Below are 56557 nucleotides of genomic sequence, written 5' to 3' on the forward strand. Positions count from 1 at the left end.
GAGTGTGGCCGTGTCCCATTTTTCTGTGGGGTCCCAGCCGACGGCCGCGAAAACCTTGCCCTGGTTGGGGTGGGTGGGGATCCACCAGGGTTCCTCATGTCCGGGCATGGCCAGCTCGGCGATCATCGCCTTGGAGGTGGGTGGGATGCCGATGAGCTCGGCGGCGCTGATGGGGATCGGGTGGCCGTGGGTGATCATCGAGCGGTCCCCGTCGCGGGCCAGGGATACGGTGAGGGCCGAGTGCCAGTTCTCGAAGATGCGCGAGCGGCTTAGGTCGATGCCCTCCTGCTCTTCAAGCAGCGACCAGGACCATGCACCGTAGGCGTCGTCCCCGAAGCCTGCCGATAACCCGGTGGACAAACCGAGCCGGGCGGCTGCCACCGCGAGGTTGGCGATGCCGCCGGGGACCGAGCCCATGCCCTCTGCCCAGACCTCGGTGCCGGGCTGCGGGGCCGTGGGCAGGCCGGTGAAGATGATGTCGAAGAAGAGGGAGCCGGTGAGGAACAGATCGAGTTCCGTCTCTGGCTCGGATGCGGAGATCACCGGTGTGTTCCTCTTGCTTGCGCCGTCAGTGGCGGTCAGGGATGCTTACCGGGTTTCCGGTGGCATGCGGGGCGCGCAGCGCACCCTTGAATTGGACGTTAGCACGCGTTAAGGGGTGGTACAAGTGATTGAATTTGCTCGGTTCTGCTCATTTGTGACTGTTAGTCTGGGGGTATGTTAATCAGTGCGCGGCAGGGCTCGATCCTGCGCCGGATCCAGGAGACCGGGGATGTCTCGGTCCAGGAGCTGGCCAACGACCTGAAGGTGAGCCCGTCGACCATCAGACGGGATTTGAACCTGCTCTCCTCCGAGGGTCACCTGCGCCGGGTCCACGGGGGTGGGTCGCTGGATTCGGACAAGATCGACTTCCGCGAGGTGCTGGCCAGAAGCTCGCCGGCCAAGGAAAAGATCGCCAACCGGGCCGCGGAACTCGTGCAGGACGGCGACGTGGTGCTGCTGGACATCGGCACCACCACCGCGATGCTGGCCCGGGCCCTGCGCGGACGCAAGATTACGGTGATTACCTCCAGCATGGCGGTGCTTGATGAGCTGCGTAACGACCCCGAGGTTGAACTGATCATCCTTGGCGGGGTGCTGCGCCGCTCGTATCACTCGCTGGTGGGCTCGTTGACGCTGGCGTCGCTGGCCAACATCCGGGCGAACATCAGCTTCCTGGGCTGCAGCGGAATCAGGGAGGACACCACGGTGCAGGACACCACCGGTATCGAGGTACCCGTCAAGCAGGCCATCTTGGACAGCAGTGCGAAGATCGTGTTGCTGGCCGACGAAACCAAATTCCCCGGGGTGGGGATCCGAGATGTGTGCACCGCCGAGCGGATCAGCACGCTGGTGACCAGCCAGGGCGCCGATCCGTATACCCTCGAAGCATTCAGGACATTAGGAAGCGAAGTGGAACTGGCATGAAACTGACCATCATTGGCGGCGGCGGATTCAGGGTCCCGCAGATTTTCGAGGCACTGGCAGGCGAGAACGAGGGCGTGCACATCACCGAGCTCTGCCTCTTCGATTCAGACCCTGCGCGGGTGATGGCCATCAAGGCCGTGCTGGAGCAAATGGCGCCGGCGCTGCCGCGGCCACCGAGCGTGGTTTCCGCCGCAACGCTGGATGAAGCGGTGAGAGGGGCGGCCTTCATCTTCTCCGCCATGCGCATTGGTGGGACCGAGGGAAGGATCAAGGATGAACGGATCGCCCTTGATCTCGGGGTGCTGGGCCAAGAGACCACCGGCCCCGGCGGCCTGGCCTACGCCATGCGCACCTTGCCGCATGCCCGGGACCTGGCCAAGCGCGTGGCCAGGCTCGCACCCGGGGCCTTCCTGATTAACTTCACCAACCCCGCCGGCATCGTCACCGAGGCCATGCGCGAGGAACTGGGGGACAATGTGGTGGGGATCTGCGACACCCCCATCGGGCTGATGCGCCGGGCCGTGCACGCCATCGGCTCCACCCCGGAGCAGGTCGACTTCGACTACGTGGGACTGAACCACCTGGGCTGGCTGCGCTCCCTGAAGGTGGGCGGGGTGGACAAGCTCCCAGGGCTGCTGGCCGACGATGTGCTGCTGGGTGGCATCGAGGAAGCCCGGCTCATGGGCCTGGAATGGGTCAGGGCGCTGGGGGCGATCCCCAATGAATATCTGTATTACTACTACTTCCAGCGCGAGGCCACCGCACGGCTGGCTGGTTCGCCCGAGACCCGCGGCGAGTTTCTGCACCGGCAGCAGTCCGGCTTCTACGCCGAAGCCTGTCAGCACCCGGAGCGTGCGCTGGAATCCTGGCAACGGACCAAACACGACCGCGAGGCCAGCTACATGGCCGAAAGCAGGCCCGAGGACCAGCGCACCAACCGTGAGGCTTCGGACATCGAGGGTGGGGGCTACCAGCAGGTGGCCCTGGATTTGATGACGGCACTGCTTGGCGGCAAGCCTGCAACCATGATCCTGAATGTGGCTAACCGAGGTATGGTTCCACAGCTGCCTGAGGACGCAGTGATCGAAGTCCCGTGCACCGTCACGGCCGCCGGCATCGTCCCGAAGGAGATCGCCCCGGTCACCGGGGAGATGCTCGGGCTGCTGCAGCAGGTCAAGGCGGTGGAGCGGCTGGTCATCTCCGCCTCGAAGCAAAAGAGTGAGACGTTGGCCTGGCGGGCGCTGGCCGCCCACCCGCTGGTGGATTCGATCGCTGTGGCCCGGCAACTATTTGAGACCTACAGGGAACAGATCCCTGGCGTGGCGGAGGCCTTCGCCGACGGATCTTAGATGCTGACCGGGTGTTGAACTTCGTGTAAATTCAGTCGCTTTTCAATGCCACTGCGGTGGACCGTTTCGTTGGAGTGCTCCGATGCCGGTGGAGGACTTTGAACAAGCGTTTTGTATCGGCGCAACGAGGGGCGTTTCAGGAGGGTACTGGTGAGGGTCCCAACAATTTTATTGCCGGGCACGGGCGCTACGGAAGGTCATCGCTGACTGAGATCGTGACATCTAAGGCCTCCGCCAACTCGTCGAGTAGCAACCTGCCGGTGCCCTCCAGTAGTGAACCCGAAGCATTTCGATAGGGACCGAGTGTCCAAGCGCCGCGGTGCAGCGGCACTCTGTCTCCAAAGACCATTGCGACCTCTTGGTGCCGTATCCCGGAGATCTCGGCCTGACGGGAGTGCCAGAGGATGCCAGAAGACGCAGGATATGAGGCGTGGATCGTCCGCGCAACCTTCCGCGTGCAGGGATAATGCTCGGTAGAGCTGCTCGCGACATTCTCCCGTACCAGCCCCAGAGCCTCGAGCTGCATATCACGGAGATCGATCAGGTCTAGGGGCCCCGGCGGCACCACTCGGGCATGTAGTTTGCCCAGAAGAGACAGCTCTGAAACCACCCTGGGACGGCGGACATGCACGTCGTGAAGGCTGGTCTCCAACAGCGCGGCTTCAAGGGACTGCGCTAAATAAAAAGACGGTACCCGTTCCCCGGTGCCAAGCGAGTCGAACGGTGAAAACCGTGTGTCGCCAAAACCGGGGTTCGGGTGGCCGTATCCATCTCGGGCGTCGTAGACGCGGTACCAGTGTCGAGAAGTAGGGAAACTGACGTGAAGCAAGCCACCAGTCGTGGCCAGGGATCCCAACTGCGAGATCGCGACGGTACAGCCGGCGGGATCAGGGCATTGAAGGTCTTGCGGTGGGAATCCGCCGGTCATTAGGGGGTCGCCTGTGCGGTCCGTAGCTCGGCCGCGTACCGTTCGGCCGCCTTGTGGGCACGTTTCATGTTGCTCCTGGCGACTTCGGCTGGAACCTCCCCGCTCAGAAGCCCGGTGGGATTAGTCAACCAAGCCCACAGCGACCACCCGTCCAACCCGGCGTACAGCAATGGTCGGACCAGCTCGGAAATCAACGGGTTTACATCCCGGGAATCGGTGAGTTGCACCGACGGGACTAGGACAAGGCCTCGGGCTTCTACGGTGAAAATCTCTCGTCGCTTACGTAGCCGCGACACCCAGGTGCGGATTGAGCTTTCCATGGTTCCGCGAAATTCCGCCAGCGATGCGTAAGTTTCGGCGCCGTTTTCTTGGACAAGCTGTTGCCGGAGGGCTGCGCTGCGCTGCACCTGCCGCTGAGAAGCCTGTGAAACCAGCGGGATGGATTCTTCGATCATGGCTTCGTGAACGTATGACGCCAGGGCCGCCCGGGCCTGGACACGCTCGTTTCCCACCGCGTGATACAGCGAGAGGGCATAGGAAACGTCTTGCTCGTTGAGTCCAATGACCTCGACACGGCCGTTGTTGGTTTGGACGTTAACTCTGTCGGGAACTTGTGCAGTCATGGGAACACCTCCGTACCTCCAATGTAGCAATGTCGCACTGCTTTAGATAGTGCGGCGAACGCCACAGTTGTGGTCCATATCTTGCCGAGGCGGGGTCTGGAAAGCGGCCCACCCGGCACCCTTTGCCTCAGCAGCAGATCTGATATCAAGGATCAGGAAATGACGCCCAGGCGCACCTGGCCGGCTTCGACTTCCCAGCGCGCATCCAGACGCACATTCTGCAGCAGCCGGCGGTCGTGGGTGACCAGCAGCAACGCGCCTTCGTAAGCACCTAGGGCTTCCTCGAGCTGTTCGATGGCCGGCAGATCCAGGTGGTTGGTCGGTTCATCGAGCACCAGCAGGTTCACTCCGCGTCCCTGCAACAGTGCCAGGGAGGCACGGGTGCGTTCCCCGGGAGAAAGATCCCTGACCAGCGAGGCGGTCTGGTGGGCCTTGAGCCCGAACTTGGCCAGCAGCGTGCGGGCCTCGGCACTGGGGAACTCGGGCACCGCTGCCTCGAACGCCTCACCAAGGGCCATGTCCTCGGGCAGCTGGCTGCGGGCCTGGTCGATCTCGCCGATGGCCACCGAAGAACCCAGGGATGCAGTGCCTGCATCGGGAGCCAAGTGCCCGAGCAAAAGGTTCAGCAACGTGGACTTCCCCGCCCCATTGGGCCCGGTGATCCCGATCCGGTCCCCGGCGTTGACCTGCACCGAGACCGGGCCGAAGGTGAAATCCCCGCGGGTGATGGAAGCCTCGTTGAGCGTGGAGACCACGGTGGAGGAACGCGGGGCCGCGGCGATCTCGAACTGCAAGACCCATTCCTTGCGCGGCTCGGCGACCTCATCCAGCCGGGCGATGCGCGATTCCATCTGCCGCACCTTGGAAGCCTGCTTCTCCGAGGACTCGTTGGAAGCCTTGCGGCGGAGCTTATCGTTGTCGGGGTTCTTCTTCATGGCGTTGCGCACGCCCTGGGAGGACCATTCTCGCTGGGTGCGTGCCCGGGAAACCAAGTCGGCCTTCTTGTCGGCGAACTCGTCGTAGGCCTCGCGCGCGTGGCGTCGGTTGATGGCCCGCTCCTCGAGGTAGGAGTCGTAGCCTCCGTCGTACACCGCCACCTGGTTCTGCGCCAGATCCAGTTCGACGATGCGGGTGACGCAGCGGGCCAGGAACTCGCGGTCGTGGGAGACCAGCACCACCCCGGTGCGCAGCGAGGAGACGAAGGATTCCAGGCGGGTCAGCCCGGCCAGGTCCAGGTCGTTGGTTGGCTCGTCCAGCAGCACCACGTCGAAGCGGCTCAGTAGCAGTGCGGCCAGTGCCACGCGGGCCACCTGCCCACCGGAGAGCGCGGTCATCAGGGTGTCGGTGGGCAGGTCGAAACCGAGTTCTGCCAGTATCCCGGGGGCTCGATCCTCCAGGTCCATGGCGCCGGAGGCCATCCAGTGATCAAACGCCGTGGCATAGGCGTCGTCGGCACCCGGTGCCCCGGTGCCCAGGGCCTCAGCCGTGGATTCCATGGCCGAGGTGGCTGCGGCACAACCGGTGCGCCGGGCCAGATAGGCCTCGATGGTTTCGCCGGCGATGCGCTCGTGTTCCTGCGGCATCCAGCCGATGAAGGCGCCAGCGGGTGCCGAGGATACGGTGCCGCCCAGCGGCTCATCGACCCCCGCCAGCAAGCGCAGCAGCGTGGATTTACCGGCGCCGTTGGAGCCCACCACCCCAATGACGTCCCCGGGGGAGAGCGTGAAGGACAAAGCGGAGAAAAGGGTGCGATGGGCGTGGCCGCCGGCCAGATCCTTGGCCACGAGTGTTGCAGTCATTGAACCAGTTTAGGTTCTTGGACCCCCGCGCGGTGTATCGGCGGGCGCAACGGGGGTGTGCGGTTAGTCGCTGAGGTTCTCGGAGAGGATCTGCAATACCTGCGAGCGGGCTGCGGCGGCCCGTTCGCCGAGCCGGGTGGCGATGACCTCCACCAGGGATTCGAGCAAGATCACGTGCGGCACCCGCGAGGTGTGCTCTAGTTCGTGCCTGAAGGAACCACCGGCCGGAGCAACCACTAATGCCACGTCGGCCAGCTCCACCAGCGGGGAATCGGTGAAAGAGGTGATGACGATCAGTGTGGCCCCGGCATCGCGTACCGCGCGCCCGGCACGCAGGCTTGATTCGTTGGCGCCGCTTCCGCTGATGACCACCGCCGCATCCGCGGCCGCCAGAGACCTGGCGGCGATCTGCTGGGCGATGGTGTCTGCCACCAACTCGGTGGGGCGCCCCAGCGACGTCAAGCGCATGGACAGGTCCGAGGCCAGCGGGGCCGAAAGCCCGTTGGCCATGGCCAGTAGTCGCGGGGCAGCGATGATCCGCTCCACGGCCCGTTGCAGCGAGGATTCCTCAAGCATTGCGGTGATCTGCCCCAGCGAGTGCGCCAGCGCATTGATGTCGGCCCGAATCGCCCCGAGCACCGAACCATCCGGGAGATCGGAGCCTGCCGCCGGTAGCCGCGGACCCGGAAGCAAGGCCAGATCACGGGCCAGGGCCACGCGCAGCTGCGGGAATCCGCGGTAGCCCAGGCGCTGGCAGGTGCGGATCGCCGTGGAGCGGGCCACCCCGGCACGCTCGGCAAGCTGCTGCGCCGTCATCTCCACCACCGCCTCGGGTTCGGCCATGATGATCTCGGCGATGCGCAGTTCGCTGGGCAGCAGGGTGTTGCGCACCGTGGAGAGGCGCGCGCGGACCCCCGCCTGCTCGACGTCGTTGGCTGTCACTGTGGTTTTCCTCCATCTGTCAGCCGGCGCCGGATGGCCCCGGATACGGCGTCGATGCCCATGGTCACGGCAATGACCACCAGGATCAGCACGCCGACCGTCGACCATTCACGGTACTGGGTGTAGGAGGTGAGCATATCCCCGACGCCGCCGACCCCAATGAGTCCAAGTACCGCGGAAGCGCGCACATTGATTTCGAAGCGGTAGAGCCAGAAGGATGCGAACTCGGGCATGGCCGAGGGCCAGACGCCCCAGCGGATGACCTGCGAGGTACTGCCGCCCGCGGCACGCACCGCCTCAAGCGGGCCCGGATCCACGCCCTCGATCGATTCGTAACCCCATTTGCCCAGGGTGCCGATGCTGTTCACGGCCAGCGCGAGCGCACCGGTGAGCGGGGTCAGTCCGGTGACCGAGAGGATGATGATGGCGATGACGATCTCCGGGACCGCGCGGATCAGGGCAAAGGCCATGCGCAGCAATCCGCGCACGGGCGCCGGGGCGAATCCGCGGGCCGCCAGGAAGCTCAGCGGGAAGGAGATGAGCAGTCCCAGCACCGTTCCCACCCAGGCCATTTGCACGCTGCGCCAGGTCTGGGCCAGTGCCTCTCCGAGCTTGTCCCAGTTCGGGTTCGAGAACATCAGCCACAGGTAGCGGACGATGTCGGCCGGCAGACCCAGCAGCCTCGACCAGGTGATCTCCACGGACCAGAAGGAAGCGACGGCGATAACGGCCACCGCCAGTACGGCGGCCAGTGGCCGCCACGGAACCGGCTTGGCTGGCGGGACCGGAGCCGGCGCCTGCGGCGCCTGCGCGGCCGTCGCGGTGTTGCGGGTGGGGTTGTGCAGGCTCACACCAATCTCCTTCGGATGACGTCGCTGAACTTGTCCAAGAGCAGCACGAGTATGAGGATCTCCAGGATGATCAGCGAGAGCTGGTCGTAGCGGTAGAAGGTGCGCACCGCGTCGATGAGCAGCCCGAGGCCGCCGGCGCCCACCAGTCCCAGGACCGTGGAGGCGCGCACATTGAGTTCAAAGACGTACAAGGTCTGATTGATGAAGGCAGGTGCCACCTCCGGCAGCGCCAGCGCCCGGTTGATCTGTGCACGGGTGCCACCCGCGGCGGAACCGGCCTCCAACAGGCCGGTGTCGTTGGCTTCGATGGATTCGGAGACCAGCTTGACGATGGTGCCGAGGTTGAACATGACAAGTGCCAGGATTCCGGGCAGGGCACCGACCCCGACCATGGCCACCAGCACCGCGGCGTAGAGCAGGTCGGGGACCGAACGGACGATGTTTAACGCCGTGCGCACCAAGGTCCGGGTGACGGAATTAGGATTGGTCGGCCGGGCCGCCCACATGCTCAGCGGCAGCCCCAGCAGCGAACCGACCAGCGTGGCAATGACGGCCATTTGCAGAGTTTCGAGTAGCGGTGCGACGGTGCGCGGGAAAAAAGAAAAATCTGGGGACAGCATTTCCAGGATCTTGCCGACACCGTTTTGCCAGTTGCGGGAGATGGCATCGAAGCCGAAGGCGATGCCCCATTGCGGGCTCAGCGTGACGGCGGTGATGGCCACGATCACGAGCGTTGCGGCGTAGGGTTTCCAGCGTCCGCGCGGCTTGGCGGGAATCTGCAGGTCCGTCATTTCTCCAGCACATCCTGGGCTCCGATGGAGCGTCCGTAGATCTCCTCGAATACCGCGTCGTCGGCGCTAGCTGCATCCCCGTCGTAGACGATGCGTCCGGCGCGCAGGCCGATCAGCCGGGTCCCGTAGCGCCGGGCCAAATCCAGCAGGTGCAGGTTGGTCAGCACCGTGATGCCCAGGTCCTGGTTGATCCGGCGCAGATCGCCCATCACCGCGTGGGCCGTGGGCGGGTCCAGGCTGGCCACGGGCTCGTCGGCCAGCACCAGGCGCGGTTCCTGGGTAAGCGCGCGGGCGATGGCCACGCGCTGGGCCTGACCGCCGGAAAGATCGGCGGCGCGCTGGTAGGCCTTGGGCAGGATCTCCACCCGATCCAGCGCCTCGAAGGCCAGACGCCTATCCGCGGCGGTGTAGGCGCCCAGCATGGTGCGCCACCACGGGGCATGGGAGAGGCGCCCGACCAGCACGTTGTTGAGCACCGTGGTGCGCTTGGCCAGGTTGAAGCCCTGGAAGATCATGCCGATCTGCCCGCGGACCGCACGCAATTCGCGCCCGCGGGCACCGTCGATGCGGTGCCCGCCGACCTCGAGTTCCCCGGAGGTGACAGGTACCAGGGCGTTGATGGTGCGGATCAACGAGCTCTTGCCCGATCCCGAGAGTCCGACCACCGAGACCATTTCGCCCGCCTCGATGTCTAGGCTGATCCGGTCCAGGGCCACAACCCCGTTGGGGTAGCGGACCGTGACCTCACGCATCCTGATGGCGAAGGGGGTGCCTGGCGGTGCCGGCGGCACAGCTGTTGTTGCGGGGGCCACCTCGGCTACTGCAGACCGAGCTTGGTGGCGGCGTCGGCGACAACATCCAGGGAATCCGGATCGGCCGGGGCCAGCTTGGTGATCGAGTAGATTTCGGTCAGTGCCGCGGCGCCCTCCTCCGTGGCGGAGTACTCGGCCAGCGCCGTGCCGATCTTCTCCTGCAGTTCGGCGGAGAGATCGTTGGTCAGTGCCACACCATCGTTGGGGATCTCCTGGCTCATCGCGAAGACCACCACGTCCTTGCCGACCTCGGGGGTGTCCTTCATGACGATGTCGCGGGCGTCCCAGAAGCTGAAGCCGACCTCGGCATCGCCGTTGTGCACGGCGAGCACCGCCGCGTCGTTGGCCGTCACGGGGACCGCCTCGATGCCGGTGTCGGTGTTGATGCCGGCATTTTTCAGGGCCAGCATCGGGTAGATGTAGCCAGCAGGGGAGCCGGGACCCAACATGGCCACCTTGGCGCCTTCGATCTTCTTGATGGAGTCCAGGCCCGCCGGTCCGCTCAGGGCGTCGGCGCCGTTGCAGTAGAGTTTGCCGTCGCGCTCCACGGGGGAATCCTCGCAGTACTTATCGGGGTTGTTGGTCATGAACTGTGCGGGGTAGGTGATGTTGCCGTCGCGTTCGGTCTGCAATACGACCGAGGCGCCGTAACGGTCGCTGGCCTGCCACAGCTGCAGCGAGGGCAGGAACCCGATCTGGGCTTGGCCGGCCCCCATGGCTTCGACCGCGGCCTGGTAGTCCTTGGAGACGACCCCGTGCACCGGCATGCCCAGTGCTTCGGTGAGCATGTCGGTCAGCGGCTTGGCCGTGTCGACGAGTCCGCCCTGATCCTGGGACGGAACCAGGGCCAGGGTCAGTTCTGTAGGATCGGCCGCGGGACCGGCGTCCGCGTTTCCTGCAGCGGAGCAGCCGGTCAGGGCCAGGACGGCCAGGGAAGTGGTTGCTGCGAGGAAAAGGGTCTTGCTGGGTTTCATGGTGTTTGCCTTTGCTGTGTGAGGTGCGTGGGGTGGGGTTTGTTGGTGCGGTGCAGAGGGGCTAGATGCTTCGGGTGGATGCTGCCGCGATGGGTGCTTGCCGAACCTCGGTGGCCTTGGTCAGCCACCGGCGAATGTCGTCGTAGAGATCGGTCAGTGCGACAGCGGCGAAGGTCGGGCCGATACCGCTGCCGGTGCCTGGGAGTGCGGCGTCGCCCACCAACACCGTGGCCCCGCCGCGGGCATCAATCGGGGCCAGATCGTTGCGCCACACGTCCCCGACGCCCATCAGAGCCGGCGCCTCGGGTGCGGATGAGCCGTGCCCCGATGCCGGGGAGCTCTCGTTGAGCAGCCGGTCAAGCAGTGGGGCGAACCCGTCGGGCTTGCCCATCGAGGCATGGATGCGATCGAAGCTGTTGGCCAGTCCCAGGGAATCCAACGCCGCATCGAGCCGGATATCCGGGGCATTGGTGGCAAGCACCAGGACGGCCTGGGGGCGGATCGTGGCCAGAAACCCTGCCAAGCCATCGGGTGCGTGGATGGGTGCGGCCTCGGTTGCCAGCTCGTGCCGGCTGCGCAGATAGGCGGCGCCGCGCATCGCGTCGTCCACGCCGTGACGCAAAGAGAGCAACCTGACGGCGTCGTAGCCGTCGATGGGTCGGTGCCCGTCGATGAGCGCTGGTGTGGCGGGCGGCTTCGCGGCGTCGAGACCCAGGAATGCCTCCACTTCGGCGAGCAAATCGGCTGAAGCTTCCCGGGGCAGTGTGTGTGCAACGTTGCGTGCATAGGACAGTACGGGGCCCGGGCCCAGAGAAATGGTCCCGTCGAAGTCGAAGATGATGACCGGCTGATGCGGTTTCACCGGGCCTCCTTTCCAAATAGCGCCAACCACCGTGGTGGACGCAATGTTCACGTTATGAAGTGAATGTGGACGAAATGACCATGGCAGGTTAACGCGGGGAAAACGCTATGCCTACATTGCGCATAGGCTCGACCCGGGGCACGGCAGTGGGGGCTGGGGACGGGCTAACGTGGGCTGGATGATGTACAAACAGATTGCCGGGGATGCCATCGCCGGCAGATTTGAGCGCTGGGGCCTTTCAACGGTGGTTGACGAGAACGTCGGAGTGCCGGTCATCGGTCGGAAAGATTTTGAGCAGCTGCACCGCCATGCAGGGTTGTCGGCAACCTGGCCGGTGGGAAACGCGGGATTGATCCACGTGTATGGCTACCTGCTTTCCACGGTGCCCACACCCTACGGGCTCAAACGCGAACGCTGGGAAAGCGGGCTGCTGGCCGATGCCTTAGGACTGGCGGGAACCGCGTTTCTGCTGGCGGACGCCCACGCCGGAGATCAGACGGTCCTGCAACGCGTCGAGGCCGCGACCGCGGAGATCTTGGAGCGGCCGGATGAGTCACCGGGCGTTCTTGAGTGGTTTGACGACGGGGTCGAGTCGGACGGTTCCCGTGGCGACGCCGGGACCTTCGTCCGCACGGTGGTGGTGCAGCGCGAAGGCACCGGGTCGGCGGCACTTCTCTATGGCGTATCGACGTGCTCACGGATGCGGATCCTGACCGCGTTCCCGCTGCATGAGCCTACCGCTGAGTCTGTGGGTGCATTGCGTGCGCAGCCGCCGCGGTTGCGCTACAACGCAGTGCTCCCGGGGCTCTGCCCGGGTGCCGTATTGCACCGAATCAGGGCACAAACCTCCGGTTCCGGATGGTCCGGTCTTGCGCAATGACGCAATGACGCAATGACGCGGCGGCCCGGGCGCCGGCGGGCGCCGAGAGAATCGAGAGGCTCGAACTACGTAGTGTCGGGGGTGAATAGTGCGGATCGGGGATTGAACATTCCCGAGGCGATGTAGTAGGCATTGCTGGCGATCATCATGACCAGATTCGTGGCCAGGTACATGATGGTGGTCGCAGCCGGGACCGCGTCGGGTTCCAGATTGTACGCAAGCAGCACGCGCAGCACCGCATCAAGCAGGAAGCCGCAGCCCCACCCGACGGTGGACACCCGCCACATCCGGCGGAAGCGCGGGGCCGCGTGCCAGTGCGTTTCCCAGTTCCCGGGCCAATGGAAACGGCCCTCGAGCACCGGCTTGGTCAGCGTATAGGCCAGCGGGCGCTTGGTGCCGATGGTGGAAATGAACCAGATGCCCAGGCCTGCGGTGATCAGTGCGTCGCGGGCCAGCAGGAACTGCGGGCTTCCAGGGATGAAAGCTAACGCCACCGCAGCCACCGAGGAGAGTGAAATATAGGTGGTCATGACGTGCCTGGTGCGGCCGGGCCGCAACAGGGCGTAGAGCGCGGGGATGGCCGTGGACACGGCGACTACCACCAGTGAGGCGTAGAGCGACAAGCCGAAGTGGCGCAGCTGGTAGAAGAGCAGCGGCGGCAGGCCGATGGCGGCGAGCATGCCCAGCGCGCCGCGCAGCAGGGCAAGGCCGCGGGCAGGTTTGGCCCGAGCAGGGTCCTGCGGTATCGGGCTGGGGCGCCGCCTTGTGCCGAAATTTCGTGGGTGTCGCGTGGGTCATCAGTCCTGGTGTTCGGCGCGGAAGACGTGGACCAGGGCGTTGGCATGCCCGTGTCCGATGCCGTGCTCGGCCTTAAGCCAACCGACTTGTTCGAGGTGTTTTTGGCCAGCCACGGTCTTGAGCTGCTCCATCCAGTGCTCGATGGGCTTTCCGTATTTGGTCTCGATCGAGGGGAAATAGGACTTGGGACCCTTGACTGGTTCGCTCATGGTGTTAATGGAACACGGACCGGGCCAAGTCCACAAGGGCGCGGAATGGCGTGGTGCGGCGTGCCTCAACAAAAATGTTCGCGAAATCCACGTGGCGATTCTCGACGTGCCGCGGCACCGTGACTTTGGACCCTACCCGGCGGTCGTGGCCACGGGCAGTATGGGAATACAGCCAAAGGGTCGGCCCAGCAAGGATGTTGGAGCCAACCGGCCCGGCGGCACCCCGCAAGGGGAAGCCCTTCGCGATTCCGGAGCATCCGCGAATCGGAGGGCGAACGATAAGCAAAGGAGATCTTGACCATGAAGCGATGGACTGCATGGCAGAATTGGGTCGCCGTGGCCGCTGGCGTTTACACGCTTCTGGCCATGTCGTGGACCACCGCAGTTGGGTCCTCGATGGCGTACATGCTCACCGGCGGTATCGTCTTGATCGTCGTGGGCGTCATCAACCTCGCGGTTCCGGGTATGCCCTTGGCCGAGTGGGTGCAGGTAGTGGTTTCCCTGCTGGTGATCGCAGCGCCGTGGTTCGGCAGCTTCGCCTCGGGCACTCCGGACGTGGCTTTGAACACCTGGATTCCGGGGGTCGTGGCGCTGATTGCCTCGGTCATGGCTATCCAGCCGGCAATGAAGGTGTATCACGAGCACCATCCGGTTGGCTCGCACTAGTTCAGTTCATCAAGGGCCCGGTCTGCTGACCGGGCCCTTGGACTGTCCCATGTGAGCACCTGCGCCGGCTGGACAAGCCTGTCAACGCGAAGAGGTGCCCCGGGGCCACGGATGATCCGTAGCGCAGGGGTCACCTCTCGCGGTCTAAAAAGCAGGCCGGCTACGAGACTATGAGGCTTCGATGTGCTGGCGCAGCTTGGTGGACAGCTCCTGCAACGTTGCGAATTCCTCGGAGCTCAACGCGGTGCCGATCAACGCGTGGATACCCTTGATGTGCTCACGTCCCATGGACTTCTGCAACGCGGCACCCTCGTCGGTGAGGCTGAATAGCACTGCCCGCTGATCGGTGGGGTCCTGCCTGCGGGCAAGTAGCCCCTTGGACTCCAGCCGATCGGCCATGCGGCTGAGGCTCGGTTGGGAAATGAGCAGGTACTGGTTCAGGTCCGAGAGGCGGCTGGTGCCTGACTCGCAGCGCGAGAGGTTGAAGAGCACATCGTACTCCCGGGTGCTCAGTGCCTTGAACTCGGGCAGCTTCTGGATCTCGCGCATCACCGTGACCTGGGCGCGGAAGAGAGCCTCCCAGGCCGTGGTCGAGGAACGCATGGTGGCTGCGCTACTCAATGGCTGCACCCGCAGTCACCTTGGCATCGCGGGCCGCCACACGGTTGGCGTGGGTCGGCGGGGCCGGGTGGTCCGCCGGGGTGCGGGCCGCCAGTTCCTTACGCAGCGTCGGCAGCACGTGCTCACCGAAGAGATCCAGCTGTTCCAGCACGGTCTTGACCGGCAGACCCGCGTGGTCGACTAGGAAGAGCTGGCGGTGGTAGTTGCCGAAAGCCTCCTGGAAGGTGAGGGTCTTGTCGATCATTTCCGCCGGTGAACCCACGGTGAGCGGGGTCTGCTCGGTGAAGTCCTCCATGGAGGGGCCGTGGCCGTAGACCGGGGCGTTGTTGAAGTACGGACGGAACTCGTTCTTCGCATCCTGGGAGTTCTTGCGGATGAAGAACTGTCCACCCAGGCCCACCATGGCCTGGTCGGCGCGGCCGTGGCCATAGTGCTCGTAGCGCTCACGGTAGAGGTTGATCAGCTGCATGTAGTGTTCCTTCGGCCAGAAGATGTTGTTGGCGAAGAATCCATCTCCGTAGTACGCGGCGATCTCGGCGACCTGCGGGGTGCGGATCGAACCGTGCCAGACGAAGGGGGCCACATCATCCAGCGGACGCGGAGTGGAGGTGAAGTTCTGCAGCGGGCCGCGGAACTTGCCTTCCCAGTTCACCGTGTCCTCGTCCCAGAGGCGGCGCAGCAGGTTGTAGTTCTCGATGGTCAGGTTGACCGAATCCTGCATGTTCTTGCCGAACCACGGGTAGACCGGGGCGGTGTTGCCGCGGCCCAGGACCAGGTCCACGCGGCCGTCTGCCAGGTGCTGGAGCATCGCGAAGTCCTCGGCGATCTTCACCGGGTCGTTGGTGGTAATCAGTGTGGTGGCCGTGGAGAGGATGATCTTCTCGGTTTGCGCCGCGATGTAGGCCAGCGTGGTGGTGGGGGAGGAAGAAAAGAACGGGCGGTTGTGGTGCTCGCCGATGGCGACGACATCCATCCCGACCTCTTCGGTCTTCTTGGCGATGGCAACGATGTCCTTGATGCGCTGCTGTTCGCTGGGGGTCTTGCCGGTGGTGGGGTCGCGGGTGATATCGCTGACCGAGAAAATTCCAAACTGCATGGATGCCTCCTGTGGGCGGGGTCGTGGACTCTGGAATCCAGTATGTCACATTTGTATGCGTTTGCATGTAATAGCACCTGCGGGTCCCGAATAATTCCCCGGCACTCTCGTGAGGTGCCTCACGCTCCGGCGGACTTCGCGGTAGGCTCCGGCTATGGATACCCCGCGCCCCGCCGGTCCCGATGCACAAACGCCGCAACCGGCGCGTTGGGGCGCCGTCGCGGGGATCGTTGGATTTCTTGCCATCGTCGAGCTGACCAGCGGCATCCTGCAAGGTTTTTATACCCCGCTGATGACCGACATCGCCCGGCATCTGGGCATCCACGACGCGGATGTGAACTGGTTCGAGGCCGCGCAACTGATGGTCTCGGCGCTGGCCGTGCCGTTGCTGGCCTCACTGGGAGACATCTTCGGGCACAAGAAGATGCTGCTGATCTCGGCCATTGTCACCGCTGCCGCCTCCTGGGCCGTGGTGTTTTCCGGATCATTCACCACCTTCCTGATTGCCTGGGCGCTGCAAGGTTTCTATGCGGTGTGGCTGCCGCTGGAAATCGCCATCGTGTTTTCTCGCGCGCGCAAGCTCGGGGTACCTGGTCCCATGACCAGACGGGCGGCTGGCCTGCTGGTCGGTGCGCTGGAGGTCGGGGTGATCGCCGGGGCACTGGCCGGTGGTGCGCTGATCGGAGTCTTTGACGGGAACCTCGCCCTGACCATGTCCATCCCGGCGATTGCCACCACGGGGTGCATCGTGGCCGTGGCCTTCGGGGTGCCCGACGACGGGGACCGCAATGGGGCGAAGATCGATAGTGGGGGCTTCGGCTATCTGGCAGTGGGCCTGTTGCTGCTGACTAGCGGGTTGAGCTTCCTGCGAATCAACGGGCCGGCCAGCGTGCTGGTTTGGGGTTCGATGGCGCTGGGATTGGCGGTGCTGTACCTGTTCTACCGCCACGAAAACAAGCAGAAAGATCCGCTGATCGACTTCTCGGTGCTCTTCGCCCGCTCGATGTGGCCCGTGCAGCTCACCGCCGGCCTCTTCGGGGTCTCGGTGCTCGGTGCACAGATCCCGATGAGCACCTTCGCCCGGACCGATCCGGCGGTCAACGGCTACGGGTTGGGACTGAGTGCCTCGGGAGTCTCGGTCATCATCGGCGCCTACGTGATGGCGCTGCTGCTCGGGGCGCTGCTCTTCCCGGTGGCAGCGCGTTGGGCGGGCACCAAGAGGACGCTGATTGCCGCAAGCTTCCTGGTGGGCATCGGGTACCTGCTGTTCTTGGTGCAGCATGGATCGCTCACGGTGGTGCTGTTGAATATGGTGATTGCCGGGATCGGCTCCGGTGCGCTGGTTGCCGCTCTTCCCGCTGCAGCAGCGGCAGCGGCGCCATTCCACCGCACGGGCATGGCCACTGGGCTGACCAACGCGGTGAAGACCATTGGCGGGTCCTTCGCCTCGGCAATCTTCGGGCTGGCGCTGATCGGGCAGGTGGCCGGGGCGGTCTCCGACGGGGCGGCAGAGAACTTTGCCGCACCTCTGGCCGGTTACATGGTGGTCTGGGCGATCTGCGGGGGCACCGCGATCATCTGTGCGCTGATCTTGTTTGCTGTTCCACGCGATGCGCTGGAAGACGCGCGCTCCTGATACCGGGGGCCGGCGACCGTGCCAGTGCTGCGCCGCGGCACGAAATCCGCAGACAGGTACGGGTTAAACGCCGTGTTCCCCCGCCACACTGTGGAGAGGGAACACGACACTTCTTTGATGAGCAGCCTTCACAGACGCCGATGGATCAGTGGGTCAGGGTCCCGCAACCGGAGACTTCGAAGCCCTTGGCCGTGGCCGGGACATCGATAACCAGCCGTCCTGCGGTGAAATCGTTGGTGATCAGGTTCTTGAAGTCACCGGTGAAGTCGCTGTAGGTCGCCCAGTAACACGAGGATGAGCCCTTGCCGATGTAGCGCCCGGGCTTGATGTCGATCCCGACTCGGTAGGTGCCATCCTTGGTGATTTTGGAGGCCTTGGCCCCGCTGCTATTTACGGTGGTCCATTTCCCACAACCGCTGGTCGTGAAGCCCTTGTCGCCGGAGACGATCCTGACGTAGGTGTTTGCCGTACCGAAGTAGTTGGCCTTGATCTGCTTGAAGCTGCCGCTGAATCCGCTGGTGCGGGCCCAATAGCAGCCCTTGCCGTTGCCGGTCGCCTTGTAGAGACCTGGATTGACGTCCTTACCCACGCGGTAGGTGCCGTTGTCGGACATGACTGTCTTGACCGGGACCGGAATGGAGACGGCGCCGCTGGTGGCGGACTTGCTCTGGTAATTTTTCTTTTTGGCGGTGACCTTGACGCTGATCTTCTTACCGTTATCCGACGCGGTGAGCTTGAAAGTGGATCGGGTGGCCTTGGAGATGGGTTTCCCGTTGCGCAGCCACTGGTAGGAATGCGACGTCGGCTTCGGGGAGTACGAACCGGTGGTGGCCTTCAGCGTACTGCCAGCCTTCTTGGTGCCGGAGACCTTGGGATTGAACATCACCGAGAAGGCGGGCTTGGCGATCTTGACGCTGTTCGAGTTCACGTTCAGCTTGGAATAGCCGGCACGGGTGAACGACATGCGGACCTGGTACTTTGCACCGACATCCTTGGATGAGAGCTTGTAGCTCTTTGTTGTCGCCTTGGAGATCTTCTTGCCGTTCTTGTACCACTGGTAGGTGGACTTCGAGGCTGCCGGTGCCTTGACCGAGGCCGAGATGGTGCTGCCGGACCGGGCTGTGCCGGAAACCGTTAGCTTCGAACCGGTTTTCAGGATCCCGGCGGTGATCTTGCGTGCGGCCGAGACGCGTGTCGTGGTGGGATGGCCGCTTCGCTTGGCCGTGACGCGGACCTTGAGCGACTTGTTCAGGTCGGCGGCGGTGGTCGTGTGGCTCGATTTGGTGGCGCCCTTGATGACGGCATTGTTGCGGTACCACTGGTAGCCAAACGTCGGAGGCGGTGCCCATTTGCGGGTCGAGACCTTGAGCGAATTGCCCACCCGGGCGGTTCCGGTGATCGTCGGGGTCGGTGCCGAGGTGAACCGTGCGGCGGCGATGGAACGCTCGACGGAAAATTTCTCGACCGTGGTGACGCCGGTGGCCGTGGCGCGGGTGCGGACCTTGATCTGCCGGCCCGCATCGGCGGCCACCAGGGTGTAGGTCTGCTTGGTTGCTCCGGGGACCGGGGTACCGTTGCGGTACCACTGGTAGGCGATCGACGCCTTCGGTGCCCAGGAGCCCGCCGAAGCGGTGAGCTTGTTGCCGGCCGTCGTCGTTCCGGAGAATGTGGGAGCAGGTGCCTTGGTGAACACGTTGGCCTTGACGTAGCCCAGGTCGAACTCGTCGACCCATGACTTCCCAAGAACGTCATCCATGTGGACGCGCACGACCAAGCGTTTGCCGATGGCCGAGACGGGAACGACGAACCGGCTGCCACCGACTATATCGGTGCCGAATTCCTCATCCTCCGCCCGCTGCACAGGCTGTTCGACGCCGTTGAGCAGCCATTCGATCTCGCTTGACCATGCTTTGATCCAGCCCGCGGCCTCCGGCAGGATGGACATTCCCGCGGTGACGGTACCAGGCTTGGGGTATTCCGCCGGATTAACCTGCTCGGGTGCCTGCTCTGGTTCTTCTTCGTTGCAGAACTCGCTGGTCCAGCCGTGTTCACAGTCGTAATACGCATCAGTTGGCTGGGCTATGGCCGGCACCGCGGATACGCCCAGCGAGATTGTAAGCGCGGCGGCCGCCACGAGGCCGAGGACCCGGCGCAACATCGTGTGACGTGAAGTCAGATCCCCCGGACGTGCGAGCGTTTGGTGCATGCTTCCCCCAGTGAAGTTTTCAAGTGCACCGTTCCATGGATTCTCCCGGAACGTGTGCGAGTTCCCTAAAGAGTATGTGCAAGATCCGATGCCTTGGAGTACTTGACGTGTCAGCCTCAATTGTTACCGAATCGCCCAGCCAGTGCGGAGATTCAGAACGTTGACCACGCGGTGGCCGAAGCCTTCCAGCAATACGGGTGGTCCATGGGGTCAATGGGGTCCGTAGTCGGGACAATCCGACTCAGAAGAGCGGGGGTTGTTCGCCGAGCCAGTGGGCGTTGCGCCGCGGGATCTGTTCGGGGTCTTCGAACTGGGGCAGCACCACCCAGGGCACACCACTCTTCATCACGACCCGGATGTCTCCGTTGTCCACGGCGCGGTGCTCGGAGGTGCAGAACATGCCGAGGTTGGCCACACTCGTGGCTCCGCCCTCGGACCACGGTTCAATGTGGTGGAATTCGCAGTGTTCGGGCGGGACGGTGCAATGTGGTTTGAGGCAGCCGCGGTCGCGGGCTCGGATGGCTTGCTTCATGGACTCTGGCGGGTAGCGGCGCTCACGACCGTAGTCCAGGATCTCGCCCTCGCCGCCGAGCACGATCGGGATGCAGTCGAACTCGGCGAGTCGTTTGCGTACCTCGCTGACCGGAATTTCCAATCCGTGGGCGCTCCACCCCGCACCGCGCGCCATGCCCAGGAGCGTTTCGATGTTGATGTAGACAAAGAGCTTCGAAATCGGCAGTCCGGTGGCTCCCTTGGTTGACACCCGCGGGGAACGCATCAGATTGAGCAGGGTCTGCAGATGTCTTTGGGCGGGGGTGGGTTCCTCGAGTCCGGTGCCAAAGCTGGAACCGTTCTCCGTTCCGGGGATTCCGCTGGGCGGTGCGCCCTCATCGTCAAAGGTATCCGCGTTGGGCGGGCGATCAAACCAGTCCGGTCCTTCAGGGGGTACCGGGAACAAGGAGTCGTGGGCGGCTACGGGGTCGATGGTTGGGCTCGATGCGATATCCGGGCCGGTGTTGGCCTCTGGATTGACATCAGGATTCTTTGGGGTTGCTGGGGATGCGTTGGGGGAGGGGTCCGTCGTGGCTGCCGCTGCCTCCGGGACGGTCTCGGCTTCGGTGCCGGTGGTCGGTGAAGCATCGTCGGTTGGGGGAGCCTCCGTGGCGGGCTCGCTGCCGGTATCGGCGGCAGCGGAGGGAGTGCGGGGAGTAACCGTGGCGGCTTCGGCCATGGCGGCGCGATTGCCGGCAAGGGTGCGGGCGTTGTCGGAGGCGGCGAAGTGCGCCAGGAAGACCTCGGCGTCGATATTCAACATGCACGCGCTGAAATACGTGAAGTGCCGGGTGCGTTTGGTGATCGATATTCCGGTCTTGTTGCGGACTTCCGCGGGTGTGGGCGCGGAGTCGACGTCGTCGATCTCATCGGAGATCCGGTTGAAGAGTTTCGTGGTGTTTTTTGCGTCTCCGGCTGCAACCGACTCTGCAACGCGCGATTCGACCTGTTCGGTGAAGTCGGCTGCATCGTCTCGGGCTTCGATACCGGGGCGCAGCTTCTCCAACTTGCGCGCGGCGGCGGCCGTGGGACCGAGCCTGACCTTTCCATCGGCCAATTGACCGGCGAGTTGTGGGTAGCGCGGTCCGCGGGGCATCCCGTGGGGATCCGTGCCTGGCAGCAGATCGTCGGCGGCCCGTAAACGCCTGTTGGCCTCGAAGTAGTCGATCCCCAGCATGCCGGCCAGACAATCTGCGGGGGACTTGAACTGCAGTCGCCCGGTGGGGACCGTGCGGGGGTCCTGCGGCAGCGTCGTCTGACCGGCTACGAAGGAGGCCGGATCCTCTGCCACGGTGCGCAGGGCGGTGAGGACATCGGCGGGAAGCTCATGGATCAAGGTGGCTCGGGCGAGCTGGGCGACCTTGAGCTGCGCGATTTCCAGGGCTTGGGCGGCGTGCTCGACGGTGATCGCGGTGAGCACGGCCCGGGTGGGGGAGTTGGTGTGCGTCGAGAGGCGGGCGACTAGTTCATCGACCTGGTGAAAAGTCTCGATGAGTGCGCGCAGTTCATCGTCCGGGGTGGGTTGATACCTCGTATCGTCGCTGTGGCCAGCGAGGGTGTTGATGAACGCGTCGGTCTGCATGCCTCAAGTGTGCACGCGCCCGGAGTTCGGGCGGGGTTCGCTGCGCGGGGTTGTGGACAACCCCCGCAAGGCTCCCGCGCGCAGGGGCTGCCCAACAGCCTTCCGGCTCGCGTGCGTGCGTACGCGTGAGTGCATGCGCGCGAGCGAGGGAGCCGGGATATGGGCATTTACGCACCGGGACGCCTGAGCCCGAGGCGTTAGCTGACGGGGGACGATGTTGGATGTCGGGACCGGTACCGTGACAGGTTCGCGTGGGTTGCCTGCCCGAACGTTTTGCCACCTTCGGCCTGCGGTGCGCAACGTCGGCGGGTAGAGCCACAGTGGCATCTCGAGCGGTCCCGACACCCCTGACGCTACTCCTGCGGCCGCGCCTGTCCATGGTTCCGGCACAGGATTTCGGGCGTTTTGGTGGAATCCATCCGCGTGGGAGGTCCATGCCGCGCCCCGGGACCTGGCTACCCGTGGCGCATGTGCTTCCACCAGGTCAGGGGGTCGGCCACCTTGAAGCGCCGACCGGTCATCGAGGTCGGCACGATGCGGACAAATTGGTCCTTGGGGCCCGATTCCCAGGGGAAGAGCATGAGGTTGAAGGAGTCGAGGGTTTCCTCGATGCCGCCGAAGAGTTCGGCCTCGCCCTGGATCATCACGGACCAAGCGACGCCGGTCTCTTGGTTCACCCCGTCGGCCTGGAAGGCGACCCGGGGCTGGGCTCGCAGGGTGGCCAGTTTGGTCCCTTCCCCGGTGCGGAAGACCACCGTGCCGTGGTCGATGGTGAAATTGACCGGGAAAATCTGCGGCATGTCATTGCTGCTGACGGCCAAGTGGCCCACAGACACGGCACGCAGCAGTTCCAGGCACTGGTGGGATTCAAGTTTCTCGACGTCCGTGTGGGTCTGGTTCTCGTCCATGACTTGAGCGTACTGCTGCGGAGCGGGGGTTGCCAGAGTAGCGCGTGATCCAAGAGGAACGACCGTGGACGCGAGGGTTGGCTGGTGGGAAGAAAGCTGACGTCGGGGCCGATACCGAGACAGGTTTTCGCAGGTTGCCTCCGTGAACGCCGTGCCACCGATCGTGCTTGGTGGCGGGATATTTCGGGCCGTAGAGCTGCAGTGTCTTCCTGTAGGGTCCCGACGCTCTTGAAGATACTCGTTGCAGTCCATGGAGCCAACGCCTGGGGCCCATCGGATACCGAAGCGGCGGGATGCTTCACGGGCTCCTGCCGATGGTCCCGGGTTCGGTGGGACCTCGAGGCAGGGGATCAAAGCCGTGGAACTGGTTCGCCGGACTCGGCAAGATCGAGAAGCACAGCCGAAACGAGCCGGCGGATTCCGGCACGGGCACGGAACCGGTCGGAATCGAGCCACGACAACGACGGGAATTGCGCCACGGAGGCGACGAATTCGCCGTCGGCGGGCGACCAGCGAACCGAGTAACGGTAGCGTGCTGCCTGGGTTTGCTCGGGGGTGGCCATCTCGTTGTTCCTGCTCCGGTTGTCCGAAAGGTTTGGTCGCATGGATCGCCTAAGCGAAGGTGCTGATCTACACTGGTGCGCTCTCACCACGATGCCACCAAGTCTCTGGTTGGCCAAGGACCGGAACATCGCACCGGGTTTGGCTGTTGGTGCCGTGGCGATCGTGGGCTGGGGAATGTACTGGGTCGCCGGGCCCGGAAATCAGCTTTTGGTCAAAACTAGGGGCCGCAGCCTGCCGGAAATCTGCTCGGCGGGCTGCGGCCCCTGGTTGTTAGTTCATCCAGTGCTGGACGTGGGAATCGGGCTAGCGCTTATCGCCCTGCTCGCCCTCGATTTCCTTGCGTTCGCGCCGGGTCAGCGGGATCTGCCCGGTGGCCGGGTTGATCAGCGTCTCGGGTTTCTCAGAGGCCGTCGTTCCACCGGTGGAAGCCGAGGAAGAAGCGCTGGCACCGGAAATCGGGCTTGCCGTCACCTTGGGTGCGCCATGCTCGGCCGGCAGCTCCAGACGGGCTCCGGCGACGGCCATGAACTCCTCGGTGACGGGGTGGTGCCGGGAGGCCCGCCTGTCGGCGGTGCGCTCCTTGGCGCCCTCCACCAGGTGGTAGAGCACCGGAACCAGGATCAGCGTCAGCGCCGTGGAGGAGACCAGCCCGCCGATGACCACCACTGCCAGTGGCTTGGAGATGAATCCTCCTCCGCCGGTGAGCCCCAGGGCCATCGGCACCAGAGCGAAGATCGTGGCCAGCGCAGTCATCAGGATCGGGCGCAGGCGCTGCCTGGCCCCGTGGTAGATCGCATCGGCCAGACTCATCGCCGGATGGCCGTCGCGCGGCACCCTGTACTGGTTGATCAAGTCGATGAGCACGATCGCGTTGGTCACCACGATGCCCACCAGCATCAGCATGCCGATCAGTGAGGGCAGGCCCAACGGGACGCCGGTCAGCAGCAGCAGCCCGATGGCGCCGGTGGCGGCAAAGGGGATGGAAACCAGCAGGATCAGCGGCTGCACCAGTGACTTGAAGGTCGCCACCATCACCACGTAGACGATGGCGATGGCAGCCAGCAGCGCCAGATAGAGCTGGGCGAAGGACTCTGCCTGTTCGGTGGCGGCGCCGCCGAGTTCTGCCGTCGCCCCATCAGGCAGTTCCAGCGCATCAAGGCGCTTGGTGACTTCCGTGGAGACCGAGCCCAGATCGTTTTCGCCCGGGGTGATGGAGACCGTGGCGATCCGCTCCCCGTTGGAGGAGGTGATGGTGGCCGGGGATTCGGAACGTTCGATCTTCGCCACGTCGCGCAGCTTCACCATCCCGTTGGCGGTGGGTAGCTGCAGGTCACGCAACTGGTTCAGATTGGTCAGGTCGGTGCCCTTGCCGATGCTCACCGGGTAGTCGGTGTAGCCCAGCCGGAGGGTCCCGGCGGGGACAGGGGTCAAGGTCCCGGCGGTCAACGCGCCGATTTGTGCCTCGGAGAGCCCGGCCCTGGCCGCTTTGGTCTTGTTGACTTCGATGGAGACCTGCGGGCGTGCAGCCGAAAGGTTGTCGCTGAGACCGGTGGCGCCTTCGATGTCGGTCATGGCCTCGAGGGTGGCTTCGGTGGCTTCGGTCAGCAGCTCGGGGGTCGGGGCACCAATCTGCACCGTCACATCCGAGGATCCGCCCATGCCGCCCTCGGAGGAAGACACGGTGATCTCCGAGTCCTGGGCCAGGGGCTTGACCGCCTCACGGGCAGCAGCCTGGATGGCTTCCTGATCGGCATCGGCGTCGGTCATCACGGTGAAGGAGGCGGTGTCGGTGCCGCCGGCCATGAACGAGGAGAAGCCGCCCGAGGGATTGCCCGCGGTCAGCTGCACATCAATGACCCCGTCGAGGTCGCGCAGCTTCTTTTCTACCGGGGTGGCCTGTTTCAACGTGGTTTCCAAGGAGGAGCCGGCCGGCAGCTTCTGGGACACGGAGAAGGTGTTTTGCCCGGTGCCGCCCAGTAGGTTGGTGGGCACCATCGGGACCATGATCGCGGTGATCCCCAGCAGGGCCAGGGCCGCGAGCAGCGTGATCACCGGGTGCTTCTGGGTGCCCTTGAGGATGGGGGAGTAGCCGCGCTGCAACCAGGAGGAAGCTTCCTTTTTCTCGGCCGCCGCGCGGGCTTGGCTCGCGTCGAGGGCACCGGGCTTGGTGTGGCCCAGGAACCAGTAGGCCAGCACCGGAACGATGGTCAGCGAGACCAGCAGCGAGGCGAGCAGAGCGATGGTGACGGTCAGTGCGAAGGGGCGGAAGAGTTCCCCGGCCATGCCGCCGACCAGTGCCACCGGCAGGAACACCGCCACGGTGGTCAGGGTCGCGGCAGTCACCGCGGTGGCTACTTCGCGCACCGCGGTGAGGATGGCCTTGGATTTTTCCTCGCCGTAGGTCAGGTGGCGTTTGATGTTTTCGATGACCACGATGGAGTCATCGACCACTCGGCCAATGGAAATGGTCAGCGCGCCCAGGGTGAGCATGTTCAGCGAGTACCCACCGGTGCGTAGCCCGATGAAGGTCACCAGCAAGGACAGTGGGATGGAGATCGCGGTGACCAGGGTGGAGCGCACCGAGAGCAAGAAGATCAGGATCACGACCACGGCGAAGCCCAGGCCCAGCAGGCCTTCGACGGTCAGATCGTGGATGGATTGCTCGATGAACGGGGCCTGGTCGAAGACCGTGGTGAATTGGGCATCGGCACCGAGTTGCTCGGCCAGCGCCGGAAGCTCGGCGGCCACCGCATGGGAGATGGCCACGGTGTCCCCGGCGGGCTTCTTGGTCACCGAAACGGCCAGGGTTTCGGCGCCGTTGGTGCGGGTGATGGAGGTGGCCGGATCATCGGTCATCGCCACATCTGCCAGCTGGGAGAGGTCGTACACGCCGGTGGAACCGCGCACCGGCAGGGACTTCACGGCGTTGAGCGAGTCGATGAGCGATCCGGAGGTCACCGGCAGGTCCAGGCCGTCGGTGTCCAGGCGGCCCACGGGCATCAGCCCGGAGCCCTCCTCGATGACGGTTTTGAGGTCCTGGACGCTCAGACCCTCGGCAGCCAGGGTTTCGTTGTCCGGAAGTACCGAAATGTGCTGGGAGGTACCTCCCGAGACATCTGCGGTGCGCACACCGTCGAGCTTTTGCAGCTTGGGTAGCACCAGGCGTTCAACATCGGCACGCAGGGCGTTGAGATCTTCACCGCCGGAGACGGCCAGGTAGACGATGGGGAAGTCGGAGATGGAGCCGGCAAACGCGGAGGGGTCAACGTCCTCGGGCAGTGTGGACTTGGCGTTGGAGATGGCCTTGTCGACCTGGGCCCTGGCACGATCGAGGTCGGTACCGTAGGCGAAGGACAGCGAGATCGTGGTGAACCCGGTCTGCGAGGTCGAAGACGAGGACTCGAGGCCCTCGACCGCCTGCAGCGCGCCCTCGAGCGGCTGGGCGACCTGCTTGTCGATGACTTCGGGGGATGCCCCGGACTGGGAGGCGACCACGGAGATCTGCGGGAACTCGAGGGCAGGAATGAGTTCCTGTTTGAGTTGCCCCATCGTGATCACGCCAAAGATCGCCACGAAGACGGTGATCAAGGCGATGAGGGCGCGGTTGCCCAAGGAAAGTGCGGCCAGCCGGTGCATCTGCCATCCTAGAAAGTTTGTTTTGTTCGCTGTTGCTCTAAGGATCCACTCTAGTTGGCGGCGAAGCCCGTGAGGTACAACCAAGGGAGGAGGTTTTTGCTTCCGCGAAGCGTTAGACAACTGTGGACTGTGCGTGGGTAAGCGTGCAATCATGGGCCAACGTCCGGTCAGCGGCATCTGAGTAGTAATGGGTGCAGCGCCGGAAGACAGATATGACTGTCGACTCCGAAGCAATGAAGGAGAGCAGATGAGAGTTGAATCCAGTGCAGAGCCAGCCGGCATCATGACGCCGGACGGGGATACCACCATGCCGCCGGAGCATGCCCCGTCACCCGAGCCGCCGCCGAGTCCCGAGCCCGGCCCCGATCCATCGTTTCCGCCGGGACCGCCCTCGAGCCCGGACACCGAACCGGATCCGGGACCTTATCGGGAGCCTCCGGGTCCGGAGATTTTTCCGCCGGAGCCGTACCCCAGCCCGGTGCCGGGTCCCGATCCGATGCCGCACCCGGATCCCACCACGCGTCCGGCGGGCTGATGCGAGGCAGATAAAAGGCGCGGACATCATGGAATTCCCCCCAAAAGAAAATCGCATTCCATGATGTCCGCGCCGCGCCGTCCCGGTGGGCCGAAGGCTCAAAGATCGGCCGCTCCGTGTGCGATGGTTGTGACATTACCCAAGGAACGGGGCTCGTGGAAAGACTCTGCTGGCCGCTGGCGGGCAGATTCGTACCCGGCGGCGAAATGGCGTTGGGATATCCGCGACAATCGGGTGCCTACGGGACATTTCGCGCCGTGGTGACTAGGCGCGATGCGCCAGTTGCAACCTCGTTGCCGAGGCGACAATGTCAGTGCAAAGCTCGATTCCAGGCTCGTTGGCCGGGATCCATGAATATGGCCGAGGAAGCGGGAAAATGGAACGGATCCGTCTGCGTGTCCACGACGCGATGCTCACCCGCCGCGATGGACTGACTCAGGCCAAGGTCGCCCGGCAGATCGGCATGAGCCGGGACTCGCTCAGTCGGGCCTTGAACGGGCAGCGGAAGTTCAGTGCCCGTGAACTCGGCGAGCTGTCCAAAATGCTTGAAGTGTCCGTGGATTGGTTGATCAGTGGCGCTCCGGCCACCGACGGTACCACGCGGCTGCCCCGCCACCACCCCACCGAAATCCTGGCGTCCCCCGTCGATGCCTACCGGGAGGTCGGACTCTTCACCCCCGCGCTCCCACGGCTTGAGGCGGGGGTTGGCATCGAAACGGCAGCCAGCGCGGCAGCGGAAAAACTCTCCGGCGCGGTGGGCCGAGAATTTGTGCGCGACCTTCCGGCGGCCATCGAAGCGGCCTACGGCATAGGGGTATTCGTGCTGTCCCAAGAACAGCTCTTTGATGCCCGGGCGATGCACTCGGGGGAGATCAATTACATCATGGTCAGGGCCACCGGATCTTGGTACCAGGGCAACCTGGTCCTGGCCCGCGAACTCGGGGTGTTGCTGTGCGGGCGCGATACTGAGACCGGGAGTAACGGGGTGATTGCCGCGGGATGGGCCAAGAGATTCGCCGACGCGCTGCTGATGCCGGAGGCATACATACGCGAAATCAATTGGGATCGGCAGACCCCCCGTGAACTGGCAGGGTTCCTGTGGAATATGGGAGTCTCGGCCCAAACATTGATGCGTCGCCTCGATGCCCTGTCGGTGCCGCGTGGTCCGGCGTTGGTGCACGCCGATGAGGGAACGCTGCAGCTGCTGCTGTGGCAGTACCCCGGGGCGCTGAAGAACCACCGGGCCGGGGCGTATCGCGGTCCCAGGATCCCCGCGGATCTCTTTGCCGCCCATCTGGCGGGGATGCGCCAGGGTTTGGTGGATGGCAGTTCGCTGGCCTGGTTGCTCGACACCCCGCTGACGGATTTGTGAAAGACCAGAAGCAAAATTCTCGTGCCGGCAGGCATGCTGCCGGCAACAACCCCGCTACCCGGCCAGTGCCGGTGCAGCAATAAAATCGATTGGAAGTGGATCATGCCCGCGAAAAAGAACCCCAGCATCAAGGACGAAGAAGTCTACGAGGCACTGCGGAAAGAAGGAAACTCCGAGCAGAAGTCAGCACGCATCGCCAACGCGGCGGCCCGGGATGGGCGCTCGAAGGTGGGCGAACGTGGCGGGGAAGCTGGAAACTACGAAGACTGGACGGTCGCTGAGCTCAAGGCCCGCGCCAAGGAAGTCGGTCTGAGCGGGTATTCGAGCAAGACCAAGGCCGCGCTGATCGAGTCGCTGCGCAATTCCTGAGGCGCACCTGGGCTGGCGAGAATGTGGCCCGCCAGTCGGGCCCGGTAGGGTAGGTAGACCGATCTAACTACTTTTATGGGGTTTTCGCATGGCTATGACGGACGATGTGTCGGGTGCCGAGAGGCAAAAGCGGGCCAGTGCCCACGATCGATTGTTGGAAGCCGCAGCGCAGCTGTTCTACGCCGAGGGCATCCACGCCACCGGAATCGACACCATCACCGCTGCGGCGAACGTAGCCAAGAAGAGCCTCTACAACAACTTCGTCTCCAAGGCCGGGCTAGTCACTGCGTACCTGGAGGACCGGCACGCCTGCCTGATCGGGCTCTATGAGGCCCGGTTGCGGTTGGCCCGCTCACCGCGGGATCGCGTGCTGGCGATGTTCGACGCCTACCTCGACCATGCAGGGCTGAGCCGGGAGAACAACTTCCGCGGCTGCGGGATGCTCAATGCCGCGGCCGAGCTGCCCACCGGGCACCCCGGTCGTCTGGCGGTGGCCCGGCACAAACAGCAGATCCAAGATTTGCTGCACGACTCGCTCAAAGCAGTGCATCCGCAGGACCCCGAGCATCTCGAGCAGCTGGCCGAGCACCTCTCCTTCCTGTTGGAAGGCTCCATGGTCCGCGCCGGGCTCGAGGGCCACGACGCCCTGCTCCGTCGGGCTAGGGCACTGGCGGACTCGATGCTGGCCCAAGCGTGAGTACGCGAGAACCCGGAGCCGGGATGGGAGTGGGGCTGGTGCTGGCGGCCTCAGTGCTCTGGGGAACCACCGGGACGGTGGCCACCTTCGCCCCCACAGTGGGGCCGCTGGCCATCGGCGCGGCAGCCATGGGTGTGGGCGGGCTGTTGCTGGGTCTGTCGTCGGCACGCCTGGTGGTGGCATCCCGACGGTTGCTCGGTGCACGCAAAGGGACTCTGTTCCTGGGTGCCGCGGCGGTGGCGATCTACCCGTTGGCCTTTTATTCCTCGATGTACCTGGCAGGGGTCGCCGTGGGCACGGTGGTGTCGATCGGCTCGGCGCCCCTAGCTGCGGCACTGATCGAGCGGGTCTTTGATGGAGTGCGGCTCACCAAGCGCTGGATGGGCGGTGCCGGGTTCGGTGTCGCCGGGGCCCTGGTGTTGTGCACAGCGGGTTCCCCCAGCGCAGCAGGCGAAGCAGTTTCGAACGGCCGGCTGCTGGCCGGTGTGGGACTGGGGCTGGTGGCGGGATCCACCTACGCGCTGTATTCATGGGCCGCCCATCGGCTGATGAAAGACGGGATCGGATCGCGTGCCGCGATGGGTGCGGTCTTTGGTGCCGGAGGGCTGTTGCTGCTCCCGGTCCTGCTGATCACCGGTGCGCAGCTGTTGGAATCGGTGTCCACTGCGGCGGTGGGCACCTATATGGCGCTGGTGCCGATGTTCGTCGGCTACCTGCTCTTTGGTTGGGGGCTTGCCAAGATTGGGGCCACGATGGCGACCACGGTGTCGTTGGCTGAGCCGGTGGTCGCGGCGATCTTGGCGGTCGTGATCGTTGGTGAGCGTCTGCCGGTGGCTGGGTGGGCCGGTATGGGGATGATCCTGGCCTGCCTGCTGGTTCTGGCCATTCCCGAGCGACGGCGTCGGTTGGTCCGTGAGGCACTGACAGTTCCGTGAATACCAGCGGCACATCGATGATGGCGCAGTACAAACGTCCGCTCTACCTCCCGGAACCCGAGTCCATGGCCGCATAGTATTTCTCGAGCATGTCCTTGGCCTCGTCGACCAGCCCCGCCAGAGGATCGACGTGGGGAGCGTTCCTGATGACGTCCTTGGGGTAGCGGACCTGCAGGTGCCCGTCGGTCATCACCGCACCGGCCAGGGACACCATGTGTTCCTCGCTGCCGAAGAGTCCCACGTGAACGCTGACGAAGTCGGCATCCCCGCTGCGCACATCCATGAAGATGTTTCCCAGCGTGCCAATTTTCTCGCGCGCCGGCCCGTAGACGGTGCTCTTGGCATTTTTCAGTGCGTTCAGGTAACCGTGCCCGCGCATGGCAGTGTCCTCACCGGATGGTTTCCCCCAGGCCGGGAATGGGAGTCCTTGGCGTGTTGGGCGCAGCGCCGCTGGTTCTCTCACGAATGTTTCTTCAACGCGGGCATCCACCACAAGCAAAGCACCGAGCGTGTGTACTTTCAAGGGGCGGGGCAGGGCGAGCGTTCAACCGGAAATATCTGGTGGGAGAGGAACCGGCGTTGGGACAATCGCGATGACCGTAAGTGCAATGTGGGCCTCGGGGCCCGGAGATGCCCCACTGATCCGTCGCATCATAGGGGATCGCAGTTTCGCCCGAACAGCAACGGCCCGGGGCCGTATGGCTGGATCACCGGCTAAGAGGTCAGGTCTACCGCGGCATCGTGGAGGACCGTGGTCAGCCCACCGCGGGCCAGGCTGGCCCGTTGCCGCTGGGCGCCGTTGCCATCGCGCAGGAGACGTTCAACCGCCGCATGGACCAGGTCGCTGTCCCCGTTTTCGTCCAAGGCTTCCTGGATGTGGCGCAGCAAGGCACCCACGAGGATGTCCGTCGGCACGCTGTGTCCGGCGTCCGGGTCCAGCTGGTTGCCGCTGAGCCCGTGCTTGGCTGCCTGCCAGGATGCCAGGTCCAGCATTTCCGGGTGCATGTCGCAGCTGTGGACAGGTGCTTGGATACCCGTTTCCACCAAGGCACGGACGATCATGGCCAATGCCACGGTTTCGTCGGCCCGCAATTGGGCATCGGCAACCCGGATCTCAATGGTGGGGTAGTTGCTCGAAAGGCGGGCAGCCCACCCGATGTGGCCCGAGTCAAGGACCACGTCGGAAGCGAGGATGGCGCTCATGCGCCGGTAGTAGTCGGTGGCATCGGCGAAGTACGGTTGGATCCCCTGGACCGACCACCTGCGGTAGTGGATGCTTCTCCAAGAGGCGAACCCGGTGTCTTCGCCTCGCCAGAATGGTGAGTTCGACCCGATGGCCGTCAGCAGCGGCAGCCACCTCCGCAGGCCGTTCAGGGCCAGGACACCTGCCTCCGAATCGGGGATGGCAACGTGGACATGGACACCCGAGACATAGTGTTCGCCACTGATACCCGGCAGGAACCGATGGATCTCCTTGTAGCGTTCGTGCGGCGAGATGAGCGCCGGGGTGCCGGGAATCAGCGGCGCGGTGCCAAGGGAAACGGCCAACAACCCCAGGTCGGCGGAAGTGCGGGCAAGTGCCCGCCGGTATTCGAGCAGGGCCTGGACGGCCTCGGCGCTGGTGGTGCAAACGGGGGTGGCCATCTCCACCTGGCAGTCCAGGAGTTCGTGCTGCGTTTCCATAGCTCCGGCGCGGATGCCCATCAAAGCGGCGCGCGTGGAATCGTCGGGCTCGGCCGGACACCCGGAAACCGGATCCAGGAGGAAGAATTCCTCTTCGATGCCAAAGGTGCTCATGGATGTCCCCAATCAGGGTGGCTCGGAATGGACAGGGAACGGCTTGCGGGACGTCGGATTCCTGGGTTCAGCCGCGGCGGCTGAGCGCGCACACCGGGCCCCGGCCGGTTGGCCGGCTGGGGCTCCAGTGGGTGCTCCGTGCCGCGGGACGTGAGTGGTTCCCGCTCACCCCGGTCCTGTGAAGGACCGGTTCATTTTCCGTCGACAGGGTCCTTGTCCGGATCGACATCCGTGGCCGCACCGCCCGGGGTGGCACCGCCCTCGTCGGTCCAGTCGTGGCCCGGATCGGTGTTCAATGAAGGATCCGAGACGTGGTCCTTGCGCTTGGCATCTTCCTTGGTCTTCTTGTCGTTGGAGGAAAGGTTTTCAGTGTTTTCACTCATTGTGGTGTTCTCCTGTGTAGTTGGTGATGGAGCCTCGGGCGCCCCGGGACTCGGGTGTTGCTCGGAGCCGAGCTCGTCGAAGCCGAGCATCTTATGCGACCCGTCACAAAACGGCTTGATTTTTGATCCGCCGCATCTACATAATGCCACTGTTCCCCGCCGGGGATCGATGGGCAGCCCCATGCCGGATATCAATTCGAAGTCGCCTCGGACGATCAGCGGGCCGCGCGGGCAGACCGTGATGCTTGCGCCCACGGGATCGTTCATGCCATCACCGGGACGGGGGAGAGGAGGGAGGAGGAACCGTTTTTCCAGGCCTCAAGTTGCCAGCGTCCCGCCATCTCGTCAATGGCCAACGCCGCGGCGGCTCCCAGGAACACATTGTCCGCAAGGCCGGGTTCCGCCTCAATAAGTCCGCCGGCCAGGTCGCGCCCGGCGATTTGCTCATGGACCGCGTCCGCTTCGACGTGTTCGTCGAAGTAGTCGGTGATGGGCGAATCGAACCCGAGCCGGCGAAAACCCCGGGCATACTTCGCGTTCGGCAGCGAGGACGTCATCTCGTAGATGGCCAGGTGACCGCAAATGGCTCCGCGGTGCCTGCGCTGGAGTCCGAAAAGTGACATGAGGTTCACTGAAGCAAGGGTGATGGCCGGAACCACGTCGATGTATGCCCCAAACTCGCTCTCCAGCCCCAACCCCTGCATGGTGCGTGCGAAGAGTTCCGAATGCATGTGGCCGGGGAGGCCATTGCCATACTCATCTGCCTGGATCTCGACCATGGCGGATTTGGCGCGTCCGGTTAGCCGGGGTATTGCCCAGGTATGCGGGTCCGCCTCCTTGAGTTGGTAGACCGACTTGTGGATCAGGAACTCCCGGGCTTGTTCCATGGTCGCGTGACGGGCCACATACGAGGACACAGACGGTCCGTCCGAGTCCTCGACCATGGCGAAAAGGGCTTCAGCCACGGATTGGGCCTGTGGAGCCGGTTTGGGCAGTTCGCCGATCGCCTCAAGGATCCGGTTCTCGAAGCGTTCCTCGATCAGGGCGCGGACTCGCAGCAGATCCGCGTTCCATTCCCACAGGTCACTGATGGGGCCAAAACCCGAATAATGCAGCTCATAGAGCACAAACAACGCCAATTGCAGGTCGTCGTCATGGAGGATATCGGAGGTTGAGGCGAACGCCGCATCCAAATCGAGGCGCTCGGACGCCGCGCAAAGCTCAGTGCCTCCCAAAGTCTGCACAAGTGCCGAACTAAGAGGGCCTCGGGGTTTGGGTAGTCTGCGCATCTTGCTCCTTCAACACAGGTTTGGACGGAGCCACTGTGCGGATTTAGCCGCTTGCCGTGGCTGGGCAGGGTTTCTTTGGTTCAGCATACGTGAACCAACGGCGTGCATACAGGGATCCGGACAGCGAACGAAGCCTTGGTCTGACATGAATTTATCTTTACACGAACCTATGCCCCGGCAATGCTGGGGGTAGCACTTGAAGGTTCGGCCACGATGCCGACCAAGGGGAAGTTGCGAAAAGATCTATGGTTGAGGAGCGTGAAGATCGGTGGACCAGATCCGCTTACGGGTAAAGGATGCCATACGTTCGAATCCGGACGGCCTGAACCAATCTGCTCTCGCTCAACAAGCCGTCATGACGCAGGACGCGTTCAGCCGTTCGCTCAGCGGGCAACGTAGCTTCAGTGCCGCGGAATTGGCCGTGCTGTCCAGGATCCTTCATGTCTCGCTGCCGTGGTTGATCACCGGAAACCCCATGCCCGGAGGGCCCGAGGCTGATGGCCTGCCGGATGGCCGCTGGCAGTTGGATCGGGTGGCCCAGACGGTGGCCTTTCCGGCCGGTGCCTACCGGGAAGTCGAGCTATCCACCGAATCCGTGCCGGTTGCGGGACCGGAAATGGCCCCAGCGGAGGCTGCAGCGCTGGTGGCCGAACGCCTGGGTTCCCCTTTCGGGCCACCCTTGATCCATGACCTGCCCGCTAACATCGAGGACGCGTACGGTATCGGCGTGTTCGTGGCCGCCGAGGGCCCGGCGTTCGATGCCCGGGCGATGGCCACCCAGGAGGTGACATACATCGTGGTGCGAGGCACCGGGGCCTGGTACCACGCCAATTGGGTGCTGGCCCGTGAACTTGGGGAACTGATGTATGGACGCAAATCGCAGATCGGCCAACGGGGCAGGACGCAAAACCCGTGGGCCAGCGAATTCGCCAATGCCCTGCTTTTGCCGGCCGGGGTGCTGCACACAATCAACTGGAACAAGCAGACGCCCGCAGAATTGGCTGACTTCCTGTGGGAAGCCGGGGTTTCGGCGAAGGCGCTGGCCTTGCGCCTCGACGCACTGGGGATCGCCCGAGGGCCTGCAATGGTGCATGCCGACGAAGGCACCTTGCAGTTGCTGGCTTGGCACGACCCGGGGTGTCTCTCGCACGGCAGGGCCGCAGCCTATCGCGCCCCGCGGATTCCCTTTGATTTGTTCAGCGCCCATCTGAAGGGCATGCGGGAAGGACATGTGGATGGGACATCGCTGGCTTGGATGCTGGATACTCCATTGTCCGAGCTTTAGGTCTCCACCTTTGGCACCGGATCCTTTGCGGAAATGCCCGATGGCAAGGCTCGGGCCGAGCGGCAAGGCAGCGGGCATCGGTGCCGGAATGCGCTGAACCACGAGCCGCCCCAAGAACAGCGAAATGACATGCCGCTGGATGATCTGCATTCCGGGGTCAATCGGCAGTCCCGCCCTGCTCGCTCGAAAGCGGGGCCGCCCCCAATGTGGGCGGCCCCGCTTTCAGTTTGGGGCATGGAACCGGACAGGGAAATGAACCCGCCGGGCCTCCGTCTACTTGTCGGTGACGTCCTTGGCTGCATCCTTGAGATGTTCGCCGGCCTGCTTGGTCTTGGCCTGGCCTTGTTCCTTCAGGCCCTCGGCCTGCTGGCCCTTGTCGTCCCTGGCGTCGCCGGTCTTTTCCTTCATCTTTCCGGCGGCTTCTTCCGCTTTGTTGCTGATCTTGTCTCCGAGACCCATGGGGTGGTCCTCCGTTTATCTTGTATCTGATGGTTGCCGCAGGTGGCTGCGCAGAGCAGCTGCCTATGACCGGGATCCGGGGTGCGGCGCCTAGCTGCCTGGTTGGCGGCCAGGCGTGGGGCACCGAGTGAAATTCTTCAATTTAGTGGCTTGTCTCCCTTTCCTGTGGTTGGTGCAGGATTCCCGCGCCGGATTTTTATCCCTCCGGCCGGGAGAATCACGTTGGCCGGTCGCTCTCTCGGCCTAGTGCCTCAGCGCCCCTGTCGATGCGGCGATGGTAACGCATGCCCGCCAGACCGCCCAGGATTGCACCGACCAACGGGATGATGACTGCGATGGCCAAGGCCACCAGGCCCACTGCCGACATCTGCCCGCCCTCAACTGAAAATTGAGGCACGCCGTTCAGGTTGCCCAAGGCATCGAACTTGGCGCCGGCAAAGGCCGTCAGTCCAGCGACCACCAAGGCAGCAACAATGGCCCAGACCCATACGGCAACGCCCTGGCGCACCCCGTTGAAGCGGGCCATGCGGCCTGCCACGTAGCCGCCACAGTAGTAGGCCACCAGCAGGACCACCACCAGGGCGATGCCGGAGACCCAGCCGACGGCGTCCGGATTCTGGGCGACGGAATCGGCGGCCGACTCCAAGTCCGTGCCGGTCGCCAGGCCGACACCGGCGCCGAAGGCCGTGAGCAGTGCGGTGCCAAGTACGCTGATGCCCATTGCCGTGACCCAGCCGAAGAAGGCGCTGCCGATCTTTACGCCACCAAACCGGTGGCTGTCACGGGAAAGCTTCTCGTGGCTTCGGTGGCTGGAGGTGCTTGATCCTGTTCCGGTGGATTCCATGTCTACCCCTTCTACTTTCGCGGGTCGGAAGTGTGGTCGATGGTGTTCGTTAGCGGTGGAACTGGTCGGGTTGCGACTACGGATCCATCGGCTTTGTTTGTCGGCGCTCGGTGGTTTCCGGGCCCTCCTCGGTCGTTTGGCGGCCGTCTTCGACCATTGGTTCGGTGCCATTGGTGTGCTCGGCCTTGTGGACGCCGCGCGTCCGTTTCCCGGCGGTTGGTGTTTCCGGTTCTTCGCCCAGCGCGGCGCCTGAGCGGGCTTCCACGCCGGCGGAGTCCTCATTGGTCTTGGTGTTCGGGTGCTTAGTGGTTCGGGGATGGCCGGACTCGGCATCCCTGGTCTGTTTGTCGGCCCCGAGCCCGGCTTGCGAGTAATACTCGTAGAGTCGGTTCTCGTCGTCGAGGCTGAGATGTCCCACAGGCTCAATGTTTGGCGCGTGGGACACGAAGTGCTTAGTGAACCGGACGTACAGGTTTCCGTTGGAGATTTCCGCATCGTTCAGGGGCACGAAGCATTCGGACGAACCGAACAGCCCGGTTTTCACCGTTGCGAATTGGGGCAGATCCGTCCCTTCATCACGATAGATTTGGCTGAAGGTACCGATTTTCTCCCCGTCGGATCCGTACACAGTAGTCTTCGTGTCCAATAGCGGTTGGAGGTCTTCGTGACGCAGCATGGTACTTACCTTCCGAGCTTCAACGAGTGTTGCCCTGCTTACTGGCAGATGGGGAATTCTTGTTACAGGCCTTCGCAGCCGCGGCGGAGGTCCAAGACGGAGTCGCCAACGGGTGGTCCGGCGGGATACTGGAGGACGTTTTTCGGTGCTGCGTGACCGAGGGGCATCCACCGGCAGGCTTTTGGGCCGCGGCAATGGAAGTATCGTGCCCGGCTCATGATGGACAACGGCCGTCCTCGACATGGTGCACCTCCCGTCCGTGACCAATGTTCCCTGCGGAAAAGGATATCGACGTTGGATTCCTTGGGTCGCCTACTTCGCAAGCCAAACACCGACGCAATCGGCAAGCAAGCCAAGTGCGATTCGCGCGAGCCACATTTGGTGATGCAACGAAATTGTCTTGGGAAAATCCCAAGTTCGAAATTTACAAGAGTGCGTCCTCGAATACCGTGCCTCGGTTTCGGGCGTGGCACTGGGTGGGAGACGGTGATTTAGTACACGAGGCTTCGGTCTTTACGTGGCTTCGTCGCCGCAGATGGTTCCACTTCCAAGTAGAACCATAAACACCGTGGAGTGGGGCAACGGGGTTTTGCATTCTCGCTAGTTCAGTTGCGCATCAAGGAATCCCGGTCGGTGGAGATCGCCGAAGATGGTTCCTGGTTATCGATGGTTTCCCCCGCGGACCCCTGCGCATCCAGGACAGTATGTGATGCAGGTTCTTGGGCTTCCAGAGCGACGGGATATGCAAGGCAAGCAAAGCACCGAGCGTGTGCGCTTTCAAGGGGCCAGGTACATGGTCCGGGGAAGGGTCAGGACGCGATGAGCGGCAGCTCCCGGTGGGCCCGTTTCTGGCCGGTGATCCAATTTTTCCATTCAATCTTCAGCGTGTAGTTGCCGGCCATGGGTGGATGCAGGAGCAAATCGTACCTCTCGGCGGTGCGCATGGTGAGGGTGTGGGTGAACAGGTGCGCCCGGGGATCTGGATGCACGCTGGTGGGGATCGCAAAACGGAGGCCCGATTGATTCCGCCATCAAGACGGTTGACCCCTGGGAAGGAATCGGGGGCGTTGTCTGTCGCTTTCGCTGGTGCGTTGTCGCTAGACATGAGCTTCCTCCAGGAATCCGGGACGCCAGCTCACTGCCGGCAGGGGTAGTTCCAGGAGCCGGCCGCCCGGATCTGCTATGTCGTCGAACAGGGCGGTGAACACCGTGGCGTCGGGAGGGAACAAGAAGCTGATGTGGGCCCGGACTTGGGCTCCCGGGGCCAATAGTCCCGGAGTGCTGTCGTTCCAGCGGTTGACCACAAGCCACGGCTGGCTGTTGCTCCTGATGCGCAGCTGACCGGGCGAGAACATCTGGTCCTCGTCGCTTTCATTGAAGACCTCAAGCTGGAGCAACAGGTGGTCGCCGAAGGTCATATTCAGTGGTTGCCGGGTCTCGCCCACGGCCGGTTGATGCCCGGCGTGACCAGCTCCGGCCGCGGCTCCGGCCGCCAGGCGTGCCTGACGCTCCACCCTCGAGATCCGGGCCTGTCCGAAGCCGGTGCGTACGGTGGTGGTCCCAGAGGGGCCGGCACCGGCGAATGCAACTGCCAATGCAGCGATACCGCCGGTGCCCAGGACAAGCGAGGCCCCCAGCGTGATGCCGAAGGCTCGGCGCGAGATCAGAGGTCTTTCGGCCTCTGATTCGATGGATTCCGACCAGAAGTCGTGATGGCGCGGTTTAGCACGATTTCCTCAGGATCCGAGTGCGGCTGGTTCGGTCTCCCCAAGTCGACTAGCAAACTCCGGACGTGGTCAAGACCCAGAGATAATCTCATAAATGTAAATACATCCCAAGTATTGAAGCCATTGTTGTGCGGCCTATTCAAGCCGCTGTAAAGGGGCCGTAAAGAACGGGAACGGAATGACGCACGAACTCGTGTCCCCAACGAGGGCGCGTGGCACGGATTTGGCGAGGGAAGTGGGGTGCTTCAATGCGCGTATGAGCCCTGCCTGGGAACGATACGGCGGGAAAATTGGGGCATGGACGCAGAATGTGGACCCTGTGCCAGGGGTGGTGCCACAGGAAGGGAGGGGAAAGCAGAAGCCCGGTTCCAGGATCCCTCCACTCAATATGAGAGGGGGACGACGAACCGGGCTTCGGTGTTCTCCGGCACAGAGGCCGGCGAGATGCAGCTGCTTTCTAGGAGAGCTTGAGGACCTTATCGGTCTCTGCACGCACCTCGGCGTAGAGCGAGGGGTTCTCATTGAGCTTCACGCCGTAGGACGGGATGATCTCCTTGAGCTTGGACTCCCAGGAAGCGAACTGCTTCGGGAAGCAGCGGCCCAGCAGCCCGATCATGATCGGGGTAGCGGTCGAGGCGCCAGGGGAGGCACCGAGCAGACCGGAGATGGTGCCGTCTTCCGAGGTGATGACCTCGGTGCCGAACTGCAGCACGCCGCCCTTCTTGGCGTCCTTCTTGATGACCTGGACACGCTGTCCAGCGGTGATCAATTCCCAGTTCTCGCCCACGGCCTCGGGAAGGTACTCACGCAGGGCGTCGTCCTTCTTGCTCCGGGACTTGAGCACTTCCTTGATCAGGTACGTGGTCAGATCCAGGTTGTCCTTGCCAACAGCCAGCATCGGCAGGATGTTGTGCGGGCGGATGGACAGCGGGAGGTCCAACAGCGAGGAGGTCTTCAGGAAGTTGGTGGAGAAGCCGGCATAGGGGCCGAACATCAGCGAACGCTTGCCGTCGACGAAGCGGGTGTCCAGGTGCGGGACGCTCATCGGTGGGGCGCCTACCGAGGCCTGGCCGTAGACCTTGGCGTGGTGCTGATCGATGATGGCATCGTCGGTGCAACGCAGGAACTGCCCGGATACCGGGAAGCCGCCGAAGCCCTTGATTTCGTCGATGCCAGCCTTCTGCAGCAGGCCCAGGGCGCCGCCGCCGGCACCCACGAACACAAACTTGGCCTTGACCGAACGTTTGGCCTTGGTGACGTTGTTGCGTACATCGAGGTTCCAGCCGGCACTGTCGCGCTTGAGGCCCGTGACGCGGTGGCCGAAGTTGACCTCGACGCCGTCGGTGGACAGGCTCTGGGTCATCTGGCGGGTGAGAGACCCGAAGTCGACATCGGTGCCCGAGATGACGCGGGATGCGGCGACCGGTACGGAGCCATCGCGGCCCTGGGCCACCAACGGGGTCCAGGACTTGATGGTGTCCAAGTCCTCGGTGTGCTCAATCTCGTTGAACAGCGTCTGCGGCTTGAGGGCCTCGTAGCGGGTCTTGAGGTACTTGGCGTTGTCTTCGCCGATGACGAAGCTCATGTGCGGCAGCGGATTGATGAAGCTGGCCGGATCGCCTACCTGCTTGTTCTTCACCATGTGCGAGAAGAACTGGCGCGAGACCTGGTACTGCTCGTTGATGCCGATGGCCTTGGCCGGATCAACGGATCCGTCCGCGGCAGGGGCGGTGTAGTTCAGCTCGCAGAGGGCCGAGTGGCCCGTTCCTGCGTTGTTCCAAGGCGACGAGGATTCGAGGCCAGCCTGGTCCAGATTCTCGAAAAGGCCAATGCTCCACCCCGGCTCCAACTGCTTGATCAAGGTACCGAGCGTGGCGCTCATGATTCCGGCGCCGATGAGGACGACGTCGAACGATTGGCTGGTGGATTCAGAAGGCACGAGGGGGTTCTCCATTGAAAGTTCTTCTAGACTCTACGCAAGGCTAGCTTGATGCGGGGGTCTGGATGAAATTGGCTGCTTGACAGCAATGGTATTAAGTGTTCAGTCTCACATCGGAGAAGACTTCATCCAGCACCGGGGACGAGGGATAGTTCTTCACCGTGTCGTTGAACGCCAGCGCGGAAATCGGGAAAGCCAGCGGCAACGCCGGCAGATCCCGGGCCAGCGTGTTGGCCAGACCCTCGTAGGCGGTGATGCGTTCGGGCCCGGAGGGCATCGAACGGGCCAGTAGCACCTGGGCGTTGAGGATGGCGGAGTCGTAATCGAACTGCCGGTTGTTCGAGGCGAACAGCGCACCCATGAAGTCGTCCGGGTCCCGGTAGCCGCCGTTGAAACCCAGCAGGTGCAGACCCGGAATCTCCCCGGAGCGGACCTTGGCCACATACCCATCGGTCCAGTCAACGGGCATGGGCTGGAGCTTGATGCCGGCCAGGGCCAGCTGCCGGGAGATCTCCGCATAGATGAGTGCGGGCAGCGGCAGGTAGGCCCGGGAGATGTTCAGCGGGTACAGGAACGGGATGGGGGTGCCGTCGTAGCCGACCTTCTCGAGCAGTTCCTTGGCCTGGTTGAGGTCAGGGCCGAAGTAGGTGTCCGAGGCCTTGATGCCCAGCGAGGCCGGCAGGAATCCGCGGGCCTCCTTGGTGCCGGAGATGAAGAACTGCTCAATGAGCTTGGACCTGTCGATGGAATGCGCGATGGCCCGGCGGAACCCGTCCTTGGCAAGCCAGGGATTGGAGCGGTTCATGCCCAAGTAGGTGACCGAGTAGGGGTCGCGCTGCACGATCAGTTTTCCTTCGCGGACCAATTCACGCAGCCCGGTCACCGCGACCATATCGAATCCGTCGATGTCTCCGCGGCCCAGTGCGCCCAGCCGCCCCGAGGGGCTGCGGATTTCGTGGAAGATCACCACAGTGGGTGAGGTGGAGTTGGCCGCAATGGCCTTGGCATCCCAGTAGTCGCCAAAGGCGCTGAGCGTGATGGCCCCGTCTTCCCAGGAAACGAACTTGTAGGGCCCGGTGCCCACGGGGTGGGCGGAGAGCGCCGAGGTGTCGGTCCCGGAGGCAGGAGCGGCAGCCAGTGCCGTGGGAGAGGCCATGGCCAGGCCCGGCAGCGTGAGCGCCTCGATGAGCCCGGTGATGGGTTTGCGCAGCGTCAGCACCACGGTGTGGGTGTCGGCGGCCTCGATGGAACCGAAGTAGTTGGCGCTCCCGCCGGTGGTGGCACCGGTGAAGGGGTCGGCGGCCATCTGTGAGCGCAGGGATTCAAGTAGCTCTTCTTGGGCCGCATGGTGTGCCTCGGCCTGCGGATCAACGATGTCGTTCCCGTTGGAGTCGGTCTCGGGCTTCGGCTCGGGAATGGTGTCAGGGAGTTTGGGTAGCTGATCGTTAAAGCGAAAGACCTGAGTGAAGCCTTGGTCCGAGTTGGAGCGCACATCGGGGGGCAGTGCCACCCAGTGCTCGAAGTTTGCCACCACCGCCGTGGCGTTAAAATCGGTGCCGTCGTGGAAGGTAACCCCGCGACGCAGGATGAAGGTGTACTGCATCCTGTCCGGGCTCACGATCCAGTCGGTGGCCAGCTGCGGGACGGGGGCTCCGGTCTCGCGGTCCACGCCAATGAGGCCCTCGTAGATCTGCCGGGTGATGCGGAAGGTCTCATTGTCCCCGGAGATTCCCGGATCAAGGGTGGCGGGGTCAGCAGCGGAGCCGAAGTGAAAGGTGCGGATCACCGGTTCGTCGGTGGCCGTGGGGGTGGAGGGTGCTGGGGTTTCCTTGGGGATGCAGCCGGTCAGTGCCAGCGCGGCGAGTCCCAAACCGCCGGCCAGGAAGGTGCGGCGGTTGGCCCTGGGGGGTTCCGGGCTGTGCGTCTGGCGTGGCACCAAGGACTCCTCGATAGTTTGGGACCCCGGCCCTGGACGGCCATGGACCTGCTGTCATAAACGAACAGGGCCCCCGGAATCGACCGGGGGCCCTGCGCGATGCCGTCGGGGCCATGGGCTCCCGGCGGGCTGATGTGTGCGAGCGGGGGGACTTGAACCCCCACGTCCGAAGACACTGGAACCTAAATCCAGCGCGTCTACCAATTCCGCCACGCTCGCAAGGCAGTGAACTGCTTTCGAAGTTCGGCAGGAATCAGTCTAGCGGAGAAAATCGGCTCGTTTGATCGCTTAACGGGTTTTGGGCGAAACTTTACTTCTGCTCGAGGCCCAGATCACGCCGTAACTTCGTCACATGGCCGGTGGCGCGCACGTTGTACTGGGCCACTTCGACGACTCCGTGCTCGTCAAGAACGATCGTCGAGCGGATCAGCCCCTCGTAGGTGCGGCCGTAGTTCTTCTTTTCGCCCCAGGCGCCATAAGCGGCGGCGACGGCATGGTCCTCGTCGGCCAGCAGCGGGAAGGTCAGTTCTTCCTTGGCGGTGAACTTGGCCAGCTTGGCCGGCGCGTCGGGGGAAATGCCCACGACCTGGTAGCCGGCGGACGTCAAAGAATCCAGCGAATCGCGGAAGTCGCAGGCCTGCTTGGTGCAGCCCGGAGTGGAGGCGGCCGGGTAGAAGTACACGATGGTCTTCTTCCCGCGCAGCGAGGACAGGGCCAATTCCTGGCCCCGGGCGTCGGTCAGGGTGAAGTCGGGTGCTTGGTCGCCGGCGGCGAGGCGGACGGCTTCGGTGGAGTTCTCACTCATGGATGTGGGTATTTCCTTACTGCTAGGAATCCGGGCCCGTGACAGGGTTCGGGCGGATCGAAGGGTGGATGGGTCACTAGCTAAGAGCCTATCCAATATGCGGCGGGCCGTGGTGTCGGCAGAGCAGGAAAACTCGATCGCCAGCGGGTGTGTCGTTGCCAGAGTGGGGACCGCGTGGCCGGTGAGGTGCTGTTTTTGGTAGCTGTCAGTAAAACGAACTGCGGCGGAGCGATTCCCGGCTCGAAGCCGGCCTCGCCGCCGGGTGGCTCCTGGTCCTCATCATTTTCTCCGGTACCACCGAGCAAGCTGCGGGTCAGCGTGGCGGCATCGGACATGAGCTCGTTGGCGGCCGCGCTCAAGTGGGTGTCGGATGGTTCTTCGCCGGCTACGGCTGCCAGCAGGATGGCGCGTCGGGTCAGTTCCTTGGCGAACGAGGCGGTGGTTCCCTCGATCTGCTCGGCAATGGAGGCGATGGCCTGAGCCGAGGGCTTGAGCCCGCGTCCGTAGAGTTCCAGCAGCGCCCGGCGTGCAGCCAGATCCGGGCGTGGCACCGCGACGGCCAAATCGACGCGGCCGGGACGTTGGACCAAGGCCTGTTCGAGCAGTTCCATCCGATTGGTGGTGAGCAGGAACGCCGCGTCCGCGTCGGTGGCCAGACCATCCATGGCGTCCAGGACTTCGAAGAGCAGAGGTTGTGGGCCGTGCCCGAAGCTCCTGTCCTCGGCGATCAGGTCGCAGTCCTCGAGCACCACGCATGGCCGGCGCCAAGGCGCGGGCCATGCGTGCGGCCTCGCTCACGTAGGCCAGGGTGTTGCCCGAGAGCAGGATGACGGTGTGTCCGGCCGCGGCGGCGGCCAGATAGCGCACGGTGTGGGTCTTCCCGGTGCTTGGAGGGACGTAAAGCAGCACTCCGCGCTTCAGGTGCGCTGCGTGTGCGAGGAGTTTTTCGCGGTGCTCCCCGACGCCGAGCACCTGGGCGGAGATACGTTCAAGGGTTCCGTCGGGCAGGACCACGTCCTCTTTCGCCACGGGAATGCGGTGATGAAAGGTGATTCCCGCGGCCGAGGAGGAATATTCGCTGAGCGTGAAGGAAGTGACATGGCCACGGAAGATGCTGTTCTCGCGTAGACCGGTCTTTAAATGTTTGAGGAAGTCATCAACTGCCGCGGGGTTGGCTCCCATGACCTCCAAGGTGACCGAGTTGCGTCCGTATTGCGGATTCGCCTGGCGCAGCAGCGCCACCAGCGGATTCCCTGCCCGGGAGATTAGGTAAAGGCCGGAGACGATGCGTTTCTGAACATCGGGTCCCACCGAGACGGTCTTGTAGTCGGGCTCGCCCAGCCAACCGGATTGCATCTCGTTTTGGCCACAAGGTCAGAGAGTTCCAGATGGCGGCGCTGTTGTCCGGCTAAGCCGTGCACTCGGGAAGCGGGATCGTCCGCGAGCAGGGAATCCATGATCCCTGACGCGTCGACCAGACGGTGGGCGGCAAAGGATTCCAGGACCACCGGCAGGGCGCCGGGCGCGGTGCCCAGGTGCGCGGTGCCCAGGTGCGCGGCCAGGACCGGAAGCAACGGTGTGCCTCCTAAGACGTCGGAGGCTTGGGAGGCCATGCGGGTCAGGTGGGAGAAGTTTTGCAGGAAGGAAGCCAGCTGTTCGTCCTGGATCCGGAGCTTACCGCGCGCCACCGACACTTGGGGGCCCGAAGCGGCGGCGCAAAGCAAAAGACCCGACCTGCCGTGGGGCAGATCGGGTCTTTCCGGATGGTGCACCCCTCGGGACTTGAACCCGAAACCTACTGATTAAGAGTCAGTTGCTCTACCAATTGAGCTAGGAGTGCTAAGCCGCACTGGTCAGCGCCCCATGCGGGGCCCGTCCTTGCGACGCAGATAATCATAACCAGAAAACGACGCAAAGATAAAATCTGTACCCATTGGTCTGCGCGCGCATCAAAAAGCGCGGAATTGCGCGGTTTTTGGGACAACTTTTGCCGAGAAAGGGGATATTTAAGGTTTTTTGCTGAGAAAACATCCATGGTGATGGTGCCCACACTTCTGGGTAGTCTGCTGCCCGGGTTGGCTTTCTCCCCTCCAGCGGGACCTCGTGGCTGGTGGATTCATCAATGGCTCAGGGGTTGGGTGCCAAGTGGATGGTGCCCAGCGGCAGGCGCTCAGCGGTCCTTGGTGGTTCGAAGCCCGGCCAGGTCAACCCGGTCCTGATGGAACGGCACGCCTTCTGATTCGAGCAGCGCGCGGGCCCCGCCGTGGTGACACGTGGCGGGTTGTCCATCGGCGTAGATGACCCTCCACCACGGCACATCATCATCAAGACGCGCGACGGCTCGGCCGGCCTGTCGGGGACCCAGCCCCACGGCGCGGCCGACTTCTCCATAGGTGGCGACCTCCCCGGGCGGGATTCCCAGAACGAAGGCGCGCACTTCGGCAACGGGGTCCATAACTAGTCCTTCGCGGGTGCGGGGTAGATGATGCGGTTATCGAGTACCTGCGCGAAGGGTGTCATGTCCGAGGTGCGGGTCGAGGAGGGAGAAATGATGTCGAAGACTTCTGCCCCGGCGTTCAGCAGTGCGTCGGTGATTAACCGGCGGTGGCACCTCCACGGCACTGCCTCGCTGCACATGATGGCCGGCACACCGTTTCGCACCAGATCCAGGAGCTCGGCCAGCCCGGAGTCGAACTCGCCGGTGGCCATGTAGTCGGCATAGTCGCGGAAGGCCTTGACCCGCCAGCCGCCGTTGGGGGTAGGAGTGCCCGCCGGGGTGTGTCGGCGGCCGCCCAATTGACGGATCCAGCGGTAGCCAATCTCCGCCGGCAGGGCTTCTTCGATGGCGGCTTGGTTCCATTGCGGGAATTTTCGTGAGGATGGATAGGAACGCACATCCACCAGCTCGGTGACCTGGTGGGAGCGCAGCATCTCCAGGACCTCGGCAAACTCGCGGGTGGAGTGGCCGATGGTGAATATCGTGGTGTTCGTATCTGCTGTGAGCTGGTGAGTCACGCTTTGCCTCCCTTGCTGGCCATTGTGCGGCTCGTGTCGTGCGTTGATCCGCGGGTAGCTAATGTTCCGGTCCGCGGGACGCGTTCCTGTGCAAGAGAGCCGGCGGATCTAATCGAACAGTAGCAGGTTCACCGGGGCATCATCCGGAAGGGAGGTGGTTGGTGCCACCGAGAACGGGAGCTGGGAAGCGAAGCGATCAATGCCGAGGGCGGGGTGATTGGCAGGGTGCCCGCCTCGCGCCTTCTGAGGTGGCCGAAGGGCAGTCGTTCCGGTGAAAACAGAAGATCCGGCTTGCTGTGGCAAGCCGGATCTTTTCTGTATGTGCACCCCTCGGGACTTGAACCCGAAACCTACTGATTAAGAGTCAGTTGCTCTACCAATTGAGCTAGGAGTGCGTTTGTTGTTTCGCTGGAAGTTCGTGGCTCCCGCGCTCTGCAACGACATGAAACTCTACCAGCTTGACGGCCGATTGCAAACCGAAACCCAGCTTTGCGATTGAGGTCACAAAAGCGATCTTGAGATGGGCCGATGTGATCAATAGGGGAGTGGTGCCACGTCGCGTCACATAGACAGTCATTTGGGTGGGGGCAGCGTTTTGTCCTTGAGGGTGCCAGTGACCGGGCCATACGCTGAAGAGTATGAAGCAGATGCGCGTTGTGACTTTCCCCAGTACCGAGCTCCTTGAAGCCGTCGGACCGTTGCCCGAGGGGATCAGTGCCGGTGTCTGGGACCTTGGCGGGGACCCCGTGGGTGTGGAGCTCGATGACATCGACGTGGCGGTCTTTCCCTACATGGCCAACTTCTCCGCCCTGCAGGGCGTTCGCCGGGCAAAGAACCTGAAGATGGTGCAGACACAGACCACCGGGTACGACGGAATCCATGAGCTGGTGGGTCCGGAGGTCGGGGTAGCTACTGCTGCAGGGGTTCATGCCGCCTCGACGGCGGAACTGGCCATCGGTTTGGCGATCGCCTCGTTGCGCGGGATCGGGGAGTCGGTGCGCGATCAGAGTCAAGCTCATTGGAACCCGCAGCGCTGGCCCGGGTTGGCCGACCGCAAGGTCGCCGTGGTGGGTGTGGGCGGCATCGGCGAGGAGATCCGCAAGCGGCTCGAGCCCTTCGAAGTACAGCTGAAACGCTTTGGCACCCGCGCCCGCACCGATGAGCATGGCCAAATTCTGGCGGTCGAAGACTTGGCAGCCCATGCCCCGGATATCGAGGTGCTGATCTTGATCGTTCCGCACAACGCCGGCACGCACCATCTGGTGGACGCCGGGCTGCTGGCCGGATTGCCCGATGGCGCGGTGGTGGTCAACGTCGCCCGCGGACCGGTGGTGGACACCGACGCATTGGTTGCCGAGCTGGCGACCGGACGGTTGCGCTGCGCCTCGGATGTCTTTGACCCCGAGCCGCTTCCGGCCGACCACCCGATCTGGGAGTTGGACAACGCGCTGATCATCCCGCACAACGGGGGGAACACCGAGGCCTTCCTGCCGCGCATGACCGCGCTGCTCAAGCGCCAGGTCGCAGCGTGGGCCACGGGAGGCACGCCGGAAAACCTGGTGGCGAGGCCGTAAATAGGTGCCCTGGATCACGGACCGCGGTGAAACTCCATTGCGGTGGGCCCGCCGCGCGGGGTTGCCGGCAGCGCAGGCGAGGGCAGTGGTGCCAGAAATCCCTCCCCGGACGGCATGCGAATACCTTGACCTGGGCAGGGGAGCCGGGCCTACGGTAGGTGTGGCGGCGTCGTGAAACGAGTCACGTTCATTTTGTGGAGCGTGCTTCGCCGTCCGCAGGTCCAAGTTCATCGATCATGCCCGGTGCGGGCACCGAACGAAAGCGAGATTTGGCATGAGCACCCCAACCCCCGAACCCACCCAGCCCAAGAAGGCAAACCCGAACGCAGACCCGGGACACCCCCAAGGTAAGGCCTTGACCACCAGCCAGGGCACACCCCTGAAAGACACCGACCATTCGCTGAAGGCCGGGCCACGCGGACCGGTCCTGCTCCAGGACCACCACCTGCGCGAGAAGATCACCCACTTCGACCATGAGCGGATCCCCGAACGGGTGGTCCACGCCCGCGGGGCCGGGGCACACGGCATCTTCACCAGCTACGGCACCGGCTCCAAGATCTGCAGCGCCGAATTCCTGGCCGAAGGCGCCAACACTCCGGTGTTTGTCCGGTTTTCCACCGTGGCAGGCTCGCGCGGTTCGGCGGATACCGTGCGGGACACCCGCGGGTTCGCCACCAAGTTCTACACCGGGCAGGGTGTCTTTGATCTGGTGGGCAACAACATCCCGGTGTTTTTCATCCAAGACGGCATCAAGTTCCCCGACGTGGTGCACGCGGTCAAGCCGCACCCGGACCTGGAGATCCCGCAGGCCCAATCCGCCCACGACACCTTCTGGGACTTCGTCTCCCTGCACACCCAAGCTCAGGCCCACACCATGTGGTTCATGGCCGATCGCGGCATCCCGCGGTCCTTCCGGATGATGGAGGGCTTCGGGGTGCACACCTTCAGGATGACTGGCCCCGACGGGTCCACCTCCTTGGTCAAGTTCCATTGGAAGCCCAAACTCGGGGTGCATTCGCTGGTGTGGGAGGAGGCCATGCTCACCAACGGCGCGGACCCCGATTTCCACCGCCGCGACCTCTCCGAGGCCATCAAGGCTGGGGCCTTCCCCGAATGGGAGTTGGGCCTGCAGGTGTTTGAGGACAATGAGGAGCAGATGTTCAAGGGCATCGACCTGCTCGATCCCACCAAGTTTGTCCCCGAGGAACTGGCACCGGTGACGATGGTGGGAAAGATGGTCCTTGACCGAAACCCGTCGAACTACTTTGCCGAGACCGAGCAGGTCGCCTTCCACCCCGGGCACCTGGTGCCGGGGATCGATGTCACCAACGACCCGCTGCTCCAAGGCCGGCTCTTTTCCTACATCGACACGCAGCTGACCCGGCTGGGCGGCCCGAACTTCTCCCAGCTGCCCATCAACCTGCCCCACGCCCCGGTCAACGACATGCTGCGCGACGGCATGCACCAGACATACATCCACGAGGGCATCGCTCCGTATCATCCGAACTCGCTGGACGGTGGCTGCCCGTTCATGGCCGGGGAGGGAGGGAACATGGAACTGCCGTTCATCGACTTCCCTGAACGCGTCGCCGAGTCCGTCAAGGAACGCGCCAACCCGGTGTCATTTGACGACCACTACAGCCAGGCCAGGATGTTCTACCGGAGCTTGGCCACCGTGGAGCAGCTTCATGTGCAGCAGGCCTACGCCTTTGAACTGGGCAAATGCGCCAGCGAAACGGTGCGGGCGCGGCAAGTGCAGGCTCTGGCCAACATCGATGCCCAGCTGTGTGCAGCAGTGGCAGGGGAACTGGGCCTGCCCGTACCCGAGGCTGACACCGAGGTGCCCGACGCGGCACTGTGCCCCTCGGTCTCGCAGCTCGGGGGCAGCTGGCCGGTCGAGGGCAGGGTGGTGGGGATCGTGGCAAGCCACAGCACCGACGCCGCGGTGATCGAGCGCTTGGTGGCGGACGCCAACCTGGCGGGCATGCGGCCGCTGCTGGTCGCGCCGGTCGGTGGCACGCTGGCCGACGGGTCACCGGTGGATAGGACGTTGCTCACGGCCCGCTCCATCGAGTTCGACGCCTTGGTGATAGCAGATGTCCTGTCCCCGTCGGACGGTGCCCGGGTGGATCGCGATACCAAGGCCGGTGCCCCCACCCCCGAAGGCGGCAAAGATCTCGACCCGCGGTTCGTGTTGCTGCTCCAGGAGGCCTACCGGCAATCCAAGGCGATCGTTGCGCTGGACGGGGTGGGGCTTCGGTTCCCTGATGCCGGGATTCCCGCCGAAAGCGCCGGGGTGCTGCCAGCCGGGGTGGAGGAAGCCGTGGAGTTGGTGGCAGCGCTGCTGGCCTCGCACCGGGTGTGGGCGCGGTTCGATTCCCCGACCTCCTAAGCATCTCTGCGACGCCGGCCACGTGCCGGCGTCGGAGGGCCGATCGGTGGCTGTGCCAGGGCTTCTCTCTGCTGCTTTCGACCCCGATTCCGCCACACCTTCCGGTGCGCTTCGTTACGCCCACGGTGATCGGGTTTGCTTCATTGTGCCTGTCGTGCCTAGTATTTCGTGACTATCCAGCACCAACCAAAGGAATTGCCGTGGCCCAGGATTATGATGAGGTCCGACCAGACGTTGCCGAGGCATCTGAGCGGGTGCTCAAGTCCGTCCAAAAAATCGACGCACCCAGCGCCAAGAGTGTCCAGTCCGACCTGGAAGAAACCGACCTTTCCGAAGGTCAGGAGCTGCCCGGAGCGATTGTGCTCGACGAGCTGGTCGTAGAGGTCGTCCCCGAGGCTGCAGATGAATTCATCTGCGGCGAGTGCTTCACGGTACGCCACCGTTCACAGGTGGCAGTGGAGCGCGGCGGAGTGAAGATCTGCGTCGAATGCGAGAGCTAGAGCTCACCGCTCGGTAAAGCCATCTGCGACACCCGGGGGCGGAAGGTTCGCGGAGGTGTCACAGATCGTGGACGGCCCCCTGCAGGTGAGGTTTTGGCTGCGACCCGGGCATCGTGAATCGAACACCCCAGCGGCCTCGGGTGGTAATCCCCGGGTCTGTGAACGCGGTGGACGGCATTGGGCGCCTGTCACTTAAACGGCGGGCGGCCGGGGCGCTTGGGGGGGAACCGGTGTAGCGGACACGGCCTTGGGCCGGCGCCCGGCCGTCCCAGCGCCGTGAAGCAACGCTCCTTCCCCTGCTGGCCCGCCGGGGAACACCCCCTGGCAGAGGCGCCGCCGGGGACCGATTCCCGGCCGGATGCGGGGGGGAATACAGACGAACGCCTCTGCAGCTGCCCCCCCCTATCCAGAGATCCAAGCCGAGGCTCGAGACGCTCCGTCGCCTATTCCACGGAGAACTGGACGCGTTGCCAGCCGCTGGAACCATTGGGGACGGGATCGGCTTTCTCGCTGGTTTGAATTTCGCCATGGCCATCAATGGCGCGCACGCTGACGGTGTGGTTACCCGATTCGCCGTTCTCCCAAACGTAGCGCCACTGGCGCCAGGTGTCGAGGGATGCTTCGGCCCCCAGCTCGGCATCCTTCCATTCCCCCTCGTCGATTTGGACCTGGACCGCTGAGATTCCCTTGGTCTGGGCCCAGGCGGTTCCGCCCATGACCACTTTTCCGGCCGGGACGCTGGCAAAGGACCGTGGCACATCCACGCGGGAGGACAACTTGATGGGCCCCTGCTCTGCCCAGCCGCGCGTGGTCCAGTACGCAGCCTTGTCGGCGAAGCGGGTGACCTCAAGATCAACCACCCATTTAGTGGCCGACACATATCCGTAGAGACCAGGAACCACCATGCGGACCGGGAACCCGTGCTCCAGCGGCAAAGGCTCTCCATTCATGCCCACTGCCAGCAGGGCCATGCGCTCATCAGTGAGGACCTCAAGCGGGGTCGAGGCACTGAAACCGTCGATGGACGTTGACAGGACCATGTCCGCGCCCTCCAGGGGCACTGCACGCTCCAGGAGCCTGCGCAACGGGTAGCCCAACCACTTGGCATTGCCCACCAATTGGCCACCCACCGGGTTGGAGACGCAGGTCAAGGTCAGATACGTTTCCACCAGGTCCTCGCCCAGGAGTTCGTTGAAGCTCATGGTGAATTCCTTTTCGACCATCCCATGGACCCGCAACGACCATTCGGACGGATCGATGCGTGGCACCGAAAGTGCGGTATCGATCCGGTAGAAATCCTTGTTGGGGGTGATGAATTTCGAGATGCCAGCCACCTCGACCTGCGCCCCCACAGGTGGTGGCGTCGCCAGGACCTTGGCCGCAGGTAATCCGAGGGCGGAACGGGCCGAATCGGCCACGTTCCGCACCGTGGCCAGCGATTTGCCGACTCCGGTGGCCACTGCCGCACCCACCAGGGCCAGGGTGGTGCCGAGCAGAAAGTTCCTGCGGGAGGCGCCCGGTGCGGGGCCCGGATCCGGATCCAGGGACCTGGCCCTGGCCGCCAGCGTGATCAGCCAGCGCAGGGTGAGCACGCTAAACACCGCACCCAAAATGATGGGAGTCAGATCGACTGGCCCGGTGGCGGGCCGGGACAGCACGGCCGAGCCAATGGCTGCGGCAAGCACGACGATGATTCCGGCCGCGACGGGGAAACTACGAGTGGCCAGCACCCCGACCGCGACAGCTGCGATGGCGGCAACGATGCCCAAGGAAATGAACAGTGCCAATTTGTCGTTGGTGCCGAAGGTGGCAATGGCGAGGTCCTTCAGCCAAGGCGGTGTCAGATCGATGAAGACCGAACCCATGGCCACCAAGGGTGCCGAAGCGGTGGCGAAAAAGACCGACGCCAATTGTGCCACGGCAAAAAGTACAGCTGCCGATGTGAAACCTGAAAGCCCGAAGGCTCCCAGATCCCGCAGTTTTGTTGTTGGACTCTTGTTCATGGGGTCACCTGCCGATACGTTGTGCTGTTTCCTCCTCGGCGTTTGCCAGGAGCAACCATTCACTTCGTATTCGGAACGAGACGACCTGCGGATTGGATGGCAACGGGGCTAAGTCGTGCGGTTTGCTAGAGTTCCTGGACCAAGATCGGATCGGTGGTTGGAGCAGGGGAGCCGGTGGCAGGTTCCACGGTGATGCCGAAGTGGGTCACGCCCTCCATCGAACCAGCAACCATCACCAAACCATCACTCTGGGTTCCATCGAGCATGCCAGCCGAGACCGCCCCGGTTCCCGAGATCAGCCAGAGTTCGTATCCCTTGTCACCGGGCAGGGCCGGCAATCCCGACGTGGTCACAGCCATGGCCCCTTCGGCAGCGGAATAGGCCAAGGTGACCCTGGCCCCGTCATCGATTTCTTGGGTTTTGGACCGGACGTCGGCGGCCGTCAAGATGCGGGTGAGTTCTGATTGCTGGGTGCTCAGCACCGCCAGGCGTTCCTCAAGTTCTTGCTGCTGTGCATTTTGGTTGACCACCACACCGCCCAATGCCCCGGCGGCCACCAAAAGCACGCCGGCAGCCAAGGCGAACATCCGCTGGTTCTTCGGCTTCGCCGTGGTTTCTGCTGGCACCGGTGGGGCCGGCAGTGGCTCGGCGCGCTGCAGGGGCTGTGGATCGTGTGCCGGGGACACCGCTTCGGCCTCGTGGTGGGCCGGGACTGCGGTCTGAGCCTCGGCAGGAGGAAGCTGCGGGGTGTTGCGGATTGCGGCCATAATGTTTGCCTTGACCCGTGCCGGGGGAGCAACGGGCTTCGCCGAGAGGCCGAGCAGGGCTGCAGTTTCCTGTAAGGCGTCCAGTTCTTCGCGGACAGCTTCGGAGTCTTCGGCATGGCGGAGCACGTCGTCGCGTTCCGCATCGCCCAGCGCGTTCAGGGCGAAGCTGCCGGTCAGCTCGTTCTTGTGCTTGTCCATCACGCTACTCCCATCAGGGTTCGAAGTTTGTTCATGCCATCACGTATTCGTGTTTTTGCGGTCCCCACCGGAATCTCGAGCATTTCAGCCACCTCAAGGTGGGTGTAACCACCAAAATAGGCCAATCTGATGGCATCGCGTTGCGTTTCGCTGAGCCGTTCCAAGGCCTGGATTGCTCGGCGGCTTTCATCGTGGTGGATGGCCGTCTCTTCAACGTCATCGTAGCTTGCCTGGAATTCCTTGATGCCTTGGCGCAAGTCACGATCCTTGCTGGCCTGGCTGGCCCGAACTCGGTCAACGGCCCGCCGGTGTGCCAGGGTCAACAGCCACGTGATGGCCTTGCCCCGGGTGGCGTCGTAGCGGGCGGCCTGTTGCCAGGCTTCCACAAAGACCTCTTGGGTCACCTCTTCGCTTTGTGCCTCGTCCTTCAGGACGCGTCGAATGAGGCCAAAGACCTGGGCAGACAGTCGATCGTAGAGTTCTTCAAAGGCGCTCTCGTTGCCCTCGGCAACCTGGAGCATCAGGTCTTCGGGGGTGGGAACGGACATCAGTTCCGTTTCACCTAGTCGATGTGAACTCATACCGTAAAGCGTCTCATGCATTCCAAACTCCACCCGACCTATCTCCTGGTGCGTCGAGAAGATAAGTCTCGACGCGTCCAGCCCCTCGGAGCCCGTGCCCCGACACACGCAGGGGGGCTGATGCATGAGCGGGATCTCCCTCATGCACCAACCCCCTGGCAGACCGATTTCCGCGGTTGCGGTGCTCGCGGCTATTACTTCTTGGCCGGGGGCATCAAGACGGAGTCGATGAGGTAAACCGTGGCGTTGGCGGTCTGGACGCCGCCACAAATCACGTTGGCGTCATTGACCATCAGCTCGTCACCGCTGCCGGTGACCTTTAGATCCTGGCCTTCGACGGTCGTGTGGGTTCCGGCGATGTCGCTGGGCTGGATCTGGCCGGGGACCACGTGGTAGGTCAGCACGGTGCTGAGCATATCCGCGTCGGCGACGACGGCGTTGAGATCTTTTTCCGGAAGAGCTGCAAAGGCCTTGTCGACCGGTGCGAAGACCGTGAACTCGTCGCCGTTGAGCGTGTCAACCAGATCGACCTTGGGATTCAGCTCGCCGGACACTGCAGCGGTCAGGGTCTTGAGCATCGGGTTGTTGGAGGCTGCCACCGCTACCGGATCCTTGGCCATACCGGCAACCGATCCCTCGCCGCTCGGCACTGCCTTGGCGTAATCGGCACAACCCGCGCCAACGAGGTTGGCTGCCGGGTCCATGGCCGATGAGCTGGGCGATTCGCTGGCCATCGATGAGCTGCTTGGTGCCGAGGATGCACTGGAGGGAGCCATTGACTCACTGGAGCTGGATTCGGTTCCCGAGGAGCAGGCGGTCAGTCCCACGGTGGCAACTGCAATCAGTCCAAGTGCTCCAACAAACTTGCTGTTCATGCGCTTCATGTCATTCTCCTTGCCTGGCGGCGACCCGTGGGCTGCCGCACTTCCCCGACCCTGAGTGGTGCGGGCTGTCACAAGGCATTCGGTGCCGTGGCTGACACGGATTGGAAATAGACCAAAATCTTTTTCAGGGGAGGGTCTCCCAACCGCAGGCAGCACGAACGGAGGGATCCTGGCTCTATGCGGACATTGAAGAAGCGGAGAAGAGGCACTTGGTCTCGGCTTCCGGGCGGTACTCCAATCATCGAGTTACTTGACGTTTCCGGATGTGGAATAGCAGCTCGGTATCGGCTTGAATTCCTTGGGCGCTTCTGTGCACCAGGCGCCTTGGCCGGATTTCCGACGGGATGCCTGCATTCGTTCCCAAATCTGGCATCCACGGACGAGATGTCCCACGTGATTTCAGGTTCTCAACAGCTGCTCGCCGAGCATCGGGCAGACACCCGACTAGGGGCCTGCCATCGTCGGATTCGTCGAAGGCCACGGCAAGAGGCCCCCGGAAGGGCGATCGGGATCGCTTCCGGGGGCCTCTTACGCGCGCCGCCAGCAGCCAGCGCGCGTGTGGCTATGTGCCGCGCAACGCGTCCAGGAACGTCGCCGACGCGGTGCTGCCCGGATTGTAGCCGGGGGCCAAGGGCAGATGCACCACCGGGCGTTCGACGGTGGCGGTGCTGCGCCGCTTGGGCGAACCGGTGTATCGGACTCGGTCCAAGCACCGGTGCGGGGTCTCCGGCAACGACAGGAACCGGCGCTGCCAATGTTCCGGGACCATGTAGGTGTACTCCGGCCTCGCGGCCATGTAAATGCGCATTGCCGGACAAAACGGCATGATGGCCAATCGCCTGC

At 63.8% G+C, this 56557-nt stretch carries 52 protein-coding genes, 3 tRNA genes and 1 pseudogene (2 of these 56 running past the window's edge); 13 read left to right on the plus strand and 43 right to left on the minus strand.

Annotation, left to right across the window (positions count from 1 at the left end; genetic code table 11):
- Nucleotides 1–543: the 5' end (the start) of a PfkB family carbohydrate kinase gene (locus ADIAG_RS04565; RefSeq protein ID WP_007270143.1), read on the minus strand. 573 nt of this gene lie to the left of the window's left edge; 543 of the gene's 1116 nt are visible here — the first part of the coding sequence; it begins with the start codon at nt 541–543; its stop codon lies off the left edge, out of view.
- Between the two features lie 174 nt (nt 544–717).
- Between ADIAG_RS04565 and ADIAG_RS04570 the strand changes: the two genes are divergently transcribed.
- Both ADIAG_RS04570 and ADIAG_RS04575 read left to right on the plus strand, forming a co-directional pair.
- On the plus strand, nt 718–1467 hold the full coding sequence (locus ADIAG_RS04570) for a DeoR/GlpR family DNA-binding transcription regulator (protein ID WP_007270144.1): 750 nt from the start codon (nt 718–720) through the stop codon (nt 1465–1467).
- Nucleotides 1464–2816: a 6-phospho-beta-glucosidase gene (locus ADIAG_RS04575; protein WP_007270145.1), complete on the plus strand. Its 1353-nt coding sequence runs from the start codon at nt 1464–1466 to the stop codon at nt 2814–2816. The genes ADIAG_RS04570 and ADIAG_RS04575 overlap by 4 nt, the downstream gene beginning before the upstream one ends.
- Before the next feature lie 187 nt (nt 2817–3003).
- Here the strand turns inward: ADIAG_RS04575 and ADIAG_RS04580 are convergent, their stop codons facing one another.
- The 9 genes from ADIAG_RS04580 to ADIAG_RS04620 form a co-directional block, all read right to left on the minus strand.
- Complete coding sequence (locus ADIAG_RS04580; RefSeq protein WP_007270146.1) at nt 3004–3744, minus strand: RES family NAD+ phosphorylase; 741 nt, start codon at nt 3742–3744, stop codon at nt 3004–3006.
- Nucleotides 3744–4367: a hypothetical protein gene (locus ADIAG_RS04585; protein WP_007270147.1), complete on the minus strand. Its 624-nt coding sequence runs from the start codon at nt 4365–4367 to the stop codon at nt 3744–3746. The genes ADIAG_RS04580 and ADIAG_RS04585 overlap by 1 nt, the downstream gene beginning before the upstream one ends.
- Before the next feature lie 152 nt (nt 4368–4519).
- The gene (locus ADIAG_RS04590; RefSeq protein ID WP_007270148.1) at nt 4520–6166 is read right to left on the minus strand and encodes an ABC-F family ATP-binding cassette domain-containing protein; all 1647 of its coding nucleotides are present in this window, start codon (nt 6164–6166) and stop codon (nt 4520–4522) included.
- Between the two features lie 63 nt (nt 6167–6229).
- Nucleotides 6230–7108: a MurR/RpiR family transcriptional regulator gene (locus ADIAG_RS04595; RefSeq protein ID WP_007270149.1), complete on the minus strand. Its 879-nt coding sequence runs from the start codon at nt 7106–7108 to the stop codon at nt 6230–6232.
- Entirely contained in the window at nt 7105–7959 is an 855-nt protein-coding gene (gene phnE, locus ADIAG_RS04600) for a phosphonate ABC transporter, permease protein PhnE (RefSeq protein ID WP_007270150.1), read from the minus strand. The genes ADIAG_RS04595 and phnE (ADIAG_RS04600) overlap by 4 nt, the downstream gene beginning before the upstream one ends.
- Nucleotides 7956–8750, minus strand: coding sequence for a phosphonate ABC transporter, permease protein PhnE (gene phnE / locus ADIAG_RS04605; protein WP_007270151.1), 795 nt, complete (start codon nt 8748–8750; stop codon nt 7956–7958). The genes phnE (ADIAG_RS04600) and phnE (ADIAG_RS04605) overlap by 4 nt, the downstream gene beginning before the upstream one ends.
- A complete protein-coding gene (gene phnC / locus ADIAG_RS04610; RefSeq protein WP_083873923.1) occupies nt 8747–9502 on the minus strand; it encodes a phosphonate ABC transporter ATP-binding protein in 756 nt (251 codons plus the stop codon). Before phnC ends, phnE (ADIAG_RS04605) begins: the two co-directional genes overlap by 4 nt.
- Before the next feature lie 65 nt (nt 9503–9567).
- Entirely contained in the window at nt 9568–10536 is a 969-nt protein-coding gene (gene phnD, locus ADIAG_RS04615) for a phosphate/phosphite/phosphonate ABC transporter substrate-binding protein (RefSeq protein ID WP_007270153.1), read from the minus strand.
- A gap of 61 nt (nt 10537–10597) precedes the next feature.
- The gene (locus ADIAG_RS04620; protein ID WP_007270154.1) at nt 10598–11398 is read right to left on the minus strand and encodes an HAD family hydrolase; all 801 of its coding nucleotides are present in this window, start codon (nt 11396–11398) and stop codon (nt 10598–10600) included.
- Between the two features lie 178 nt (nt 11399–11576).
- On the opposite strand from ADIAG_RS04620, the gene ADIAG_RS04625 reads away from it, so the two are divergent.
- Nucleotides 11577–12278 carry a hypothetical protein gene (locus tag ADIAG_RS04625; RefSeq protein WP_007270155.1) on the plus strand — a complete coding sequence of 234 codons (702 nt, stop codon included), beginning with the start codon at nt 11577–11579 and terminating at the stop codon, nt 12276–12278.
- A 65-nt stretch (nt 12279–12343) separates the two neighbouring features.
- On the opposite strand, the gene ADIAG_RS04630 is transcribed toward ADIAG_RS04625, so the two are convergent.
- Nucleotides 12344–12958, minus strand: a complete 615-nt coding sequence (locus ADIAG_RS04630; RefSeq protein ID WP_007270156.1) for a VC0807 family protein — start codon at nt 12956–12958, stop codon at nt 12344–12346.
- Nucleotides 12959–13075: 117 nt separating this feature from the next.
- The gene (locus ADIAG_RS04635) at nt 13076–13285 is read right to left on the minus strand and encodes a DUF4287 domain-containing protein (protein ID WP_007270157.1); all 210 of its coding nucleotides are present in this window, start codon (nt 13283–13285) and stop codon (nt 13076–13078) included.
- 300 nt (nt 13286–13585) lie between these two features.
- Here ADIAG_RS04635 and ADIAG_RS04640 point away from each other — a divergent pair, with 300 nt between their 5' ends.
- Nucleotides 13586–13951, plus strand: coding sequence for an SPW repeat domain-containing protein (locus ADIAG_RS04640; protein WP_007270158.1), 366 nt, complete (start codon nt 13586–13588; stop codon nt 13949–13951).
- 168 nt (nt 13952–14119) lie between these two features.
- Here ADIAG_RS04640 and ADIAG_RS04645 read toward each other — a convergent pair whose 3' ends face one another.
- Nucleotides 14120–14581, minus strand: a complete 462-nt coding sequence (locus tag ADIAG_RS04645) for a MarR family winged helix-turn-helix transcriptional regulator (protein ID WP_235045830.1) — start codon at nt 14579–14581, stop codon at nt 14120–14122.
- Nucleotides 14565–15668: an LLM class flavin-dependent oxidoreductase gene (locus tag ADIAG_RS04650; RefSeq protein ID WP_007270160.1), complete on the minus strand. Its 1104-nt coding sequence runs from the start codon at nt 15666–15668 to the stop codon at nt 14565–14567. The genes ADIAG_RS04645 and ADIAG_RS04650 overlap by 17 nt, the downstream gene beginning before the upstream one ends.
- Before the next feature lie 154 nt (nt 15669–15822).
- On the opposite strand from ADIAG_RS04650, the gene ADIAG_RS04655 reads away from it, so the two are divergent.
- Entirely contained in the window at nt 15823–17304 is a 1482-nt protein-coding gene (locus ADIAG_RS04655; protein ID WP_007270161.1) for an MFS transporter, read from the plus strand.
- A 145-nt stretch (nt 17305–17449) separates the two neighbouring features.
- Here the strand turns inward: ADIAG_RS04655 and ADIAG_RS04660 are convergent, their stop codons facing one another.
- The 5 genes from ADIAG_RS04660 to ADIAG_RS04680 form a co-directional block, all read right to left on the minus strand.
- The gene (locus ADIAG_RS04660) at nt 17450–19510 is read right to left on the minus strand and encodes a hypothetical protein (protein ID WP_007270162.1); all 2061 of its coding nucleotides are present in this window, start codon (nt 19508–19510) and stop codon (nt 17450–17452) included.
- A gap of 241 nt (nt 19511–19751) precedes the next feature.
- The gene (locus tag ADIAG_RS04665) at nt 19752–21644 is read right to left on the minus strand and encodes an HNH endonuclease signature motif containing protein (protein ID WP_007270163.1); all 1893 of its coding nucleotides are present in this window, start codon (nt 21642–21644) and stop codon (nt 19752–19754) included.
- Between the two features lie 455 nt (nt 21645–22099).
- Complete coding sequence (locus ADIAG_RS04670) at nt 22100–22552, minus strand: pyridoxamine 5'-phosphate oxidase family protein (RefSeq protein WP_007270164.1); 453 nt, start codon at nt 22550–22552, stop codon at nt 22100–22102.
- Between the two features lie 350 nt (nt 22553–22902).
- Nucleotides 22903–23157: an antitoxin HicB gene (locus ADIAG_RS04675; RefSeq protein ID WP_235045831.1), complete on the minus strand. Its 255-nt coding sequence runs from the start codon at nt 23155–23157 to the stop codon at nt 22903–22905.
- Between the two features lie 262 nt (nt 23158–23419).
- Entirely contained in the window at nt 23420–26752 is a 3333-nt protein-coding gene (locus ADIAG_RS04680) for an efflux RND transporter permease subunit (protein ID WP_007270166.1), read from the minus strand.
- Nucleotides 26753–27663: 911 nt separating this feature from the next.
- Between ADIAG_RS04680 and ADIAG_RS04685 the strand changes: the two genes are divergently transcribed.
- From ADIAG_RS04685 to ADIAG_RS04700, 4 genes are all read left to right on the plus strand, one after another.
- The gene (locus ADIAG_RS04685; RefSeq protein ID WP_007270168.1) at nt 27664–28659 is read left to right on the plus strand and encodes a helix-turn-helix domain-containing protein; all 996 of its coding nucleotides are present in this window, start codon (nt 27664–27666) and stop codon (nt 28657–28659) included.
- Between the two features lie 102 nt (nt 28660–28761).
- A complete protein-coding gene (locus ADIAG_RS04690; protein ID WP_007270169.1) occupies nt 28762–29028 on the plus strand; it encodes an SAP domain-containing protein in 267 nt (88 codons plus the stop codon).
- Between the two features lie 88 nt (nt 29029–29116).
- Nucleotides 29117–29725: a TetR/AcrR family transcriptional regulator gene (locus ADIAG_RS04695; protein ID WP_007270170.1), complete on the plus strand. Its 609-nt coding sequence runs from the start codon at nt 29117–29119 to the stop codon at nt 29723–29725.
- A complete protein-coding gene (locus ADIAG_RS04700) occupies nt 29722–30660 on the plus strand; it encodes a DMT family transporter (protein WP_316502449.1) in 939 nt (312 codons plus the stop codon). Before ADIAG_RS04695 ends, ADIAG_RS04700 begins: the two co-directional genes overlap by 4 nt.
- 43 nt (nt 30661–30703) lie before the next feature.
- On the opposite strand, the gene ADIAG_RS04705 is transcribed toward ADIAG_RS04700, so the two are convergent.
- From ADIAG_RS04705 to ADIAG_RS04720, 5 genes and pseudogenes are all read right to left on the minus strand, one after another.
- Nucleotides 30704–31123 (minus strand): hypothetical protein, encoded by a 420-nt coding sequence (locus ADIAG_RS04705; RefSeq protein WP_152426048.1) that lies wholly within the window; start codon nt 31121–31123, stop codon nt 30704–30706.
- Nucleotides 31124–31374: 251 nt separating this feature from the next.
- Nucleotides 31375–32457, minus strand: a complete 1083-nt coding sequence (locus ADIAG_RS04710; RefSeq protein WP_007270173.1) for a carboxylate-amine ligase — start codon at nt 32455–32457, stop codon at nt 31375–31377.
- A 191-nt stretch (nt 32458–32648) separates the two neighbouring features.
- Nucleotides 32649–32840, minus strand: coding sequence for a hypothetical protein (locus ADIAG_RS21810; protein WP_043473305.1), 192 nt, complete (start codon nt 32838–32840; stop codon nt 32649–32651).
- A gap of 102 nt (nt 32841–32942) precedes the next feature.
- Nucleotides 32943–33107 (minus strand): annotated as a pseudogene (locus tag ADIAG_RS22345) (CDGSH iron-sulfur domain-containing protein); the annotation flags it as partial.
- The gene (locus tag ADIAG_RS04720; protein WP_007270175.1) at nt 33104–34129 is read right to left on the minus strand and encodes an iron-containing redox enzyme family protein; all 1026 of its coding nucleotides are present in this window, start codon (nt 34127–34129) and stop codon (nt 33104–33106) included. The pseudogene ADIAG_RS22345 and the gene ADIAG_RS04720, both read right to left, overlap by 4 nt.
- A gap of 355 nt (nt 34130–34484) precedes the next feature.
- On the opposite strand from ADIAG_RS04720, the gene ADIAG_RS04725 reads away from it, so the two are divergent.
- Nucleotides 34485–35414: an ImmA/IrrE family metallo-endopeptidase gene (locus ADIAG_RS04725; RefSeq protein WP_043473308.1), complete on the plus strand. Its 930-nt coding sequence runs from the start codon at nt 34485–34487 to the stop codon at nt 35412–35414.
- 273 nt (nt 35415–35687) lie between these two features.
- On the opposite strand, the gene ADIAG_RS04730 is transcribed toward ADIAG_RS04725, so the two are convergent.
- The 14 genes from ADIAG_RS04730 to ADIAG_RS04810 form a co-directional block, all read right to left on the minus strand.
- Nucleotides 35688–35873, minus strand: coding sequence for a CsbD family protein (locus ADIAG_RS04730; protein WP_007270177.1), 186 nt, complete (start codon nt 35871–35873; stop codon nt 35688–35690).
- Between the two features lie 217 nt (nt 35874–36090).
- A complete protein-coding gene (locus ADIAG_RS04735; RefSeq protein WP_007270178.1) occupies nt 36091–36717 on the minus strand; it encodes a hypothetical protein in 627 nt (208 codons plus the stop codon).
- Nucleotides 36718–36793: 76 nt separating this feature from the next.
- The gene (locus tag ADIAG_RS20745; protein WP_007270179.1) at nt 36794–37393 is read right to left on the minus strand and encodes a PRC-barrel domain-containing protein; all 600 of its coding nucleotides are present in this window, start codon (nt 37391–37393) and stop codon (nt 36794–36796) included.
- A gap of 1097 nt (nt 37394–38490) precedes the next feature.
- Entirely contained in the window at nt 38491–38988 is a 498-nt protein-coding gene (locus ADIAG_RS04750; protein WP_051059818.1) for a hypothetical protein, read from the minus strand.
- A 589-nt stretch (nt 38989–39577) separates the two neighbouring features.
- Nucleotides 39578–41074, minus strand: coding sequence for a malate:quinone oxidoreductase (locus ADIAG_RS04755; protein ID WP_007270181.1), 1497 nt, complete (start codon nt 41072–41074; stop codon nt 39578–39580).
- Nucleotides 41075–41153: 79 nt separating this feature from the next.
- Entirely contained in the window at nt 41154–42995 is a 1842-nt protein-coding gene (locus ADIAG_RS04760; protein WP_007270182.1) for an ABC transporter substrate-binding protein, read from the minus strand.
- A gap of 137 nt (nt 42996–43132) precedes the next feature.
- Nucleotides 43133–43214 (minus strand) — tRNA-Leu (locus tag ADIAG_RS04765).
- 91 nt (nt 43215–43305) lie between these two features.
- Nucleotides 43306–43800 carry a thioredoxin-dependent thiol peroxidase gene (gene bcp, locus ADIAG_RS04770; RefSeq protein WP_007270183.1) on the minus strand — a complete coding sequence of 165 codons (495 nt, stop codon included), beginning with the start codon at nt 43798–43800 and terminating at the stop codon, nt 43306–43308.
- Nucleotides 43801–43880: 80 nt separating this feature from the next.
- Nucleotides 43881–44552, minus strand: coding sequence for an ATP-binding protein (locus ADIAG_RS04775; RefSeq protein ID WP_007270184.1), 672 nt, complete (start codon nt 44550–44552; stop codon nt 43881–43883).
- A 513-nt stretch (nt 44553–45065) separates the two neighbouring features.
- A complete protein-coding gene (locus ADIAG_RS20750; protein WP_152426051.1) occupies nt 45066–45488 on the minus strand; it encodes a hypothetical protein in 423 nt (140 codons plus the stop codon).
- Nucleotides 45489–45564: 76 nt separating this feature from the next.
- A tRNA-Lys gene (locus ADIAG_RS04790) sits at nt 45565–45640 on the minus strand.
- A gap of 330 nt (nt 45641–45970) precedes the next feature.
- Nucleotides 45971–46255 (minus strand): MGMT family protein, encoded by a 285-nt coding sequence (locus ADIAG_RS04795; RefSeq protein WP_007270186.1) that lies wholly within the window; start codon nt 46253–46255, stop codon nt 45971–45973.
- A gap of 2 nt (nt 46256–46257) precedes the next feature.
- Nucleotides 46258–46815 carry a DUF488 domain-containing protein gene (locus ADIAG_RS04800; protein ID WP_007270187.1) on the minus strand — a complete coding sequence of 186 codons (558 nt, stop codon included), beginning with the start codon at nt 46813–46815 and terminating at the stop codon, nt 46258–46260.
- Between the two features lie 322 nt (nt 46816–47137).
- Nucleotides 47138–47210 (minus strand) — tRNA-Lys (locus ADIAG_RS04810).
- A gap of 252 nt (nt 47211–47462) precedes the next feature.
- Between ADIAG_RS04810 and ADIAG_RS04815 the strand changes: the two genes are divergently transcribed.
- The 3 genes from ADIAG_RS04815 to ADIAG_RS04825 all read left to right on the plus strand — a co-directional run bounded on the left by ADIAG_RS04815 (nt 47463) and on the right by ADIAG_RS04825 (nt 51281).
- Nucleotides 47463–48389, plus strand: coding sequence for a 2-hydroxyacid dehydrogenase (locus ADIAG_RS04815; RefSeq protein WP_007270188.1), 927 nt, complete (start codon nt 47463–47465; stop codon nt 48387–48389).
- A 274-nt stretch (nt 48390–48663) separates the two neighbouring features.
- Nucleotides 48664–50781, plus strand: a complete 2118-nt coding sequence (locus tag ADIAG_RS04820; RefSeq protein ID WP_007270189.1) for a catalase — start codon at nt 48664–48666, stop codon at nt 50779–50781.
- A 200-nt stretch (nt 50782–50981) separates the two neighbouring features.
- Nucleotides 50982–51281, plus strand: a complete 300-nt coding sequence (locus tag ADIAG_RS04825; protein WP_007270190.1) for a DUF4193 family protein — start codon at nt 50982–50984, stop codon at nt 51279–51281.
- A gap of 443 nt (nt 51282–51724) precedes the next feature.
- Here ADIAG_RS04825 and ADIAG_RS04830 read toward each other — a convergent pair whose 3' ends face one another.
- The 5 genes from ADIAG_RS04830 to ADIAG_RS04850 form a co-directional block, all read right to left on the minus strand.
- Nucleotides 51725–53284, minus strand: coding sequence for a molybdopterin-dependent oxidoreductase (locus ADIAG_RS04830; RefSeq protein WP_007270191.1), 1560 nt, complete (start codon nt 53282–53284; stop codon nt 51725–51727).
- Nucleotides 53285–53409: 125 nt separating this feature from the next.
- Nucleotides 53410–54249 (minus strand): anti-sigma factor, encoded by an 840-nt coding sequence (locus ADIAG_RS04835; RefSeq protein WP_007270192.1) that lies wholly within the window; start codon nt 54247–54249, stop codon nt 53410–53412.
- A complete protein-coding gene (gene sigK, locus ADIAG_RS04840; RefSeq protein ID WP_043473326.1) occupies nt 54249–54797 on the minus strand; it encodes an ECF RNA polymerase sigma factor SigK in 549 nt (182 codons plus the stop codon). The genes ADIAG_RS04835 and sigK overlap by 1 nt, the downstream gene beginning before the upstream one ends.
- A 227-nt stretch (nt 54798–55024) precedes the next feature.
- The gene (locus ADIAG_RS04845) at nt 55025–55714 is read right to left on the minus strand and encodes a fasciclin domain-containing protein (protein WP_007270194.1); all 690 of its coding nucleotides are present in this window, start codon (nt 55712–55714) and stop codon (nt 55025–55027) included.
- Between the two features lie 562 nt (nt 55715–56276).
- Nucleotides 56277–56557, minus strand: partial view of a GNAT family N-acetyltransferase gene (locus tag ADIAG_RS04850; RefSeq protein ID WP_007270195.1) — the 3' portion only. 190 nt of this gene lie beyond the right edge of the window; only the last 281 of its 471 coding nucleotides appear in the window; its start codon lies beyond the right edge, outside the window; its stop codon occupies nt 56277–56279.

This window comes from Paeniglutamicibacter gangotriensis Lz1y, assembly GCF_000348945.1.
Taxonomy (GTDB): Bacteria; Actinomycetota; Actinomycetes; order Actinomycetales; family Micrococcaceae; genus Paeniglutamicibacter; species Paeniglutamicibacter gangotriensis.

Bases quoted from the DNA above. Each gene is read 5' to 3' on its own strand.
- ADIAG_RS04570 (WP_007270144.1), top strand. From the start codon at position 718: ATGTTAATCAGTGCGCGGCAGGGCTCGATCCTGCGCCGGATCCAGGAG.
- ADIAG_RS04575 (WP_007270145.1), top strand. From the start codon at position 1,464: ATGAAACTGACCATCATTGGCGGCGGCGGATTCAGGGTCCCGCAGATT.
- ADIAG_RS04580 (WP_007270146.1), bottom strand. From the start codon at position 3,744: ATGACCGGCGGATTCCCACCGCAAGACCTTCAATGCCCTGATCCCGCC.
- ADIAG_RS04585 (WP_007270147.1), bottom strand. From the start codon at position 4,367: ATGACTGCACAAGTTCCCGACAGAGTTAACGTCCAAACCAACAACGGC.
- ADIAG_RS04590 (WP_007270148.1), bottom strand. From the start codon at position 6,166: ATGACTGCAACACTCGTGGCCAAGGATCTGGCCGGCGGCCACGCCCAT.
- phnE (WP_007270151.1), bottom strand. From the start codon at position 8,750: ATGACGGACCTGCAGATTCCCGCCAAGCCGCGCGGACGCTGGAAACCC.
- phnC (WP_083873923.1), bottom strand. From the start codon at position 9,502: ATGCGTGAGGTCACGGTCCGCTACCCCAACGGGGTTGTGGCCCTGGAC.
- phnD (WP_007270153.1), bottom strand. From the start codon at position 10,536: ATGAAACCCAGCAAGACCCTTTTCCTCGCAGCAACCACTTCCCTGGCC.
- ADIAG_RS04625 (WP_007270155.1), top strand. From the start codon at position 11,577: ATGATGTACAAACAGATTGCCGGGGATGCCATCGCCGGCAGATTTGAG.
- ADIAG_RS04630 (WP_007270156.1), bottom strand. From the start codon at position 12,958: ATGCTCGCCGCCATCGGCCTGCCGCCGCTGCTCTTCTACCAGCTGCGC.
- ADIAG_RS04635 (WP_007270157.1), bottom strand. From the start codon at position 13,285: ATGAGCGAACCAGTCAAGGGTCCCAAGTCCTATTTCCCCTCGATCGAG.
- ADIAG_RS04640 (WP_007270158.1), top strand. From the start codon at position 13,586: ATGAAGCGATGGACTGCATGGCAGAATTGGGTCGCCGTGGCCGCTGGC.
- ADIAG_RS04650 (WP_007270160.1), bottom strand. From the start codon at position 15,668: ATGCAGTTTGGAATTTTCTCGGTCAGCGATATCACCCGCGACCCCACC.
- ADIAG_RS04655 (WP_007270161.1), top strand. From the start codon at position 15,823: ATGGATACCCCGCGCCCCGCCGGTCCCGATGCACAAACGCCGCAACCG.
- ADIAG_RS04660 (WP_007270162.1), bottom strand. From the start codon at position 19,510: ATGCACCAAACGCTCGCACGTCCGGGGGATCTGACTTCACGTCACACG.
- ADIAG_RS04665 (WP_007270163.1), bottom strand. From the start codon at position 21,644: ATGCAGACCGACGCGTTCATCAACACCCTCGCTGGCCACAGCGACGAT.
- ADIAG_RS04670 (WP_007270164.1), bottom strand. From the start codon at position 22,552: ATGGACGAGAACCAGACCCACACGGACGTCGAGAAACTTGAATCCCAC.
- ADIAG_RS04675 (WP_235045831.1), bottom strand. From the start codon at position 23,157: ATGCGACCAAACCTTTCGGACAACCGGAGCAGGAACAACGAGATGGCC.
- ADIAG_RS04680 (WP_007270166.1), bottom strand. From the start codon at position 26,752: ATGCACCGGCTGGCCGCACTTTCCTTGGGCAACCGCGCCCTCATCGCC.
- ADIAG_RS04685 (WP_007270168.1), top strand. From the start codon at position 27,664: ATGGAACGGATCCGTCTGCGTGTCCACGACGCGATGCTCACCCGCCGC.
- ADIAG_RS04690 (WP_007270169.1), top strand. From the start codon at position 28,762: ATGCCCGCGAAAAAGAACCCCAGCATCAAGGACGAAGAAGTCTACGAG.
- ADIAG_RS04695 (WP_007270170.1), top strand. From the start codon at position 29,117: ATGGCTATGACGGACGATGTGTCGGGTGCCGAGAGGCAAAAGCGGGCC.
- ADIAG_RS04710 (WP_007270173.1), bottom strand. From the start codon at position 32,457: ATGAGCACCTTTGGCATCGAAGAGGAATTCTTCCTCCTGGATCCGGTT.
- ADIAG_RS21810 (WP_043473305.1), bottom strand. From the start codon at position 32,840: ATGAGTGAAAACACTGAAAACCTTTCCTCCAACGACAAGAAGACCAAG.
- ADIAG_RS04720 (WP_007270175.1), bottom strand. From the start codon at position 34,129: ATGCGCAGACTACCCAAACCCCGAGGCCCTCTTAGTTCGGCACTTGTG.
- ADIAG_RS04725 (WP_043473308.1), top strand. From the start codon at position 34,485: ATGACGCAGGACGCGTTCAGCCGTTCGCTCAGCGGGCAACGTAGCTTC.
- ADIAG_RS04730 (WP_007270177.1), bottom strand. From the start codon at position 35,873: ATGGGTCTCGGAGACAAGATCAGCAACAAAGCGGAAGAAGCCGCCGGA.
- ADIAG_RS04735 (WP_007270178.1), bottom strand. From the start codon at position 36,717: ATGGAATCCACCGGAACAGGATCAAGCACCTCCAGCCACCGAAGCCAC.
- ADIAG_RS20745 (WP_007270179.1), bottom strand. From the start codon at position 37,393: ATGCTGCGTCACGAAGACCTCCAACCGCTATTGGACACGAAGACTACT.
- ADIAG_RS04755 (WP_007270181.1), bottom strand. From the start codon at position 41,074: ATGGAGAACCCCCTCGTGCCTTCTGAATCCACCAGCCAATCGTTCGAC.
- bcp (WP_007270183.1), bottom strand. From the start codon at position 43,800: ATGAGTGAGAACTCCACCGAAGCCGTCCGCCTCGCCGCCGGCGACCAA.
- ADIAG_RS04795 (WP_007270186.1), bottom strand. From the start codon at position 46,255: ATGGACCCCGTTGCCGAAGTGCGCGCCTTCGTTCTGGGAATCCCGCCC.
- ADIAG_RS04815 (WP_007270188.1), top strand. From the start codon at position 47,463: ATGCGCGTTGTGACTTTCCCCAGTACCGAGCTCCTTGAAGCCGTCGGA.
- ADIAG_RS04820 (WP_007270189.1), top strand. From the start codon at position 48,664: ATGAGCACCCCAACCCCCGAACCCACCCAGCCCAAGAAGGCAAACCCG.
- ADIAG_RS04830 (WP_007270191.1), bottom strand. From the start codon at position 53,284: ATGAACAAGAGTCCAACAACAAAACTGCGGGATCTGGGAGCCTTCGGG.
- ADIAG_RS04835 (WP_007270192.1), bottom strand. From the start codon at position 54,249: ATGGACAAGCACAAGAACGAGCTGACCGGCAGCTTCGCCCTGAACGCG.
- sigK (WP_043473326.1), bottom strand. From the start codon at position 54,797: ATGTCCGTTCCCACCCCCGAAGACCTGATGCTCCAGGTTGCCGAGGGC.
- ADIAG_RS04845 (WP_007270194.1), bottom strand. From the start codon at position 55,714: ATGAAGCGCATGAACAGCAAGTTTGTTGGAGCACTTGGACTGATTGCA.